Origin of the sequence: Exiguobacterium qingdaonense (genome assembly GCF_018617855.1) — a bacterium.
Taxonomy (GTDB): domain Bacteria; phylum Bacillota; class Bacilli; order Exiguobacteriales; family Exiguobacteriaceae; genus Exiguobacterium; species Exiguobacterium qingdaonense.
Genome location: NZ_JACSKY010000007.1, coordinates 1 through 57,671 on the forward strand (window position 1 = coordinate 1; position 57,671 = coordinate 57,671).

General features: G+C 46.9%; 53 protein-coding genes and 1 CRISPR repeat array (1 of these 54 running past the window's edge). Of the genes, 15 read left to right on the top strand and 38 right to left on the bottom strand.

Features of this window, described 5'->3' with window-relative positions:
* Positions 1–260: 260 nt before the first annotated feature.
* On the top strand, positions 261–2,609 hold the full coding sequence (locus KNP00_RS09065; protein ID WP_215144383.1) for a bifunctional diguanylate cyclase/phosphodiesterase: 2,349 nt from the start codon (positions 261–263) through the stop codon (positions 2,607–2,609).
* A gap of 39 nt (positions 2,610–2,648) precedes the next feature.
* On the opposite strand, the gene KNP00_RS09070 is transcribed toward KNP00_RS09065, so the two are convergent.
* From KNP00_RS09070 to glmS, 8 genes are all read right to left on the bottom strand, one after another.
* Positions 2,649–3,797, bottom strand: a complete 1,149-nt coding sequence (locus tag KNP00_RS09070) for a mannitol-1-phosphate 5-dehydrogenase (protein WP_215144385.1) — start codon at positions 3,795–3,797, stop codon at positions 2,649–2,651.
* On the bottom strand, positions 3,798–4,229 hold the full coding sequence (locus KNP00_RS09075; RefSeq protein WP_215144392.1) for a PTS mannitol transporter subunit IIA: 432 nt from the start codon (positions 4,227–4,229) through the stop codon (positions 3,798–3,800). It lies immediately after the preceding gene.
* A gap of 44 nt (positions 4,230–4,273) precedes the next feature.
* A complete protein-coding gene (locus tag KNP00_RS09080; protein ID WP_215144394.1) occupies positions 4,274–5,695 on the bottom strand; it encodes a PTS mannitol transporter subunit IIBC in 1,422 nt (473 codons plus the stop codon).
* 167 nt (positions 5,696–5,862) lie between these two features.
* Entirely contained in the window at positions 5,863–7,893 is a 2,031-nt protein-coding gene (locus KNP00_RS09085; RefSeq protein ID WP_215144396.1) for a BglG family transcription antiterminator, read from the bottom strand.
* Positions 7,883–8,152 (bottom strand): PTS sugar transporter subunit IIB, encoded by a 270-nt coding sequence (locus KNP00_RS09090; RefSeq protein WP_215144398.1) that lies wholly within the window; start codon positions 8,150–8,152, stop codon positions 7,883–7,885. Before KNP00_RS09090 ends, KNP00_RS09085 begins: the two co-directional genes overlap by 11 nt.
* A 434-nt stretch (positions 8,153–8,586) precedes the next feature.
* Positions 8,587–9,957 (bottom strand): nucleotide-binding domain-containing protein, encoded by a 1,371-nt coding sequence (locus KNP00_RS09095; protein ID WP_215144400.1) that lies wholly within the window; start codon positions 9,955–9,957, stop codon positions 8,587–8,589.
* A 14-nt stretch (positions 9,958–9,971) separates the two neighbouring features.
* Positions 9,972–11,075 (bottom strand): SAVED domain-containing protein, encoded by a 1,104-nt coding sequence (locus KNP00_RS09100; protein WP_215144402.1) that lies wholly within the window; start codon positions 11,073–11,075, stop codon positions 9,972–9,974.
* 762 nt (positions 11,076–11,837) lie between these two features.
* A complete protein-coding gene (gene glmS / locus KNP00_RS09105; RefSeq protein WP_215144404.1) occupies positions 11,838–13,634 on the bottom strand; it encodes a glutamine--fructose-6-phosphate transaminase (isomerizing) in 1,797 nt (598 codons plus the stop codon).
* 412 nt (positions 13,635–14,046) lie between these two features.
* On the opposite strand from glmS, the gene KNP00_RS09110 reads away from it, so the two are divergent.
* Positions 14,047–14,382, top strand: coding sequence for a hypothetical protein (locus KNP00_RS09110; RefSeq protein ID WP_215144405.1), 336 nt, complete (start codon positions 14,047–14,049; stop codon positions 14,380–14,382).
* A 12-nt stretch (positions 14,383–14,394) separates the two neighbouring features.
* On the opposite strand, the gene KNP00_RS09115 is transcribed toward KNP00_RS09110, so the two are convergent.
* The 6 genes from KNP00_RS09115 to KNP00_RS09140 are packed head-to-tail and all read right to left on the bottom strand — an operon-like array spanning position 14,395 to position 17,102.
* The gene (locus KNP00_RS09115; RefSeq protein WP_215144407.1) at positions 14,395–14,865 is read right to left on the bottom strand and encodes a hypothetical protein; all 471 of its coding nucleotides are present in this window, start codon (positions 14,863–14,865) and stop codon (positions 14,395–14,397) included.
* Positions 14,852–15,370: a hypothetical protein gene (locus KNP00_RS09120; protein ID WP_215144409.1), complete on the bottom strand. Its 519-nt coding sequence runs from the start codon at positions 15,368–15,370 to the stop codon at positions 14,852–14,854. Before KNP00_RS09120 ends, KNP00_RS09115 begins: the two co-directional genes overlap by 14 nt.
* Positions 15,349–15,819, bottom strand: coding sequence for a hypothetical protein (locus KNP00_RS09125; protein ID WP_215144411.1), 471 nt, complete (start codon positions 15,817–15,819; stop codon positions 15,349–15,351). The genes KNP00_RS09120 and KNP00_RS09125 overlap by 22 nt, the downstream gene beginning before the upstream one ends.
* Positions 15,803–16,252 carry a hypothetical protein gene (locus KNP00_RS09130; protein WP_215144413.1) on the bottom strand — a complete coding sequence of 150 codons (450 nt, stop codon included), beginning with the start codon at positions 16,250–16,252 and terminating at the stop codon, positions 15,803–15,805. Before KNP00_RS09130 ends, KNP00_RS09125 begins: the two co-directional genes overlap by 17 nt.
* Entirely contained in the window at positions 16,237–16,671 is a 435-nt protein-coding gene (locus tag KNP00_RS09135; protein WP_215144415.1) for a hypothetical protein, read from the bottom strand. The genes KNP00_RS09130 and KNP00_RS09135 overlap by 16 nt, the downstream gene beginning before the upstream one ends.
* Positions 16,668–17,102 (bottom strand): hypothetical protein, encoded by a 435-nt coding sequence (locus KNP00_RS09140; protein WP_215144417.1) that lies wholly within the window; start codon positions 17,100–17,102, stop codon positions 16,668–16,670. The genes KNP00_RS09135 and KNP00_RS09140 overlap by 4 nt, the downstream gene beginning before the upstream one ends.
* Before the next feature lie 204 nt (positions 17,103–17,306).
* Here KNP00_RS09140 and KNP00_RS09145 point away from each other — a divergent pair, with 204 nt between their 5' ends.
* The 8 genes from KNP00_RS09145 (at position 17,307) to KNP00_RS09180 (ending at position 23,602) form a co-directional block, all read left to right on the top strand.
* On the top strand, positions 17,307–18,017 hold the full coding sequence (locus KNP00_RS09145) for a GntR family transcriptional regulator (RefSeq protein WP_215144419.1): 711 nt from the start codon (positions 17,307–17,309) through the stop codon (positions 18,015–18,017).
* Positions 18,018–18,170: 153 nt separating this feature from the next.
* A complete protein-coding gene (locus tag KNP00_RS09150; protein ID WP_015880672.1) occupies positions 18,171–18,518 on the top strand; it encodes a PTS lactose/cellobiose transporter subunit IIA in 348 nt (115 codons plus the stop codon).
* Complete coding sequence (locus KNP00_RS09155) at positions 18,515–18,823, top strand: PTS sugar transporter subunit IIB (protein ID WP_015880671.1); 309 nt, start codon at positions 18,515–18,517, stop codon at positions 18,821–18,823. The genes KNP00_RS09150 and KNP00_RS09155 overlap by 4 nt, the downstream gene beginning before the upstream one ends.
* 15 nt (positions 18,824–18,838) lie before the next feature.
* Positions 18,839–20,245, top strand: a complete 1,407-nt coding sequence (locus KNP00_RS09160; protein WP_215144421.1) for a GH1 family beta-glucosidase — start codon at positions 18,839–18,841, stop codon at positions 20,243–20,245.
* Between the two features lie 13 nt (positions 20,246–20,258).
* Complete coding sequence (locus tag KNP00_RS09165; RefSeq protein ID WP_215144423.1) at positions 20,259–21,587, top strand: PTS sugar transporter subunit IIC; 1,329 nt, start codon at positions 20,259–20,261, stop codon at positions 21,585–21,587.
* 74 nt (positions 21,588–21,661) lie between these two features.
* Entirely contained in the window at positions 21,662–21,988 is a 327-nt protein-coding gene (locus tag KNP00_RS09170; RefSeq protein ID WP_215144425.1) for a hypothetical protein, read from the top strand.
* Positions 21,985–22,563: a hypothetical protein gene (locus KNP00_RS09175; protein WP_215144427.1), complete on the top strand. Its 579-nt coding sequence runs from the start codon at positions 21,985–21,987 to the stop codon at positions 22,561–22,563. The genes KNP00_RS09170 and KNP00_RS09175 overlap by 4 nt, the downstream gene beginning before the upstream one ends.
* Before the next feature lie 76 nt (positions 22,564–22,639).
* Positions 22,640–23,602 carry a quinone oxidoreductase family protein gene (locus KNP00_RS09180; protein ID WP_215144429.1) on the top strand — a complete coding sequence of 321 codons (963 nt, stop codon included), beginning with the start codon at positions 22,640–22,642 and terminating at the stop codon, positions 23,600–23,602.
* Positions 23,603–23,634: 32 nt separating this feature from the next.
* On the opposite strand, the gene KNP00_RS09185 is transcribed toward KNP00_RS09180, so the two are convergent.
* From KNP00_RS09185 to cas3, 14 genes are all read right to left on the bottom strand, one after another.
* Positions 23,635–23,880: a hypothetical protein gene (locus KNP00_RS09185; protein WP_215144431.1), complete on the bottom strand. Its 246-nt coding sequence runs from the start codon at positions 23,878–23,880 to the stop codon at positions 23,635–23,637.
* 348 nt (positions 23,881–24,228) lie between these two features.
* Positions 24,229–25,581 (bottom strand): GH1 family beta-glucosidase, encoded by a 1,353-nt coding sequence (locus tag KNP00_RS09190; protein ID WP_215144432.1) that lies wholly within the window; start codon positions 25,579–25,581, stop codon positions 24,229–24,231.
* A gap of 24 nt (positions 25,582–25,605) precedes the next feature.
* On the bottom strand, positions 25,606–26,535 hold the full coding sequence (locus tag KNP00_RS09195; RefSeq protein ID WP_215144435.1) for a carbohydrate ABC transporter permease: 930 nt from the start codon (positions 26,533–26,535) through the stop codon (positions 25,606–25,608).
* A 3-nt stretch (positions 26,536–26,538) separates the two neighbouring features.
* Entirely contained in the window at positions 26,539–27,441 is a 903-nt protein-coding gene (locus tag KNP00_RS09200) for a carbohydrate ABC transporter permease (RefSeq protein WP_026824384.1), read from the bottom strand.
* 57 nt (positions 27,442–27,498) lie between these two features.
* Entirely contained in the window at positions 27,499–28,800 is a 1,302-nt protein-coding gene (locus KNP00_RS09205; RefSeq protein WP_215144437.1) for an ABC transporter substrate-binding protein, read from the bottom strand.
* A 200-nt stretch (positions 28,801–29,000) separates the two neighbouring features.
* Complete coding sequence (locus KNP00_RS09210; protein WP_215144445.1) at positions 29,001–30,014, bottom strand: LacI family DNA-binding transcriptional regulator; 1,014 nt, start codon at positions 30,012–30,014, stop codon at positions 29,001–29,003.
* A 193-nt stretch (positions 30,015–30,207) separates the two neighbouring features.
* Positions 30,208–31,296 (bottom strand): hypothetical protein, encoded by a 1,089-nt coding sequence (locus tag KNP00_RS09215; RefSeq protein ID WP_215144447.1) that lies wholly within the window; start codon positions 31,294–31,296, stop codon positions 30,208–30,210.
* Positions 31,297–31,678: 382 nt separating this feature from the next.
* A CRISPR array of direct repeats spans positions 31,679–36,920; the repeat unit is 32 nt; unit sequence ATTTCAATCCACGCACCTGCACGAGGTGCGAT.
* A gap of 179 nt (positions 36,921–37,099) precedes the next feature.
* Positions 37,100–37,390: a CRISPR-associated endonuclease Cas2 gene (cas2, locus tag KNP00_RS09220; RefSeq protein ID WP_084156050.1), complete on the bottom strand. Its 291-nt coding sequence runs from the start codon at positions 37,388–37,390 to the stop codon at positions 37,100–37,102.
* Positions 37,391–37,400: 10 nt separating this feature from the next.
* The gene (gene cas1c / locus KNP00_RS09225) at positions 37,401–38,432 is read right to left on the bottom strand and encodes a type I-C CRISPR-associated endonuclease Cas1c (RefSeq protein WP_215144449.1); all 1,032 of its coding nucleotides are present in this window, start codon (positions 38,430–38,432) and stop codon (positions 37,401–37,403) included.
* Positions 38,429–39,088, bottom strand: a complete 660-nt coding sequence (gene cas4 / locus KNP00_RS09230) for a CRISPR-associated protein Cas4 (RefSeq protein ID WP_215144451.1) — start codon at positions 39,086–39,088, stop codon at positions 38,429–38,431. The genes cas1c and cas4 overlap by 4 nt, the downstream gene beginning before the upstream one ends.
* Positions 39,078–39,932 (bottom strand): type I-C CRISPR-associated protein Cas7/Csd2, encoded by an 855-nt coding sequence (gene cas7c / locus KNP00_RS09235; RefSeq protein WP_215144453.1) that lies wholly within the window; start codon positions 39,930–39,932, stop codon positions 39,078–39,080. The genes cas4 and cas7c overlap by 11 nt, the downstream gene beginning before the upstream one ends.
* Entirely contained in the window at positions 39,929–41,806 is a 1,878-nt protein-coding gene (gene cas8c, locus KNP00_RS09240; protein WP_215144455.1) for a type I-C CRISPR-associated protein Cas8c/Csd1, read from the bottom strand. Before cas8c ends, cas7c begins: the two co-directional genes overlap by 4 nt.
* A gap of 11 nt (positions 41,807–41,817) precedes the next feature.
* Complete coding sequence (cas5c, locus tag KNP00_RS09245) at positions 41,818–42,516, bottom strand: type I-C CRISPR-associated protein Cas5c (RefSeq protein WP_215144457.1); 699 nt, start codon at positions 42,514–42,516, stop codon at positions 41,818–41,820.
* 16 nt (positions 42,517–42,532) lie between these two features.
* Positions 42,533–44,866, bottom strand: a complete 2,334-nt coding sequence (cas3, locus tag KNP00_RS09250; RefSeq protein ID WP_215144459.1) for a CRISPR-associated helicase Cas3' — start codon at positions 44,864–44,866, stop codon at positions 42,533–42,535.
* Between the two features lie 241 nt (positions 44,867–45,107).
* On the opposite strand from cas3, the gene KNP00_RS09255 reads away from it, so the two are divergent.
* Complete coding sequence (locus KNP00_RS09255) at positions 45,108–45,734, top strand: glucosaminidase domain-containing protein (protein ID WP_215144468.1); 627 nt, start codon at positions 45,108–45,110, stop codon at positions 45,732–45,734.
* Between the two features lie 201 nt (positions 45,735–45,935).
* On the opposite strand, the gene KNP00_RS09260 is transcribed toward KNP00_RS09255, so the two are convergent.
* A complete protein-coding gene (locus KNP00_RS09260; RefSeq protein WP_215144470.1) occupies positions 45,936–46,949 on the bottom strand; it encodes an ABC transporter permease in 1,014 nt (337 codons plus the stop codon).
* Positions 46,942–47,670: an ABC transporter ATP-binding protein gene (locus KNP00_RS09265; protein WP_215144473.1), complete on the bottom strand. Its 729-nt coding sequence runs from the start codon at positions 47,668–47,670 to the stop codon at positions 46,942–46,944. Before KNP00_RS09265 ends, KNP00_RS09260 begins: the two co-directional genes overlap by 8 nt.
* Before the next feature lie 172 nt (positions 47,671–47,842).
* Between KNP00_RS09265 and KNP00_RS09270 the strand changes: the two genes are divergently transcribed.
* Positions 47,843–48,460 carry a TetR/AcrR family transcriptional regulator gene (locus KNP00_RS09270; RefSeq protein ID WP_215144475.1) on the top strand — a complete coding sequence of 206 codons (618 nt, stop codon included), beginning with the start codon at positions 47,843–47,845 and terminating at the stop codon, positions 48,458–48,460.
* 1 nt (position 48,461) lies between these two features.
* Here the strand turns inward: KNP00_RS09270 and KNP00_RS09275 are convergent, their stop codons facing one another.
* The 6 genes from KNP00_RS09275 to KNP00_RS09300 form a co-directional block, all read right to left on the bottom strand.
* On the bottom strand, positions 48,462–49,760 hold the full coding sequence (locus KNP00_RS09275) for a HAMP domain-containing sensor histidine kinase (protein ID WP_215144477.1): 1,299 nt from the start codon (positions 49,758–49,760) through the stop codon (positions 48,462–48,464).
* Entirely contained in the window at positions 49,757–50,431 is a 675-nt protein-coding gene (locus KNP00_RS09280; protein WP_215144479.1) for a response regulator transcription factor, read from the bottom strand. Before KNP00_RS09280 ends, KNP00_RS09275 begins: the two co-directional genes overlap by 4 nt.
* A gap of 24 nt (positions 50,432–50,455) precedes the next feature.
* The gene (locus KNP00_RS09285; RefSeq protein ID WP_215144481.1) at positions 50,456–51,610 is read right to left on the bottom strand and encodes an ABC transporter permease; all 1,155 of its coding nucleotides are present in this window, start codon (positions 51,608–51,610) and stop codon (positions 50,456–50,458) included.
* Complete coding sequence (locus tag KNP00_RS09290; protein WP_240542808.1) at positions 51,607–52,293, bottom strand: ABC transporter ATP-binding protein; 687 nt, start codon at positions 52,291–52,293, stop codon at positions 51,607–51,609. Before KNP00_RS09290 ends, KNP00_RS09285 begins: the two co-directional genes overlap by 4 nt.
* Complete coding sequence (locus KNP00_RS09295) at positions 52,293–52,934, bottom strand: efflux RND transporter periplasmic adaptor subunit (RefSeq protein WP_215144483.1); 642 nt, start codon at positions 52,932–52,934, stop codon at positions 52,293–52,295. The genes KNP00_RS09290 and KNP00_RS09295 overlap by 1 nt, the downstream gene beginning before the upstream one ends.
* A 91-nt stretch (positions 52,935–53,025) precedes the next feature.
* A complete protein-coding gene (locus KNP00_RS09300; protein ID WP_215144485.1) occupies positions 53,026–53,409 on the bottom strand; it encodes a hypothetical protein in 384 nt (127 codons plus the stop codon).
* Positions 53,410–53,595: 186 nt separating this feature from the next.
* On the opposite strand from KNP00_RS09300, the gene KNP00_RS09305 reads away from it, so the two are divergent.
* The 3 genes from KNP00_RS09305 (at position 53,596) to KNP00_RS09315 (ending at position 56,669) form a co-directional block, all read left to right on the top strand.
* The gene (locus KNP00_RS09305) at positions 53,596–55,092 is read left to right on the top strand and encodes a phytoene desaturase family protein (protein ID WP_215144487.1); all 1,497 of its coding nucleotides are present in this window, start codon (positions 53,596–53,598) and stop codon (positions 55,090–55,092) included.
* Between the two features lie 113 nt (positions 55,093–55,205).
* Positions 55,206–55,931, top strand: coding sequence for a hypothetical protein (locus KNP00_RS09310; RefSeq protein WP_215144489.1), 726 nt, complete (start codon positions 55,206–55,208; stop codon positions 55,929–55,931).
* A 9-nt stretch (positions 55,932–55,940) separates the two neighbouring features.
* Entirely contained in the window at positions 55,941–56,669 is a 729-nt protein-coding gene (locus tag KNP00_RS09315; protein ID WP_215144491.1) for an ATP-binding cassette domain-containing protein, read from the top strand.
* A 91-nt stretch (positions 56,670–56,760) separates the two neighbouring features.
* On the opposite strand, the gene KNP00_RS09320 is transcribed toward KNP00_RS09315, so the two are convergent.
* Positions 56,761–57,237: an APC family permease gene (locus tag KNP00_RS09320; protein WP_215144493.1), complete on the bottom strand. Its 477-nt coding sequence runs from the start codon at positions 57,235–57,237 to the stop codon at positions 56,761–56,763.
* On the bottom strand, positions 57,230–57,671 hold the 3' portion of the coding sequence (locus tag KNP00_RS09325) for a hypothetical protein (protein ID WP_215144494.1). It continues 50 nt past the right edge of the window; the window shows 442 of its 492 coding nt (coding positions 51–492); its start codon lies off the right edge, out of view; its stop codon occupies positions 57,230–57,232. Before KNP00_RS09325 ends, KNP00_RS09320 begins: the two co-directional genes overlap by 8 nt.

Here is a 57,671-nt window from a genome sequence, read left to right on the forward strand (position 1 = left end):
CGAACTTTTGTTCGTCCTATCTGTCACAGGGGGAAAAGACGTTTGGACCGGGCGATTCATCTCCCACCTACGCCGAGCTTCGCCCCGAGTCGCTTAGAGGAGGGAGAATTCTCGCCTGATTTAGTTAAACAATCGTCATTTTTTCCCCACGTGTCGTGTAAGATCTAGTCCGTTTGAACATTTCTGTATGTAATCGGAAAATCTTCAGCATATAATGAAAGAGATATACAAAATCATGAATCAATCGAGGAATTATAACTATGGACCAACTAAGCAGTCACACGATGAGCCATAACGGGTTTTTAATGACACTCGCATTCATCATCGCCAGCGTATCTGCCTTCATGGCGCTAGAACTGGCGAAGCGCGTCACAGGAGAAACAACCTCGTCCCATCGCGTTTGGATTTTATTTGGGGGCACGACGCTCGGACTCGGGATTTGGTCGATGCATTTCGTGGCCATGCTTGCTCACACTTCACTTCATCACAGTACGTATTCCATCTGGCTCATCATCGGCTCGGTGATTCCTGCGATTGCCGGATGTGTTTTATCTTTTGGAATCATCTCTCGACACCCAACATGGCTAACACTCTTTCAGTCTTCTGGACTGATGGGACTCGGGATTGTCAGTATGCACTATATTGGCATGTTCGCTATTCAAGGTGTTGATTTGGCATTCGATGCCTCTCTCGTCCTCTTATCCATTGTCATTGCGTGCGGGGCTTCATTCCTCGCCTTACGGGTCGGCTTCTTCTCGTCTTACTCCGCAAGCCGCTTCACCCTACCAGTGAAGTTGACCTTCTCGCTCTTGATGGGGATGGCCATTTTTAGTATGCATCTTGTCGGTATGGAAGCCACGACGATTATACCGGATGCCTCTCAAGTGAGTCGCATCCCGATTGACCCAACTTTACTCGCATGGCTGATTACAGGAATCATGTTACTGCTGTTCGCGATGTACTTTATTGTCTATGCGTTAGACCGACAAATTCAAAAACGTGATTTCTTTCAAGCGACCATTTTAGAGTCGACACTTGAAGCCGTCGTGACGACAACGATTGATGGGGAAATCCAATATCGAAATCAAGCGTTCTCCGACCTATTCGAAGGATGCACGACAGAGACTTTTTTTCAGGATTATCACCCTTTACTGTCTATCCGACAGCCGTTCTATCACCCGACACAAATTGAAACAGATCATCGTATACTAGAAGTGATGTCTTATCCACTTCAGGATGATTCAAAAAGCCAAATCCTTTGGTTCATACGAGATGTGACGAAAACAATCACATCGCAACGGATGATTGAGCACATGGCATTCCATGATCCGCTCACCGATTTGCCGAACCGCTATAAACTCGATGCGTTACTTCAAGAAAGTGTACGACAGGAGCGTCCTGTCGCTTGTTTATACATCGATGTGAACCGTTGGCGTTTCTTGAGCGACCTGCTCGGTCACCATGGTGCTGACGAGTTAGTCGTTCAAGTCGCCAAACGTCTGCAGCATACGATTCATTTAGATGATGTGCTGACGAAGATCGGACCGTCCGAATTCATTATTTTGTTGTTCGCCCAGCGTAGCTCGATGGCCCAACAAAAAGCGGAAAAGTGTATGAAAGCCATCTCTTCTACATTCGATGTGGACGGAACGACACTCGAATTGACGATGAGCGCGGGAATCAGTCACTATCCAAAAGACACGCATTGCCCGAATGAGTTGATTCAGTTCGCTCGTCTGGCCGCGCACGAATCCGAACGTAATGGTAAAAATCAAATCAAAACGTTTGAAGAGGCGTCACGCTCTCACATCATACGCACGATTGAAATCGAAAAATCTCTTGTCACGGCCTTGAGCAAAAATGAGCTCTCTCTCGTATACCAACCGAAAATCGACTTGAAGCAAAATCGATTGGAAGGCGTCGAGGCTTTAATCCGATGGCATCATCCACAACTCGGGAAGATTGCCCCGTCTGATTTTATCCCGATTGCGGAAAATACCGGATTGATTCACACAATCGGTACGTGGGTGATTCGGGAAGGCTGTCGCACTTGGGTGCGTTGGCAGCAAACCGGCATTCGTCCATTCACGTTATCGCTCAACGTCTCCCCGCTCCAATTTGTACGTGAAGACTTTGTCGATACGTTGCAATCCATTCTATTAGAAACGGGGATGGACCCCATGTTTTTGGAGCTAGAAGTGACGGAGTCCTCGATGTTATCTTATGAGGCTTCGACCCGGGAGAAATTGACGCAGTTACATCAACTCGGGATATTGATCTCCCTTGACGATTTTGGTACCGGCTATTCTTCGTTCAGTCAGCTGCGTGAACTACCGGTGCAAGTGCTAAAAGTCGATCGGTCGTTCATCGTGAATCTGTTCACTGACCGCAATCAAGAGGCTATCGTTCGCTCGATGATTCAACTCGGTCATAATCTTGGGATGAAGGTCCTCATGGAGGGTGTAGAAACGTCCGCCCAACTCGAATGGCTACTGAAGGAGTCGTGCGATTATGTACAAGGTTACTATTTCAGTCATCCTTTATCCGAGACAGACCTTCCACTCCACGTGAAGGAGACGACCACATATCTCGAATTCGGGAAACACTAAAACAATCGCCACTGTCTTTGCGACAATGGCGATTGTTTATTATGATACGCGTTCTTTTTCCTCTTCCCGAATCAAATGGTATTGATCGAGAATCAATTTCGTCAACGTGTCTCCTTCATGCAGATGAAGGTATTTTTCAATCGTCAACGAAATGCCGTTCTCCTCAATCGACGAATGGAGCTCCGATGATTCCGAGTCATTCGGATTGTCATAATGGAGAGCCGCTGCAATTCCATAAGCGAGTTCGTTCGGCTCGATCCCGTTATCCATCAATTCGCGCGCCGGTTTGACGAGACGGTCGCTCGGTCCGAGTTTACGAATCGGAGAACGGGCTACGCGTGACACTTCATCTTTCAATTTCGGGTTCTCAAAACGCTTGATGATCTTTTGGATATATTGGCTATGTTCTTTCGCCTCGAACCCGTATTTCTCGAGCAACAACCATCCTGTCTCATACAATGCGCCTTGGACGACTTGACGAACGCGACGATCTTGTAACGCCTCATCAATCGTCGCCTTCCCAAACAATGAACCGATATATGACGCAATGGCATGTCCTGTATTGACCGTGAAGAGTTTTCGCTCGATATACGGCCCAATCTCCTCGACCCATGTCACGCCCTGAATCGGTGGTTGTTCGTTGAGCCCTTTTGTTTCGATGACCCATTCATGGAACGTTTCCACTTCCACGTATAATGGGTCTTCATGTTGTTGTTGCGGGACGATGCGATCGACCGCGGCGTTCGGGAAGAAGGCGTTCGCCTCCCCGACACCACCACACGTCTCGACTTCCTGACGAAGAATCGCGCTACCATCGATCATATTCTCACATGCGATGACGTAGACCGGCGCATCCTCGACCTCACGTGCACGAAGCCCTTCACTGATCAACGGTGCCACTTTTGAAAGAAGTGACGGTCCGACAGCCGTCGTCACGAGATCCGCTTCTGCAATCAAGTCCACGACACGAGCTGGTTCTTTCAAACTGTTGACACCGCGAACCCGGTCGACGACGATGCGGTCAACACCATCCTCTGCGAACCCGACTTCATAATGACGTTTTGACTCAAGCGCTTCGATGACCGTGTCATTCACATCGACAAACGTCACGTCATAACCACTCTGGTTGAGCAACAACCCGATGAATCCTCGTCCGATGTTCCCCGCTCCAAAATGAATAGCTTTCATTTACGCCACCTCTTCCATAAAGAGCGTCAAGATTTCTTCTTCCGTCTGCGCCTGAACGAGGCGCTCCACGTTTCTTTCATCTGAGCAGAGGATCGCGATTTGCGACAGGAGTTCCAAATGCTCATCATTCACTCCAGCAATCCCGATGACGAGTTTGGCCGTTTGGCCCCCGAAGTCGACACCGTCCGGTACTTGCAGAAACGAGATTCCCGTCTTCTGAACCGCTGATTTCGCTGCTTCTGTACCGTGTGGAATGGCGACGTGATTTCCGATATAGACGCTCGCCATCGCTTGACGTTCATGCATCGCTTCTACATATTCTGGCGTCACGCAACCGGCCTCCTGTAGGACGGCTCCGGCTGCTGTGATCGCTTCCTCTGTCGTTGCGAATGTTTGGTTGAGTCGAATCATCTCTGTTTGAATGAATGGCATTTTAATTTCCTCCTAATGGCTAAACCGTGTCTCTATTTCTGAATTCAAGAAATTTTGCTACGTTCCGCTTTAATTTCTTCGATCAATTGGTCATAGTAATCCGCGTTCAAGAAGTTCGTGACCGAACGATGAATCGCATTCGGTGCTTGTGCTTCCGCGCGCTCTGTCAAGTCTTCATGCGTGATGACGAATTGGGCATCTTTCGGCAAGTTGCTGATGGACGTGTTCGTCACTTTGATTGGCAAGTTCGCTTTGTTCACCTTGTTCCGGAGAACCGAGGCACCCATCGCACTTGACCCCATTCCAGCGTCACATGCGAAGATGATGTGGTCGACTTTATCAAGACGATCTGTCACGAGAGCTGATGCGTAAGACTGTTTGCCTTTCATCGCACTCACGTTCTCTGTTGCTTCTTCGAGTGATACTTCTTCTGCTGCGCTCGATTTCAAGATGACGCTCGCCACGGCGAATGTGACCGCTGCCGATAAGAAGATCCCTGCCAAAAGTCCGATATATGAACCGCGTGACGCCATCGCGAGAATCGCGAAAATACTACCTGGTGAAGCCGGTGCGACGAGACCGACATCAAAGAGTACGAATGTGAAAATCCCTGTTGCGCCCCCTGCGATCATCGCAAGGATCAAGACTGGCTTCATCAATACGTATGGGAAGTAAATCTCATGAATCCCACCGAGGAAGTGGATGATGGCCGCACCTGGTGCCGTACGCTTCGCTGCACCTTTAGCGAAGAACATATAAGCGAGAAGTAATCCAAGACCTGGTCCTGGGTTGGCTTCAAGTAAGAAGAGAACTGACTTTCCTGCCTCTGCCACTTGATCGACACCGAGCGGGCTCAAGATTCCGTGGTTGATGGCATTGTTCAAGAAGAGAACTTTCGCTGGTTCGATGAACAAACTTGCAACCGGAAGTAGTTTCGCACCGACGATCCAGTCAACACCTGCCGCCATCACTTTATCGAGGGCGCTCATGATCGGTCCGAAGATTTCGAATCCTCCAAGCATGAGAAGCCCACCGATGATTCCGACAGAGAAGTTGTTGACGAGCATTTCAAATCCTGCTTTAACTTTGCCTTCAAGGGCACGGTCGACTTGGCGGATGATATAACCACCGAGTGGACCTACAATCATCGCACCGAGGAACATCGGAATGTCTGTCCCGACGATGACCCCCATCGTGGCGAGCGCCCCGACGACACCACCTCGAACGTCGTGAATTAATTTACCACCTGTGAAACCGATGAGTAATGGTAAGAGATATGTGATTGTTGGACCAACGAGTTCTGCTAAGTTTTCGTTTGGCCACCATCCTGTCGGAATGAAGAGTGCCGTGATTATCCCCCAGGCAATGAAGGCACCGATGTTCGGCATGACCATTCCACTAAGGAAACTACCAAATCGTTGAACTTTGACTCGGATCCCGCCCGAGCTCGCTTGCGTATTCGCCATGTATAAAACCTCCAGTCGTTTAAATGTGAAAGGTTGAATGTGTAGTGTAGCTAACCGGTTTGTGCTCTACACCCATATTGTATGCCTGGAGTAAGCGCTTTCTCAATTCAATCCAGTTCACACTTTGGCAACATTTTGTGCCAAACAAAAAAATGACCATGGTTCGGTCATTTTTCGTACAATGTCTCATGAATCATTTTCTTCATGCATTCGTGCAGGAGCAAGCGAACGTCTTCTTTCGTCCCCGTGCTATAGAGGCGCATATGTTCCTCACTCTCAATGAGTGATCCACTGATCGCACTTAAGAACTGAAGTTCGACGTCTCGCGCTTCTTCTGGCGCAAGCAATACAAGGAGACGTGTTACGGGTTCGGTCGATTGATCCATCATGAGGAGCGGGATCGATGTCGTTAAATCAAACGCAAACACACTCGCCTTCTCAATCGAGGCATGTCGCCCGTGGAATAACGCCAGTTTCGTACCCGGTACCCCGAGACCCGCCACCTCATGCCGACGTAGCAGTTGCGCGGATAACTGAATCCCGCTTTGGACAAGGTCCCGCTCTTCGAGATGTGTCCCGATGTCGACTAAAATATCCTCCAAACGATCCGTATTGTTAAGTGTGACCAAGTCAAACTGGTCATCCATCCGCTCGAACGTCTCGACCAATTCCCCGAGCTCGGCAAAATCAAGCATCGTCGATCTCGGCTTTGAAGTCAGCGTTTGAAATGATTGCGGTAACGACAACAAGAGATGACGGACGCGTTGCACTTCTTCACTCGTCAGGAGCGGGTTGACGATTAACGTCGGCACCGACAGTGGTGGCAACGGCACGGTCGACAAGATGACATCATATTCTTCCAATCGATGCTGTTCGAGTCCAAAAAGTGACGAGTTGACGACGTCCTGCATCTCCGGGAACTCTTGACGCACGCGGTTGACGAGCATCTTCGACGAACCGAGTCCGGCCGAACAGATGACGAGCGCCCGATACTCGCGACGACGCACCGGTTTAACGAGCGCTGCCGCGAAGTGCATCGCCCAAAAGACCGTCTCTTCTTCCGAGAACGTGTTCGTGCCAAAGACGATGTCGGCAGCCTGTTGAATGGCCGAACGAAGTCCCGGATAGTCGCGGTCGATATGAGGCTTGACCGTACCCGTCTCCGGTAGCGCCTGTGTATTCATGCTCGACAAGATGTGTGCGAGCAGTCCTCGTTCGAGAGCCGCGTCATCCGTAAATGTGAATCCATAGATGAGTGAGACGTGATGTATCAATTTATGCACCCGAATCTGCATGATCCATCGTTCTTCTTCATCTTCTTTCATTTGATCTTTGATCGAGCGTAGACGGTTTGCTTCCTCTGCGAACCAGACACGTTCCGCCATCGAGTAAGTGATTCCGAGCGCTTCTTCCATATCGGTGGCGACTTTCAAGTAGTCCTCGGACCGTCCTTTCGTGTACATCTCTAAAAAGAAACCGGAATCTAACCGTGCCTGCTGTACCCCATAAGCGAACGTGACCCGCATGATGGTGCGGTCATCCATCCGTTCAAACGAGCGGGACTTCAAATAATCATAGCCGTCCCGAAGTCCTTCAAGCATCGCCTCACATGGCACCGTCTTCAAAAAGGCTGGAATATAGTCGTCTTCCCCGCGGACGAAACGATAAAAGGCGAGCGTGTCCCAGTGGGCGAGCAGGGCGTTAATGAGTAGCTTACGCTTCTCGGACTCGTAGCCGAGCACTCTAGCCCCGACACCTTTTTTCCGTTCGACTTCTAAATGATATTCTTCGAACCATCTGTCCAATTTCTCCAAGTCTTGCGTCAACGTGCTCGGCGAGACGTGCATCTGTTTGGCGACCGCCTGCAATTTGAGTGTGTCATTTTCAAACAAGAGGCGCCACGCCAGCTCGAATAAGCGGTCTTCGCTCGTCGGGATCGCTTCTGCAGATAGGATGAGATCTTCTCGTAACTGTTGCTTCGCAGATGGCTTGCCGACAAGGCTCAGTCCATGCCCACGTTGCCAAGCGAGTTCGAGTTCGAACTCTTTTAAGATACCTTCAAGTAATTGTCGTTCCCGTTGAATCGTGCGCTCAGACAAATTCACCGCCTGCGCGATTTCGGCGAGCGGTGTCGATGTTTCCGTTGCCAACAAGTGTAACAAGATCGAGCGCTCTCGTGCGCTCCACTCATGTTTCATGCTCATCCATCCATTCTTCGACAAGTAGTCGGTATTCCTCGAGCGACAGGAGTTGTCGGACTGACCGGACACGTGCGGTTGGATGGGTGACCGGGGTCGCCCCTTCCTGATAGAGAATCAAATCCACCTCATTCGGGATGTTTTGAATCGTTCCGTGCGTAATCGTACAAGACAAATATCCTTCGCTCGCTTGTGCGAATAACTTCGCCGCCATCGCACTCGTCACAAACCCGCTATGGCAAGCAATGTATACGTTCATGTCAGCCCTTCTTTCGTCGCTTATCTTTATCTAATCATAAGTTGGAACCGCTTACTTATCCTACTATTTTGCTTGTTGGCAAAGATATCGGCAAGTAGTAAAAAGCACCATTACTGAAGAGAAGTGCACCTGTAAAATTAAGTCGTTACATAACCACCCTTTAAAACTGTTGGTATGACTGACTTTCAATATTTTATAGGCAAATTAGTTGTTCCCTGAAATCCAAGATCCGCTTTTATTTTTCACTCTTTTTCATGCTTTTCTCAGCATGCTTTTCCCTCGCTCTTTCCCTCAATAAAAAAGCACGAGCGAAAATCGATAGTGATTCCGATGTTCGCTCGTGTAAAGGAATATTTAATTTTTTTGATGCATATAAAGCAGTGTTAAAAAATAAGGCAGTTCAAGGTTTACTAGACATTTACTAATGCTGCAAACTACGATTGGTATGAAATAGGCACATCAATTTTTGCTTTTGCCACGCAAACACCATTTTGTACTATATAACATTCTACGAAGTGCTCTCCTTTAAATTGAGTAGCCTCAGTATGAGTTTCGGAGTTAGTCTTTATTATCTGACCTCTTACAAGGTTTCTTCTTTTTGCTTCCTCACCTCTGTTCTTAACTTTCCAATAGATATCATATGGTTTAGGTACAGTATTTGAACTTATGAAAAATTTTAAAGTTTTTTGTGGGGATAGCCACTTATCTTGTCTCAATATATTCATTAAAGTGTCTATTCTAAAACCATTTTGCTCCACATGACACTCTAATGTTAATTGATATCTATTTTCTATCGGAAAATAATATTGGATAAATTCTTCACTTTCGTTATAGATAAGCTCTTCATTCGATTTTGAAAAAGCTGATTTTTCTAACGTTCTTGTTTCCTGAGCATTTTCATACTGTTCCTGCCAATAACTATGATTGAAAAAATCATTCCAGGCTCTTACTGCTTGCTTATCAGTACAGTCCTCTTCAAATAGTACATCCAGTTTATTAATATAAGTAGTAAGTCGTTCTTGAAGTCTTTGAAGTCTATCATCATCTTTTTTTATCAGCTTTAGACTTTGACTACCATCAGCAGGGTTATAGACTTCCTTGTTATAGACCAATCTGTCACGAATCGACTTAGCTGTTTTATAAAACATCTCATCAATTCTATCATCTTTTTCAAACCGTTCTTCCACTAATACTGACTGAACTAAACCTCCTGGCATAATCCAATCCCTGGATTTACAAAACATCTTTAACAATCTAACAACAATTCTCAATTTGTACTCTTTCTCTCTATTTGACTCAATAAACCATTTGGTAATTGCTATAGGGTCTCTTTTTCTCCACTCACTTCCGCAGTGCTCGTACTCATACTCTCCAAGATAATTTTTGGCTCTACGGTAAACTGCGAAATCGACATGATAACCTTCTTTGTAAGAAATTCTTACACAGTTAGTTTTGGCTTCTGGTTCAACATTAAATTGCTTGCATTTTTTCTTCAAAGCATTTGCTACCATATTTTTTGTTGCTGTTGTACCCTCTGGAAGATTATCCTTATCAAACACAATTGCTACGTCAATATCATAGTCACTACTTTCATTTTGAACTACTGTTGACATGGCTACACTACCCTGTGTAATTGTTTCAACCACCTGATAATTTGTACCTTTCTCAGAGTTGTACTCTTTGATTCCTTCCTCCAATCTATTTACATTAATATTTTTAAGTTTAAACAACTGTGTTTTTTGTCTCTTTGGAAGCACTACATGTTTGTTATAGAATGTTTTTAACCGACTCTCAACGTTATACAAATTTCTCACTCCCTTTATCGCTCTATAAATTCACCTTTATTTTCTCCGTTCATGATAATCCCCCATGGATAATTAGAATCCTGTTTTATATCAAAGAAGTAGCAAGTAATTTCAGCCATTCTTTGATTATCAATCCTTTTTCCAATCTCTAATGCCAAACTACTCTGAGATGAAATGAGGAGATGTACTTTTTTACAAGAAGTAGAAGCTGATATTTCCTCTATGATCTCTCCGATCTTTTGAGCGTATTCAAACAATTGAGTCTTATGTCTTATTGCATTATCTTTTGGATTTTTTAAATATAACTCAACCTTCTCTGCATTTTTAAATTGCTTCATTTGTTCTTGGGTAATTCTTTTAGTAAGTGAGACTGCTATTACAAATTCTTCAGCATTTGCATTTATTTCGTTCAGAGACTTATCTATTTGTAATGCAGGATATTTCTTTCTGTTTTTTAATTTATAAAATTCTTCGGTTTGAATTCTATCGAATTCAAAATACTCATTGATTTTTTCACGTTGTAAATACGTTCCTGTCAACATTACGAAAGGTATAGGTGCAATTCCTGTGTATCCTCTCTTGAAATCTTTACTTTCTAATCTAAATGACCTCGTTTTTTCTTCGATAATTTCCACAACTTCTTTAATAGTGTTTGCTGTTATACCATTTTTATAATTTCTAACTAAGTCTATTTCTCTTTCTTTAAATTCGAATGTGGATAGACCTATATCTTTGTTATTTGATTCTATTCTCTTATCATAGTATGCATTGATATTTAAAATGAAAAGTTTGTTCTTTGCAAAATACAATAAATACCCCCCAGCTACCATCAATACTATCCCTACAATCAGTTGAACCCATTGGGTCTGTGAGAAAGCGGAATTAATTTCGATTGCATCATTTGGAGATCCACTTAGAATAATAGTTGCAAAAAGTCTATTAATATTGGTCCAAGTGTTACCAAAAGAACTAACAGTAAGTGAGAGACCAGAAGTGATGAGAACAGTTGATATTGATTGTTCTTTCTTATTTGCAAAGAAAAACTTGATAGTAAACACCATTCCTACAATAAACACAATTACTATAATAGAATTGACTATGAAACTCCCAAAACCCATACATGCTACCCCCAATTATCAACCGATTATAAAATCACCTTATTTATTACAAGGTGGTTTTATAATCAATATCTTAACCAAATACCAATATTTCCATTATTATACATCTAAAAGTGCGCCTAAACCACGGAACAATCAAAAGTATATGACAAATAAGTAAAGTCATTAAAAACATTTTTCTCTTTTAAGTCGTTCATACTATTCTTTCCGATACTTTTTCATTATGCGATTTTCCATCAGGAAAAGTCTGATCCAACACTCGTTTTAATTACCCACTTTATCCTTCTTCTCTAAAATCTTGTACCGTTTCAACTTTGAAACCAGATATGTATTTGTCAAAGATGGTTTGGTCAAATACTTTTTGAGTAAAAATAATTTAATTTGGCCGAGAATACAATTTATTTTGCTAAGAAAGAACTTAATTTTGAGTCTACAAAAAGTTGCACCCGTAGATTTAAGTCGTTCCCTGGCCATCTTTTTAAATCCTTCCTCTGACTGACTTCTAATGTTTTCATAGGCAAATTAGTTGTTCCCTAAAATCCAAGATTTCTTTTTCACGCTTTTTTTCTCAATTCCCCCCACGTTCTTTCTTTCCAGGCTTCCACTCGCTCTTTTATCTAACAAAAAAGCACGAGGTCAATCGGTTGGTGATTCCGATTGACCTCGCGCTAAAGAACGTATTATTTGACCAAGAATACAGTTTGCTTTGCTAAGAAAAAACTTTCTTCTCCAGATACAGAAGTGCCTTATACAACGTCAAGTTTATTCCACCGTCACCGATTTCGCCAAGTTTCGTGGCTTGTCCACGTCACATCCACGAGCGAGCGCTGCGTAATATGCCATGAGTTGAACCGGCAAGACATTGATGAGCGGTGCTAAGAGTGGCTCGACGTGCGGCAAGATAAAGTCATCATTCTCATGTTCCACGCCTTGCATGGAGATGATACAGGCGTTCGCGCCACGGGCGACGACTTCTTTGACGTTCCCACGAATGTTCAAGTTCGTCTTCGGTTGCGAGATGAGCGCGATGACCGGCGTCCCGTCTTCAATCAAGGCGATCGACCCGTGCTTCAGTTCCCCACCCGGGTACCCTTCCGCTTGAATATATGAGATTTCTTTCACTTTGAGCGCTCCTTCGAGACAAACGGACGCGTCGAGCCCACGACCGATGAAAAACGTGTTCGGTGTCGTCTTCAAGTAACGCTCCGCAAGATCCTCGAACAACTCTTTTTGCGCCATGATCGAGTCCATAATCGTAGCGACACGTGCGAGTTCCGGCATGAGGTCAAACGGTAACTCTTTCCCTGTCGCACGGGCAATGTCATACGCGAGAATCGCGAGGACGGCAATCTGTGCCGTGTACGCCTTCGTCGACGCGACCGCGATCTCCGGTCCGGCGTGCAGAAGCATCGTCTCGTTCGCTTCGCGTGAGAGCGTTGAACCCGGTACATTCGTCATGGTGAGCGCTTTGTATCCGCGTTTCTTCACTTCGACGAGGACGGCACGGCTGTCCGCCGTCTCACCGGATTGTGATAAGAAGACGAACAACGGACGTTCACTTAAGATGGGCATATTGTAGCCGAATTCAGAAGAAACGTGCACTTCTGTCGGAATGCCGGCGATGCGTTCTAAAATGTCTTTTCCAACGAGTCCGGCGTTATAGCTCGTCCCACATGCGACGATATAGACGCGGTCCGCTTCCGAGACGAGCTCGCGTACGCCGTCCGTGAGTTCGATGTCGCCGTTCTCGTTCTGGTAGTGCTGGATGATGTTGCGGATGACGGCCGGTTGCTCGTCCATCTCCTTCAACATGTAGTGCGCGTACGTGCCCTTCTCGATGTCTGACGCATCGATCTCGGCCGTGTACGGTGCACGCTCGAGCACGTCGCCGTCGAGCGTCTTGATCGTCGCCGACTCGCGTGTGAGGATGACGATCTCACCGTCATGGAGCTCGAGGTACTGGTCCGTCACCTGGAGCATCGCCATCGCGTCCGATGCGACGACGTTGAACGTGCCGTCACCGAGTCCGACGAGAAGCGGGGACTTGTTCTTGCCGATATAGAGGCGCTCTTTGTCCTCTGAGTCGATCATCGCGATCGCGTACGAACCGTGGAGGTCCGAAAGCGTCTTGCGGAACGCCGCCTCGACGTCACCGAGCTCGACGAAGTGCTTCTCCATGAGCAAGACGATGACTTCCGTGTCCGTCTCCGAAAGGAATGGGACGTCGAGTGTGGCTTTCAATTGTTCGTCGTTCTCGATCACGCCGTTATGCACGAGCGTGAAGCGTCCTGTCGTGCTCTGATGCGGGTGGGCGTTCGGTACGCTCGGTACCCCGTGTGTGGCCCAACGCGTGTGACCGATTCCGATCGTCCCTTCGGCGTCAGCCGGGACGATGTCACGGAGTGCTTGAATCCGTCCTACTTCTTTGAATGTACGAACGTCCTCGCCGACTAAGGCAATCCCTGCCGAGTCATAGCCGCGATACTCGAGCTTCTCGAGCCCCTTCAACAAAATCTCTTTCGTTCCAACTTGTCCGATCATCCCTACGATTCCACACATACAAAAATCTCCTCTTTGCTTCGATTTCTCGAAAAAGGAAACGGGCTTTTTTGAGTGATGTCATCAAGTCTCGCTTTGTCCGTCCGGTCACCCGAACGTTTTATCAAGACTCTCTCAGTCGTGACACGCGACTGGAAGGCATCCGCCGAAATCTCGATCACCTTCGTCCTCGTCAACTCCGTAGAGTTCTGGCGCTTCTGTTTCATATCCAGCCGTTTCTCCAGATACGCTTTCATGCTATCGAGTACAGGACGTGTTGGATAGAGATATCTTAAAAATTGTCATAAAATACTTTTTTACTGTTCATGTAAAAGTCACCACTTTCACGAAAAAGCCATCAATCTATCGAGTTTTCAAGTAAGGAGAGAACGGGCATGATACAAGTAACGAGTAAAGAAATGAGGGGAAACACATGGGTGGAATCTTCCTATTGATCGGCATACTGTTATCCGTCTTATCCAGATGGCTCGAGTTTGAAGGGAATAGCACGTTAGCAGACGTCATGTTGTTTCCTGCGATTTTTTTCATGGCTATGGCGTTTCTCTGCAATTTTCCATATTTCAAAGAATGGTGGGATGATCGCACCACCCGCAAGAAAGCCCTCTTATTCGTGATGTTTGCTGCAGTCGGTATTCTCTGTCTGCAAGCCGCCTTCTGGTTCGTCGTGTGGCGAGATCAATGGCTCGGACTTCTTCTCCTTCTTCCCTTTGCGGCATGTGTGGGGTTCATCGCTCGTCTGTTCAAATAAATAGGGGGACGCTCACGCGCTCCCCCATTTTTGTTCTTCTTTTAACTCTCGTTCCGTGACATAGTTTTCGTCGAGACGAACCATATGATGCTCATACAACCGATGCATCATCATAGAACTTGGGATGAGCACCGCAATCGTTACAAAGAAAGCAAGCGTCGAGATCTGCTCGGTAACTGTGAAATATAGAAATACAATCACGAACGGATACCCAATCAGTCCAGTAATCGAGTTCCAATGCGCAAGTCGTTTCGCCTCTCTCGACTTCAAATAGCGCTTCTTAATCGTTTCTCGATCCCATGTCTTCTTCCATGCAGGTAAAGCTGCGATCTCTGAAATCAACAATACACCTACCAACGAAATCCAGCCTTTCTCCACTGCAAAGAAAAGCATGAGTGCGAGTACTCCGCTCATCATATTTACAGTCCATTTCCCCGATTCATCAAATGTCGTCAACTCTCTCATCTGATCACGCTTGTTCACGACGTTGCTCCTTTTCGTATTCGCGCACCTCACGAATTTCTTTTATGTCCTTATCCGTCAAATAATTCTCATCGTAAGACTGAATGACACGGTCGAACCGCTTCGCTAAATATTCAATCCCGAAAAACGTCAGCTGGGAAAGGAGAAACATGCGGAACGATTGAGGTTCTGTCGGTCCGCTATTGAAATAGAATATTCCGTAAACCCCGATTCCACTAAACGCCAACGTATGTGCGATCATTTTGAACGATAAGAGTTTTCGTGCCGTTTGATTTTTCACGAAACGCAACCACATTCGGTACCGAATCAATACAGCACTAAGCAATAAGGCGAGCATGAAGTAAAGCATTCCGACGATGACGCCTTCAGCGATTGTCCAATACGAGGCGTAAATCAAAAAACCGGCGACGAGTCCGACCCCGATTATCCCGACACCCCAGCTGGTCAAACGGTCTACTTTTAAAATCGTGTCGACTTGCGATTTTACTTTTGGTGATGACTCCATCCGTTCTCCTCCTCTTCTAGCACTTTTTCATACGTCGGTAGTCCTGACTGATGCACATGGATTCGCTCTTCCCACTTCTTCTCTCGATATGATTTCGTCAATCCCCAAAGGGCGACTACACCACCGGTCAGGATGAAGGCATCTTCGTTCACATACATCGGGATGAAGAGCACAAATAAAGAGACAGCACTAATCCAACAGTCAACGAGTCGATAACGTAACACGCGAGTGACCGCTTCATGTTCGGCAAAAAAGCGGATGACCCGATATTCCATGTATCCTTTATAAGCCATGCCCATGGATACGACCAACATGACCGGGATGACCCACGTCGCCTGCGCCCATAACATGGCGATGAACGAAATGAGGAATATGACGAGTATCGGCCAGCCAAAGAACCGCTCGAATTGTTTGGCATGCGTTATCGTAAGTTCAAATTGACGGTCCATTTAGTACACTCCCTCCAATCACTTCCACATACGTCGGTAATTCCGGATCGATTTGTTTAAGTTGCTTTGTGAACCACTTCTGTCGGAACGGACTCAACACTCCCCATATCCCAAAAAAGAGACCGATGATGAGACCAACATCTTCTGCTGTCAGCAGCGTTGCCATGAGTGTCGCCAACAAAATCGCATCCATCCATTCGAATATAAACTGGAAAACAAGGATTCGATGAGCCTTCGGATGCGCGGTCATTCGCCACATGATTCGCATTTCTTTATAGCCCATTATGATGATCAGTATAGAGAGTGACCCCATGATGGGAATAAGCCACATTTTCTCTAATAAGAGCGCGACAATGACGGCTGTGACATATAGAATCAGTATCGGTACAGCATAACGTCGCATCCGTTGAATCCACTTTATGTCTTGGTCCATTGGCCATGACCTCCATCCAGATTCATATCTTGTCGCTTCGTCCGTGCCTCCACGTCCCATGTCCATAATATTGCGCCACCGATGAACACCGTGACACATACATAGGCCACGTTTGATGTGAACAATAGTTGATGATTCAACGCGAGAAAAAAGGCAATACTGTTCATTCCGTCCCGAACGAGTTGACGACGATACAACCCTTTCAGTTCTGGTTGAAATCCTAGGCGCATCCGATAACGCTTCACATATAAGATGTTGAGTGGAATGAGTGTACAGGCGATATACAGCACGCCCCACGTAAGGGCACCAGAAAATAAACCGACGAAGACCATCAGTACGACGAATGTTCCAAACAGGCCGAAAATCCATTGGTCGAATGAATGTTTCCATGCTTTTTCTTGCGTCAATCGTTCATTCATCTCTTCAATCGTTGTTTCTCGAACGGTTCCACCGAAGACATGCGTTCACCGAACTGTTTTTGTAACGTTTGACCGAACACGACCCATAAGGTGAGGGCAACGAACATCGTCAACGTGTCAATTTTCATAAAAAGGAGAACTCCCGTGATTAAAATAAGAATCGCTGAATCGACCAAATCGTATACGAAGTCCCATCTAAGCGATCTCACCTCATGTCGTTCGTTCACATGCGTACGGTGTGTCTGATACTTTCTCACGTCTAGCCCAATCATCGTGATTCCAAGCCCAATCAACGGGACGACCAGCCATATATTATTTTCGAGATAAGACACGGCAAGCGCCGTCAAGATGAACAGAAGCGAGGTGTAACGGATTCGCAGTCGCGTCTTCCACCATGTATCCTCTTGTACAAATCGATTTGTGTTGTTCATTTTATAACCCCCCTTCCTTTACAAGATCTATCTCTCTTCTACGTATGATTTCTTATATTGTTTCATATTTTCCAAATATTCTCTCAATGAATCGTTCGACTTTTTTCAACAATTGACGAACGAAACGTATCCGCTTCCAAAAAATATCTGTTATACTGTTAGCAAATTCATTCCCACAAATTTTTTTGAAAGGTGTAGAACTGTATGTCTCCGAAGTACAAGCAAGTTGCGAGCCAAATCGAAGCAGACATCGTCAATCATGTCTATCAACATACGAATAAATTATTGACCGAGGATGAATATGCGACCAAATATGGCGTCAGCCGCAACACGGTCCGTAAAGCAATCGAAATCCTCGTCAATAAAGGATACGTCTATCAAGTCCAAGGGAGCGGTGTCTTCGTCCGTGACCATTACAATAGCGATTACATTAATCTAGAAAAACTCCAAGGTCTCACAAGTGACTTCAGTGGCCGGAAAGTCGAGACGCGCGTCTTACATTTCGAACAGACGGTCGCAAACGACGAAGTCGCCGAACGGATGAAATGCCCGATTGGGACACCCGTCTATTTTGTGAAACGACTTCGCCTCGTCGATGACCATCCGTTCTCGGTAGAGGATTCATACTTCCGAAAAGAGCTCGTCATCTACTTGGATGAGAACATCGTTCAAAAGTCGATTTATACGTATTTACGAAGCAACCAAAAGCTCGCCATCGGATTCGCCGACCGTGTCATTTACGCAGATTTTCTAGATGCAGATTCCGCTCACCTACTCGACCTAAACGAGAACGATCCAGCCTTGATCGTCGATAACACCGTCTATTTGACGAACGGACAAATCTTCGACGTCTCTCGTTCCATTCACCATTTTAAACATGTCAAAATGCTTAAAGTCTCGAACATCAAGTCCTAAACGCGCCCGAGAGATGCTTTTCTCGTGCGTGTTTTTTTGTTCACATTTTTCTAAAAGTAAGGGTTTACACGAAAACGCTTTCGTGCTACTATCGACATGTAGAAAATATTTGTACCTATGAATTTAAGTTATCCATACAAAAGGAGAGATACTATGGTTTCGGAAACAATTGAAATCTCACCGGAAGACATTTTCGGTCTCATCGCCCTCTCGGGTGACGCCAAAGCGAGCTATCATCAAGCGATGCTCCTCATGCAAGAAGGAAAGAAAGAAGAAGCCGAGGCAGCGGTCGTCGCTGGTGACGCGACATTAAAAGAAGCGCATGCGATTCAAACGAAGTTCGTCACGCTTGAAGCACAAGGTAAATCGGCAACGGTCGGTGTCCTCATGGTGCACGCGCAAGATCACTTGATGAACACGATTCTCGTCAAAGAAATGCTTGGATACATGATGAATATGCAAAACGAAATCAACGAATTGAAAGGAATGGATCAACAATGATTAAAATCGGACTCTTCTGTGCGGCAGGTATGTCAACAAGTATGTTAGTAGAAAAAATGAAAGCGGTTGCCTCTGAACGTGGCATCGAAGCTGAAATTGCAGCTTACCCTGAGTCAGAGATGGAGACGTACGTCGACAACATCGACGTCGCGCTTCTCGGACCACAAGTGAAATACCTTCTCTCTAAAGGAAAGCAAATCTGCGAACCAAAAGGTGTGCCGATCGATGTCATCAACACAGTCGATTATGGCATGATGAACGGCGCGAAAGTATTGGACCACTCATTGAAACTTGTAAATAAATAAACCGAGGTGACTATTTTGAAAATGCCTAAAGATTTCTTGTTCGGCGCCGCTTCGGCCTCTTATCAGGTCGAAGGTGCATGGAACGAGGACGGGAAAGGCCTCTCGAACTGGGACGTCTTCTCGAAAATTCCTGGTAAGACATTTGAAAACACAAACGGCGACGTCGCAGTCGACCATTACCATCGTTATAAGGAAGACATCGCGCTCATGGCGGAGATGGGGCTCGAATCGTATCGCTTCTCGATTTCATGGCCACGCATCTTCCCGAACGGTACGGGTGAAGTGAACGAAAAAGGACTCGAGTTCTACAACAACTTGATTGACGAGTGTTTAAAACACGATATCGTCCCGTTCGTCACGCTCTACCATTGGGACCTCCCCCAAGCACTTGAGGAAAAGGGCGGCTGGAAGAACAAAGAGACGGTTGACGCCTTCGTCCGTTTCGCCGATACGTGCTTCCAATCGTTCGGTGACCGTGTCGACCACTGGATTACATTCAACGAAGCGGTCATCTTCTGCTCACTTGGATACTTAACAGGCGCACACCCACCAGGTATCGAAGGCGACGTCAAAGGCTATTTCCAAACGACGCATAACGTTTTCGTCGCTCACGCCCGTGCCGTCGAATTGTTCAAACAAAACGGTCACACTGGCGAAATCGGGATCACACACGTGTTCAACCCGGCGTTCAGCATCGATGACGCAGAAGAGAACAAGTTCGCCGAGATGCACGCGAACGCCTATGCGACACATTGGTTCTACGACCCAATCTTAAAAGGTGAATACCCGGAGTACGTCGTGAACGGCTTAAACGAACAGGGTCTTCTCCCTGAAATGACGGAAGAAGAACTCGACGTCTTGAAACGTACGGCTTCGATGAACGACTTTATCGGCCTCAACTACTACAGCCCGCAGCGCGTCATGAAGAATGACTCGGCGCTCGTCATGGCCGGTGGACGTGAGAACTCGACAGGTCGCCCGGGTAACCCATCGTTCGATGGCGTCTACAAGACGGTCAAGATGGACGACAAAGTGTATACAAAGTGGGATTGGGAAATCTCACCGGAGGCGTTCCTCGCTGGGATGCACATGTTGAAAGATTGTTACGGCGACGTCAAAATCTATATCACAGAGAACGGTCTCGGTGATGTCGACCCGATCGTCGACGGTGAAATCATGGACACGCCACGGATTGAATACATCGAAGGTCACCTTCGTGCAGTCAAACACGCTGTTCAGCAAGGCATCAACGTTGCCGGCTACTATGCTTGGTCTGCAATCGACCTACTCAGCTGGCTGAACGGTTATAAAAAGCAATACGGCTTCATCTACGTCGACCACAACAATGGGCTCGCGCGGAAGAAGAAACAGTCGTTCCACTGGTATAAAGAGATCATCGCCACGCGCGCTGAAGACCTATAAGGAGGTTCCCCCTATGAGCCGCTTAGAAAGAGTATTTGAAAAGTTCACCCCTGCATTTGTTCGCTTTGCGAACGCCAAGCCCGTCCTTGCGATTAAGGACGGGTTCATCCTCACGATGCCGATGACGATCATCGGGTCGCTGTTCCTTCTCATCCTGGCGTTACCGATTCCAGGTTGGGCTGACTTCATGTCAGGTCTATTCGGGGCAGACTGGTCACTCCCGCTCACGCAAGTCGTCGGCGCGACGTTTGACATCCTTGCTTTAATCGGTGTTTTTGGAATCGCTTACTCATACGTCAAGAACGAAAAGATCGAAGGCGTGCCGGCCGGTATCCTCGGAATCATCTCGTTCCTCATCATTACACAAGCTTCTGTCCTGTCTGAGTCTGGGGAATTCGTCGGTGGCGTCATTCCAAAAGTATGGACAGGTGGACAAGGTGTCCTCGCTGCCATCATCGTCGGACTAGCAGTCGGATTCATCTACTCGCAGTTCATCAAGCGCGGGATCAGCATTAAGATGCCAGACGGTGTCCCACCAGGCGTATCGAACTCATTCTCTGCACTTGTTCCTGGTTTGGCGATCATCTCACTCGCCGTTGCGACGTTTGCGATTTTCCAAGCGGTGGCAGAGCGTACGTTTACAGAAGTCATCTATGATGTGCTTCAAGCACCGCTTCAAAACTTGACAGATACACTCGCTGGAGCCGTCATCATCATGGTGCTCATGTCCGTCATGTGGTGGTGTGGGATTCACGGTGCCGCGATCCTCATGGGAATCATGGGACCCCTTCTCACAGCGAACGCGCTTCAAAATCAAGCGATCCTCGATGCAGGTGGTACGCTTGTCGCTGGCGAGAACGCAAAAATCGTTACAATTCAGTTCCTCGATGTGTTCACGAAACTCGGTGGATCAGGGATCACAATCGGCTTTATCATCGCGACACTCATTGTCGCTCGTTCGGCACACTTGAAGCAGCTCGGGAAGTTGTCACTTGCCCCAAGTATCTTCAACATCAATGAGCCGGTCATCTTCGGGATGCCAATCGTCTTCAACCCGATCATGTTCGTCCCATTCGTTGTCGTGCCAGCCATCGCTTCATTCATGGTGTACTTCGCTATCCTTTGGGGTTGGGTCGAGCCGTTTAATGCCCTTCAAGTACCATGGACGACACCTCCAGTCATCTCTGGATTCTTGATTGGCGGATGGCGCGCCGCTCTCTTACAGATTGCGACAATCGCCATGGCCGTAGCCATCTACCTCCCGTTCGTTCGCATTCAAGACCGCGTTTCGTACGGTGAAGAGTTGAAAGCACAAGAAGGCTCTGATCAAGCATCAGCCTGAAACAAAAACGACAGCCCTTCTCAGTAATGAGGAGGGCTGTTATATTTAGGAAAAAGAGTTAAGGAGTTGGAAATTTGAAAGCTTACTACCCTTCTATATTTGCCGTTATCGCTGGCCTATCCGGATTACTCGGACTATTGCTTCAATCGGTCTACCCAATCATGCTGTTTCCTGTCTTTTTACTGATTGCAGGATACTTTGTGATACATGAGAAGAAGCAGAAAACAACCGTCCGAAATTATACGCCGAGTTTTCTGGTCCTATCAAGTGCCGCCCTCGCATTCGGTCTTGGTTTCCAATCCATCATCCCATACGCCATGCTCATCGGGGTCGTCATCCATACGGTCTGTCTCTTCTGTGCAATCATCGCAATCGGACGATATCGTGCACATATCACATGAAAGTTGTGAACGGACTTGGTTGGGGCGCGTTGATTCTATTGCTCACCCTCACACCGCTATTCGCCGTCGATTTGATTCTCATCTATCTACTTGAAGACACATCTCTCCCGGTCTTCCCGACTCTCGCGATGCTCGGTTGTTTCTATCTCCTGTCGACGATGCTAAGTTTGTTTGTTGATGGGTTAACGGGAACGTTACGCTCGTTTGGTCATGTGAACGTGCCGCGTCTACTCGACACCATCCTTCACGGAATCGTGAGTTGGTTTAGTTTATACGTCGTACTTTCGTTCTTCCCGTCCATCGATTTATCAACGATCACCGGCATGGCGATTGTACTCGTGCACTTATTCGGCGCATTGTTGTGGCTAAATCGCGAGGATTCAAAAGAAGACATGCCTCTTGAGCTCGATTCCATCGATCAACAGATCATTCATCTGTTACGCACAGAGACCATCGTGTCCTGTATCGAACGCATCGAGCATGATTACCCGGATTTACCGAAACGGGACGTATTGAAGCGAGTCAAGAAAATCAGTCAATCCAGCGAAGTCACCGAACCGTTTCATGTTCGGTGACTTTTGTGCGTCATCGCGAGTGAATCGCGAGCCGTATGCTATAGTTTGAATGAATCTAACGAAGGAAGTGATCAGCATGAAAGCACTCGTCTTCCATCAATTCGGTGGTCCTGATGTCTTGACGTATGAAGAAGTCCCGACACCGATGCCACAAGTTGATGAAGTATTGGTCCGCACAAAAGCCATCGGATTGAACTATGCCGATGTGTATCGTCGGAAAGGCAACTATCATCTCGTCGGAGAACCGCCTTACATTCTCGGATATGAAGGAGCCGGTGTCATCGAAGCGGTCGGAGCGAACGTCACGTCACTCCAACCAGGAGACCGAATCGCCTTTGCGGACGTCCCGCACGCCAACGCGGAGTTCGTTGCCGTCCCGCTCGAGAAGGCGATTCCCCTACCAGATGCCATTACATTTGAAACGGCTGCATCCGTCATGCTTCAAGGATTGACGGCCCATTACCTCGTCCACGACAGCTATCGGATTCAACCTGATGATGTCGCAGTCGTACACGCAGCCGCCGGTGGGGTCGGTCAATTGTTGACGCAAATGATTCAACGTCTCGGTGGACAAGTCATCGGTCTCACGTCGACAGCCGAAAAAGTGGCGACGGTCCAAGCACATGGTGCCCGTGCTTATCGCTATGACGAAGCATGGGTCGAAGCGATTCGCGACGTCACGAGTGGTCGCGGTGCTGATGTCGCCTATGACTCGGTCGGTGCGACATTAGAGGACAGTTTCGAAGCGACTCGGATTGGTGGAACGGTCGTCTTTTACGGCATGGCCGGAGGCGACCCAAAACCCGTCGACCCGCGCATGCTCATGGACACCTCAAAGACATTGACGGGTGGCGACCTATGGAACGTTCTCACTTCAAAAGAGGAACGAATTCGTCGGTCACACGAACTGTTCTCCTGGATCGAGGACGGTTCACTCGTCATTCCACAACCGACGACGTTCGCCTTGTCAGACGGGTCATCGGCCCACGCCTTTTTAGAAAGTCGAAAGAGCCAAGGGAAAATTTTGTTACTTCCATAAATGAACGCCAGCCCGTTATAGGTGCTGGCGTTTTATATATCTTCTTTCCGGAGTGAATATCCGTCCACCTCAAGTAGTCGCATTCGTTTCTGATCGACCGCCGCATGGATAATCACGGTCACCCCGGGATTGAGTTCCATCATCTTCTTAATTTTTAGTAAGTCGTCTCCCTTGATTTCAACCGGCAAGACGAAATCCCCTTCTCTCAAGTGAATGAACTTGATTTTCCCTTGGTCGTCATAGCCCGTCACTTCGTATGTCGAATAATCTCGTGCCATTAACATTCTCCCTTCTATTGAATCAATTTCAACTCCAAGATGACGAATTTCTCGCTCGCGCGTGATTCTTCGATTTCGGGCAATTAAGTCTTTCATCCATAATACCGAAGTAAAGATGATTACCAAAAAAATGAACAGATTTAATGTGAGAATACTATAGGCACTTCCGTAGAGTAGCCAACATATCCATAACATGAAAAACAAATAAGTAGATTTATCCTCTTCTCGCTCTTGGTCCGTCCGATTACTATAGCTCACTCACTAACTCACCTCCCTCATGTTCTATTCCCTCCTTTATTTCACTCCACACAAAAAATCCATCCCCGTAGCGGCAGGGATGGATGCATGTTACGCCTCGACGCTATCTGCGTGTTTGGCTTTATGGTCGGCGATGACACCGGCATACCACTTCGCGCTGTCTTTCCAGATGCGCTCCTGTGTCTCGAAGTCGATATAGAGGATGCCGAAGCGCTTCTCGTATCCGAAGCTCCATTCGAAGTTATCCATGAGCGACCAGAGATAGTAGCCTTGAATGTTCATGCCTTCATCGTTCAAGTCAGAGACAGCTTCGAGGTGCTGGCGGACGTAGTCGATCCGGTTATCGTCATGGACTTCGCCATTCTCTAGCACGTCGTCAAATGCGGCGCCGTTCTCTGTGATGTAGATGGGAAGGTCGGTATACTCGGCGCGTAAACGACGGATCAGGTCTTTGAATTCGTTCGGGGCGATATCCCAGCCCATGCCCGTCTTCTCGTAGTCCGAGTAAGCGTCTGCCTTCAAGAAATCATTCGCTGCGTTGAACTCGACAATGCCACGGCTGTAGAAGTTGATGCCGAAGAAATCGCAAGACGTCGAGATTGTATCCATGTCTCCTGCTTGGATGAAATCGAAGTTATGCACGTATTTAGAGAACAAGTTCATCATGTCGACCGGATACGTACCCTTGAATACCGGGTCGAGGAACCAGCGATTTGAATACCCGTCGGCGTTGTTCATCGCAAGACGGTCATTCGCCGAATCCGTCTTCGCATACATCGGCGCCAAGTTGAGCGTGATGCCGATCGGGGTCTTAGACGTCATCTCCTGCTTCAACAACTCGACCGCTTTCCCGTGCGACAACAACATGTGATGCACGGCGCGTACCGCTTCGTTCATGTCACGATGGCCCGGTGCGTGAACCCCGACGTGATAACCGAGGAATCCGGCACACCAAGGCTCGTTGTGAGTGATCCAAGAATCGACGATGTCATCGAGCTCTTCAAAACAGACTTTCGCATAATCGAGGAACCAGTCGACCGATTCGCGGTTCACCCAGCCCCCTTCTTCGTGAGCCCACATCGGAAGGTCCCAGTGATAAATCGTGACGGCCGGTTTAATTCCTTCTTCACGAAGACGTAGCGCCAACGTTTTGTAGAACGCCATCCCTTCTGGGTTGTACTCTCCCTTGGCAGGAAAGATTCTCGGCCACGCGATGGAGAAGCGATACGTGTCGACACCTAGCTTTTTGATGTGCTGGATGTCTTCCTCGTAACGATGATAGTGATCACATGCGACATCGCCGTTATGCTTCTCGAACACGCGTCCGTCGATGTCACAAAACATGTCCCAAATGGAAGGAGTGCGCCCGCCTTCGTTATGTGCCCCTTCAATTTGATACGAGGACGTGGCTGTACCGAATACGAAATCTTGATTAAAACGCATAGTGTTTTCCTCTTTTCTCTATATTTATTCTTTGACAGCACCTGCCGAAATACTGCTGACGATGTACTTCGAAAGGAACAAGAAGGCAATCATGATCGGGACGACCGAAATCGCGATGCCTAGGTAAAGCGAGCCAAGGTTCTCCGCAACTTGTGATCCCTTTAAGAAGCCCATCAAGACAGGCAATGTATATTTCTCAGGCGAGAACAGGAGGACAAGTGGCATCAAGTAGTTGTTCCACGAGCCGATGAACGTAAAGATCGACATCGTCGCAATCGCTGGCATCATCATCGGAAGCGCGATTGTATGGAAAATACGCAATTCGCTCGCACCGTCAATCCGTGCCGCTTCAATCAAACTGATGTGAAGTGTCGCTTGCGTGTACTGACGGATGAAGAAGACCGTGAACGGCGTCGCGATCGCCGGGACGATCAATGGGATGAACGTATCCAAAATGCCGAGCGTCTTCGAGATCTCATAGAAGCCGATAAGTCCGAGTTGTGCCGGCACCATCATCATGACGAGCATGAAGATGAACATCGCATTTTTCCCTTTGAAGTTGTAGAACGTGAAGCCGTACGCCGTGAGGGCTGAGAAGTAACCAGACAGCACCGTCACCGATACCGAGATGATCAAGCTGTTCTTGAAGCCGTTCCAGATGTTGATATACTCACTGAGCGTCGCATAGTTTTCCGCGAGTGCCGTACCCGGAAGCAGTGAGAAGCCAGCCATGATTTCTCCGTTCGTCCGTGTCGCGTTGACGATCATCATGAGGAACGGGATGAAGCAGACGATGGCCAGGAGAGTCAGTGCTGTATAGATCAATCCTCGCGCAAAGCGTTTGTTTGTTTTTTTCTTCGAAGGCGGTGCCACTTTGAGTGGACGGTCCTCTTTACGTTTCGGCTGCGCTTCGCTATCAGGAAGCATACGCCGCGTTTCTGCATTTTGTTCCATCGCTTACGCCCCCTTCTTCTGTGCTGTGCGTTCATTGCGGAACATACCTTTGAAGACGATCGCCGAGAAGATGAGCGTGATCAAGAATAATCCGTAAGCGACCGCAGATGCGTAGCCGTAGTTGTTGTACTTGAAGGCTTGGTTGTACAAGTAAAGTACCATCGTGTTCAATGAACCGTCCGGTGAACCGATGCCATCGGTGATCAACATCGGAAGGTCGAACAGTTGGAGTCCACCGATGAGTGACGTGATCATGATGTAGAGAAGGATTGGTTTCAGGAGCGGTAACGTCACTTTCGTGAACATCTGCCAGCGGTTCGCACCGTCGATGTGAGCGGCTTCAAAGTAATCTGTCGAAATACCGGACACCCCTGCCATGACGATGATGAAGGAGTGACCGAACCACATCCATGTCAAGATGAGTGAAACGGATAACTGTGCCGTCACCGGTTCTGCCAACCAGTTGATCGGATCTGAAATCAAGCCGATTTTCATCAACACCATGTTGAGTGAACCGTGCTGCCAGTCGAGCAAAATACCGAACAAGAGCGCGACCGAGCTGATCGTGATCAAGTTAGGAAGATAGAAGAACGAGCGGAAGAACGAGAGCCCTTTTAACTTCAAACGGAGATCTGAGAAGATGAGTGCTAATAGAAGTGCTACCCCGATCTGCAAGACGAAGTTGATTCCCCAAATCTTGATGGTGTTGAAAAACGCCTCGATAAAGTACGTATCCGTCAACAACCGAGCGTAGTTCGCAAACCCGACGACCTCTTCACCCGGGCTTCCCGTATAGTTCGTGAAGCTATAGTAAAGCGTTAAGAGGACCGGATAGATGCTGAACGTCAAGAAAACGACCCAGAACGGGGCGATGAACAGATAGCCGTAACGATCTAGTTTTTTCACGTGTATTTCTCCTTCCATAAGAACCGAGGGGGGAGTCCCCCCTCGCGTTGGTCATCGTCAGTCTACAACGATGTCTGGGTATGCGTTTTTCGCTTGTTTCTTGAACTCTTCAAGTGCTTCTTCTTTCGACTTTTTGCCTTCTACATATTGAAGGACCGATGCGCCATAAAGCGTGTCGAGCTGTTGATCGTATTTCGTGACGATTCCTGGAGTAATCTCATCTGCTTCGTCGAGGAAGAACTCATAGTTGTTTTGTCCGCCGAGGAACTCTTCACTGAAATCATCTTTGATTTTGTCTGTAACTGGGTTGAAGGCAAGTACGTCGCCTGTTTCTTGTGCCCAATCTGTCAAGAACTCTTCATCTTGCGTCATGAGTTTGACGAAGTCGTAAGCTGCTTCCTTGTTTTTAGAATCTTTGTAAACGCCAAGCCACGTGCCGCCCCAGAAGTATGGGCTTGGTCCGCTCGTGACAGCCCAGTCACCTGCAGTATCCTTCGCGTTCTCTTTTAATACAGAGTGGAGACCCCAAGTTGGAAGGACGTACGAGAAGACTTGTGTTTCTGTCTCTTTTCCGTTCTCTTTCACTTTGATCGGCTTATCCATTCCTTCGAACCAAGATGGTGACCATTCCGGTGCGAGAGCCGTGTATTGCTTCTCACGAAGTTCTTTCGCATAGTCCATATAGTTGATCTTATCTTCCGTCAAGACGAGTTCGTTCTTATCGTTAACCCACGCTTCTGGGTTTGCCCCTTGCGAGAACCAACGAATTGAACCTTCATCCGGGAACATCTTGTATCCCTTTTGTTTCATTTTCTCAGCAACTTCGAAGACGCCGTCCATCGAGCTCATCATGTCACCGATTTCAGTCGGGTCATCTGTACCGAGCACTTCTTTTGCTAGGCTACGCTTGTAGTAAACGCCACCTGGTGTCGTTTGCCACGAGAGGGCGCGAACGTTTCCGTCTTTGTCTTTCCCGAGGTCAAAGACGTAAGGGACATAGTTGTCTGCGATCTCATCGACACTGTACGGCTCGTCTGAAAGGTTTTCCCAATATCCAGCGTCGACCCATTGCTTGAGGAATGCAATTTCTCCTGTGAAGACATCCGGTGCGCCGACGCCACTTTCAAGGGCTGGCTTCAACTTCGTCGGATAGTCTGCGATTGGAACGATTGTCAATTCAACTTTGACACCGTTTTTTTCTTCATATGTTTTAATTGGTTCTTTTAACTCGTCCGTAAATGACCAAACTTTTAATACGTCATCTTTTGATTCTGAAGCTCCGCCTTCGCTGTCTGAGCAACCGCTCAAGACACCGACTGAAAGTGCCCCAACTGTAAGTAAGCTGACTAATTTACGCATGTGTTGTTCCCATCCTTTTATAGGTGATTTTAGAAAGCGCTTGCAAGAAGAGGGTTAAAATTATCGAAAGCGCTTTCGAGAAACTCGAAATAAAATATCGAAAGCGGTTTCGATTTTCGTCAAAATGACTTTCGAAATCGCGCTCTCCTCTCCATCCACTGAAGAAAAGAGAGCGACTTCGAAATATCATTTATTGCTATTCACTGTTCGAGCGGGGCGCATGATGCCCGTTCGACTAAGCGTACCGGAATGACGCGACGTTCGGTGAGTCGCTCTTTCGCGGTCATTTGTTCAAGTAAGAGTTCTGCTGCCGCTTCCCCGATTTCATCCGTGTCTTGACGGATCGTGGTCAGTTTCGGCGTAATATACTGAATCATGTCAATATCGTCGTATCCGATGACAGAGATGTCATTCGGGACGTGAAGTCCGTGTTCGTGAATCGCTTCGATGACACCGATCGCCATCTGATCCCCGGCCACAAAGACAGCGGTCGGTCGATCGTCAAGTTCAAGCAATCGTTCCATCGCTTGCTTTCCTTCCTCGACGGAGAAGAAACCGGCGTTGACGAGGTAGCCTGGTTGAATCGAAAGGTTCAGCTCTTGCATCGCAAGTTCGTATCCTTTGATTCGCGCCGCTCCGGCGTCAATCGTCTCATCTCCAGCGATGTGGGCGATTTTTTGGTGACCGAGTTCATAGAGGTAGTTCACGGCGAGACGGGCCCCTTCGACGTTATCCGAATAGACGACGCTACAATTGGCGCTGTCCATATCGACGACGACGATCGGGATGTCGCTTCGCATGAGCTCCTGAACTTGCTCATCCATTCGATCCGAGCAGATGACGACGATGCCGTCGACCGCACGGTGTTTAAAGTGTTCGAGGTAACTCATGTCACGATTGCGCAGATTCCGCGAGGCAAAGATCAAATCGTAGCCTTGCTCCTCTGTCGCGTGACGAAAGCTTTCGATGATTCCGTTGAAGAACGGGTGTTTCATCCCGACTTCATTTGCCTCTGAGAACATGACCCCGATCGCCCATGATTTTTTCGTCGATAACGACTGGGCATGTGCGTTCGGCAAGTAGTCCATCTCAGCAGCGGCTTGAAGAATCTTCGCCCTCGTCTTGTCACTCACGTCTTTGTAATTGTTCAACGCTTTGGACACTGTCGTGATTGAGAATCCTGTTTTTTTGGCTAAATCATAAATCGTACCCATGTCATTCCCCTCTTCCCGAAAGCGCTTTCGGTAATTTGATTGTAGCGCATGAATTTGTAGGAATCAATTCTTTTTCGAGGAAACTTTTTGATTCTTTTTCCCATTCCTTGTTTCTTCTATATTACTGTATCGAGAAGAATTTTGTCATACCTGTGTCCAAGTTAAACTATTGCGTAATCATCCTGTACTTCCCTTAATCTTTAACGTTTATGCTCCAGTCCCCATCGGCTTTTACAACAAATACGTAGATATCTGTGTCAGCAAATGTATGACGTTGAGAACCTTCGTAATTTCCCACTTCATTTGCCAACAAATCTTGTTGATTAATAAAAATTGAGAAATAACCTTCCCCATTATGGCTCATCTCGACCTGATATGACCCTTTTTCTACCTCAAAGAAAATCACGTCATCTCCAGATCCTGAAATTTTACCAGGCAGTGTTTTAAAATCTGAAGGGTAATATTGCATTACTTTAATGTTCCAGTTACCGTTGCTCCCTTTTATGTTCATGAAATAATCTTCAGTATTCTGAATCCAAACAAATGATTTTCCTTTGTAATTACCAACGTCATTCGCTAATAAATCTACCATGTTGCCATCAATATCTTCTAAAGTGACTGAAAAATAGTCTGTACCGTCATACTGCATCTCAAATACTGCAAACCCTTCTACCAATTCTATGTTATCTGTGCCTGTATCTCCTGATCCACTTATTGTCGTCGTCAAGTCTTCTTGAACCCTTTTGACATAATCATTTTTTACTTGATCTAAATCTTTATTCACACCTACCTCGATAATTGCGTCTGCGTCATATACCACGATTATGTTTCGATTCTCGATTATGACTTCATCAAACTCCATACCGTAAACAGTGTATCCTCGGTTAATTTGTAATTCATAAAATTCCATGTAATCTTCATAGTTCGATAGCGGGTCCTCCGGCTGAACATCCTGTAAAAACTCTTCAACAGAAGGTTCTTGAACTTCTTCAACCTCTTCAGGTTCCTCCGCTTCAATTACCGGCTCAGGTTCACTTTCGTCCTTTGTAATTGCTACCGTGCTTTCTTCTTCAAAATTAGTAACAGCTTCTTGATTATTTGTTTCAAGAATTCCGAGTATGAAAATTAACCAAATACCCGCGAGAAAAATCGAACCTCCTAATATAATCGGGAATGGCGTGATATCTTTTTTGATAAAATAACGAAATACAGAATAGAGACCATATGCCGCTCCACCTATTAATAGAGCGATCGCAGTAAATGCAATCACATTTTCTAGCATATCCAGCTCCTCCTATCTTCAATCACTTTCAGCTCAACATTACCCATCATTAATTATTACCCATATTTCCCACTCAAGCCCCACTTGTTCTATCTTTTCTGACCAAAAATAAAAATCATCCAAAATGTTGGATGATTTTTATTGTGTCCGCGTATACAACCAGACGAGATTCGTGGACTTTTGGACTTCTTTCATCTCGATAGGTTCGATTCGAGCAACACGTTTCAAGTAGCCGTTTTTCCGTTCAGCTTTTTCAATCTAAACACTTATTAAAAGTTCGATGTGCCTCCAACTTATATGCATACGAATCCAAGTTCATTTCAATTTCACACCTACGTATGGTGCGATGATCTCCATGATGATCATGAGTATCTTATGAAGGATTTCAATCCACAAACCTACGTAAGGTGCGATAAGTCATCTAGTCAACTAGATAGGAGGCTCGTATATTTCAATCCACGCACCTACGTGAGGTGCGATCGCTCATGGCGAGCAGACGATCCTTTACGCCCATATATTTCAATCCACGCACCTACACGAGGTGCGATCGGAGAGCCGTACCGATCGGTGGTGACGAGATGATTTCAATCCACGCACCTACACGAGGTGCGATGATGAGAAAGACGGATTCATCGTCGATCTGGTGGAATTTCAATCCACGCACCTACGTGAGGTGCGATGAGCGTCTTCGAAAAATCGTGTTAGAGCAATTGTTATTTCAATCCACGCACCTGCACGAGGTGCGATTCGCCCCGAACGAGCGCGTAATGCTCGCTGAGGAATTTCAATCCACGCACCTGCACGAGGTGCGATTTCACCCGTCCGGGCGTTCAGCGTCTCTTGCATATTTCAATCCACGCACCTGCACGAGGTGCGATTGGATGGACTCAACCCACACTGTTCTGTCATCGATATTTCAATCCACGCACCTGCACGAGGTGCGATCAAGAAGCGGCCATCGACAAGTTTGCCAAGATATTTCAATCCACGCACCTGCACGAGGTGCGATAGAGTTCAACACATTGCTCGCCCAATTGCGACAAATTTCAATCCACGCACCTGCACGAGGTGCGATTGGTTTGCGGGCACAACAAGCGTTCGGCGGCGTAATTTCAATCCACGCACCTGCACGAGGTGCGATCCATGCGGTTGTCGGTGCTCGGTGTCCACTCTCATTTCAATCCACGCACCTGCACGAGGTGCGATCGATTGGTTGAGTGTCGTCAGAGAGGAGCTAGGTATTTCAATCCACGCACCTGCACGAGGTGCGATAACGGGCGAAGTTTCCTCTTTGTCAGAGGTCGCGAATTTCAATCCACGCACCTGCACGAGGTGCGATTCCAATTGCTTATAACCCTATCGTCGAGTATTGATTTCAATCCACGCACCTGCACGAGGTGCGATAATACTTCCGTTCATTGATTTCTATCGCCCAAGAAATTTCAATCCACGCACCTGCACGAGGTGCGATCAGTCCCCTCAATCACCGTACCCCTTCCAGTTGCGATTTCAATCCACGCACCTGCACGAGGTGCGATTGATACCTGCAAAAACAGTCAAAAATCTAGGCATATTTCAATCCACGCACCTGCACGAGGTGCGATATCAACTAATAGGACTGGTTATATTCGTATCCCTTTATTTCAATCCACGCACCTGCACGAGGTGCGATAGAAGCAAGAGTGCCGTCTTGGCCCGTTGCGGATTTCAATCCACGCACCTGCACGAGGTGCGATCACATCATCCGGCATATGAATACCTTGATCTAAATTTCAATCCACGCACCTGCACGAGGTGCGATGTACACCAAAAACGGGACAGTCGGCTCGCTGTTATTTCAATCCACGCACCTGCACGAGGTGCGATTCCGTTCTCTGTTTTAAAGCAATGTGGTCGTTAATTTCAATCCACGCACCTGCACGAGGTGCGATAAGAGCCGTATTTATGATGGATATGCTTTTGATCTATTTCAATCCACGCACCTGCACGAGGTGCGATCTCTATGACCCTGCAGATGTTTTCCCTTTCAAATTATTTCAATCCACGCACCTGCACGAGGTGCGATAGCACCTAAGCCAGAGATTGACCCTGATAATCCAATTTCAATCCACGCACCTGCACGAGGTGCGATTGACATGGTGTGTCGCAAGTTACTTTGTATTCGTATTTCAATCCACGCACCTGCACGAGGTGCGATCGCGCGCATGTACTCGAGCTCGCGCGCATGTAATGATTTCAATCCACGCACCTGCACGAGGTGCGATTCAACAAACGATTATCAATGGGGCGTTACTTCGAATTTCAATCCACGCACCTGCACGAGGTGCGATTAAAGGGATATGAAGTGTCAACAGGTATTTGGAATTTCAATCCACGCACCTGCACGAGGTGCGATATCCCCCTACCCTGCCTGTGCATGAGAGTAAGCAATTTCAATCCACGCACCTGCACGAGGTGCGATAAGGCGTCATCCGGTGGGCATATGATGGAATCTCATTTCAATCCACGCACCTGCACGAGGTGCGATACCTTTCATGGGTCTACGCCTTGGCCGAGATCAAATTTCAATCCACGCACCTGCACGAGGTGCGATTTGGAACAGAGTGTGACCAACGGGGTCCGCAACTGATTTCAATCCACGCACCTGCACGAGGTGCGATACAGACCCGAAAGTGGTCGAGGAGTTCACACCGATTTCAATCCACGCACCTGCACGAGGTGCGATAATCGACTTGTCAGATGACACTTTGCCTTTCTAATTTCAATCCACGCACCTGCACGAGGTGCGATTCGTCTCGGTTCATCGGTGTCGGTGCCGGTCATATTTCAATCCACGCACCTGCACGAGGTGCGATACTGGACCACATCGACGACGTTTTCGGTAAGGAGATTTCAATCCACGCACCTGCACGAGGTGCGATACGGGGTGGGCGTTCGGCGACCATCGAGAACATGATTTCAATCCACGCACCTGCACGAGGTGCGATAGAGGGGGTCATCATTTGCCGCACGAAGGAGAGGTATTTCAATCCACGCACCTGCACGAGGTGCGATGCGTCAAGCACGTCTGCTACGAAACGATGCTCAAGATTTCAATCCACGCACCTGCACGAGGTGCGATCCAACTGAGGGAGCCGTACCCCGTGTCGAAGTCATTTCAATCCACGCACCTGCACGAGGTGCGATCCGTCTCGTTTGCAGGTAACTGCCTCGATTCGTATTTCAATCCACGCACCTGCACGAGGTGCGATGAGTATTCGATAAGGAGGAACGGACATGAGTCAATTTCAATCCACGCACCTGCACGAGGTGCGATACAAGTGGGGCACGCAGACGGGTCAGGTCGTCAAATTTCAATCCACGCACCTGCACGAGGTGCGATGAGATCGGTATCAAATTTACAGCTCCACTTACATATTTCAATCCACGCACCTGCACGAGGTGCGATTTTCTTCTCATCCATCCGTTTGTCTATATAAGAGCATTTCAATCCACGCACCTGCACGAGGTGCGATTACAGCCAACGCATCCAAGACACGACAGCCGTCTTATTTCAATCCACGCACCTGCACGAGGTGCGATGCGATTCATAATTGTCGATTTCCGCGACCAGTTATTTCAATCCACGCACCTGCACGAGGTGCGATAAATATTTTTTCTCCAATCCCCCCCATTCCAACGATTTCAATCCACGCACCTGCACGAGGTGCGATTCCGCTTTCTCTTCCACCATCTCTTTCGATGCTTGATTTCAATCCACGCACCTGCACGAGGTGCGATATGCCCGAGTGTCGAGCCATGCTTTCGAATGATAATTTCAATCCACGCACCTGCACGAGGTGCGATAGTTGATGATAGTGAATACTCTCGTGACAATCGTATTTCAATCCACGCACCTGCACGAGGTGCGATCGTAGACTGGGTTTCAGTGACGTTCAAAGACGAATTTCAATCCACGCACCTGCACGAGGTGCGATGGTTCAGACTTCTCATGAAATGGGATGGTATGGATTTCAATCCACGCACCTGCACGAGGTGCGATTCGGACAACACGTTCGATTCAAAGTAATAATTTATTTCAATCCACGCACCTGCACGAGGTGCGATCTATCAAGACCGCATCCGCTTGCAAGGCATCGTATTTCAATCCACGCACCTGCACGAGGTGCGATCTTGATGCGTGGATTGACGAGCGATTGTTCATTATTTCAATCCACGCACCTGCACGAGGTGCGATCAGTTCTTCCGCTAATTCCTCGGCCGTACCGACGATTTCAATCCACGCACCTGCACGAGGTGCGATTACTTACTCGGACTAACTGACGAGGTGAGCCAAATTTCAATCCACGCACCTGCACGAGGTGCGATTAAAATATTGTTCGACAGTTTGTTTTATATCATCATTTCAATCCACGCACCTGCACGAGGTGCGATCACGATTTCCGACACATGCACGCGACCATACTCCTATTTCAATCCACGCACCTGCACGAGGTGCGATTCGCGGTCTGTCTCTGTGTCGACGCCTTCTTGGAGATTTCAATCCACGCACCTGCACGAGGTGCGATGTCCGTACCATTGCTTGTATGTCAAATCTCCAGGATTTCAATCCACGCACCTGCACGAGGTGCGATCGCCAAAATCGTGTCGATATATGTCGACCCATCTTATTTCAATCCACGCACCTGCACGAGGTGCGATACCGTCGTGCGGTCCCGTCCATCAATCCACATGTATTTCAATCCACGCACCTGCACGAGGTGCGATGTACAAGCCATCTGATTCCCTGTCGTCCCCTTATATTTCAATCCACGCACCTGCACGAGGTGCGATAAAAAGCGTCAGCAAAATATGATATCCCGGTTGTATTTCAATCCACGCACCTGCACGAGGTGCGATGGGTTCATCCACGGATGTAACAGAGGCAGGTGATATTTCAATCCACGCACCTGCACGAGGTGCGATCGTGCGGTTGTCGAGGGTTGCGAGCCACTTGGTCGTATTTCAATCCACGCACCTGCACGAGGTGCGATAGTTACGAAAGTGACATCGAAGTATATCAGAGCATTTCAATCCACGCACCTGCACGAGGTGCGATGAACAAACAGATCAATGCCATCGCCGCGAAAGAATTTCAATCCACGCACCTGCACGAGGTGCGATGCGTCGGAGTTGCGAGAGTTGTTGGTCAAAGCGCTATTTCAATCCACGCACCTGCACGAGGTGCGATAAAACTGCTGTATCTTCGCTAGCTGTTCTCCGACATTTCAATCCACGCACCTGCACGAGGTGCGATCGAAGCGCCGCTGTCGGGTCGGTGAGTTCCCCGATATTTCAATCCACGCACCTGCACGAGGTGCGATGACGTTGCCCTTGTCGTCACGGATGACTTCGAGATTTCAATCCACGCACCTGCACGAGGTGCGATCTTTATTTTCGACTTGATGTTGCCGCAGGACCGATTTCAATCCACGCACCTGCACGAGGTGCGATCGCTTTTGTGCCGCGAGGATGTTGATGGACTTATATTTCAATCCACGCACCTGCACGAGGTGCGATTGTCATGGCCGCACGTCCCGGTATGGAGATGTGATTTCAATCCACGCACCTGCACGAGGTGCGATAGCCGATTTAAGAAAAATCAATCGACTAAAGTAAACTTTCTAGGAAATATTATCCTTTAAAGTGCAATATCACCTGAAATATTATTGATTCAATTGAATCTACAGGATAAATTCGGTGCGAACCCCTCTAGAAAATCATGTTCACTTTAGCTTCGCACAAATCGAAATCATCCCGAATTTTAAAAAATGAGAGGACCTTCCAAATCTAAAGATTCTTTTACGCCCACATGCTCAACTTTAGAAGCATGATGATTTCCTAATCGATAAAACCGAAGACTATCCCGTTCAATGTCTACAATTTCTTTTAGTCGTAATTTCAGCGATGTAAATTCGGTTTGATCGACTATACATTCAAATACACTATTTTGCACGCGTTGCCCATACTGTTGGCATACCTTGGCCACTTGACGAAGGCGTCTCGTCCCGCCAGGTGAAGTTGTATTGACATCATAGGTTACTAAAACAAGCATTGTTCATCCCTCACTTATACAAGAATGATGGGTATTCCTCTAAATCACCACGCAAATACCTTGCCAATAATAAGGCTTGAGCATAGGGTACTAACCCCCACATCATCTTTTCTTTTAGATAAGGATGTTGAATCATTTCTTGTTTTTTCTTTTGCCAAGATGACAAAAATATTTTTCGCCCTTCTTCAGTCATTAGGATTGCACCATTCTCTTTTTGAACAAAATGTTTAGATTGTATCACTTTCAAGTTGATTAACGAGAGGACGAAACGATCTGCATAAATCCCTCGTAACTCTTCCATCAAATCGAGCGCAAGAGAAATTCTCCCCGGCCGTTCGCGATGTAAAAAACCAACGTACGCATCTAACCCTACCGATTCGAGTGCAGCGCTACAATCTCGCGCTAATAAACTGTAAGCAAAGGAAAGCATCGCATTGACGCGATCGAGTGGTGGTCGCTTAGAACGTCCCTTGAAGATAAACGCTTCTTTTTGTTGAAGGATCATGTCATCAAACAATTGATTATAGTGAACAGCAACTTTTCCCTCAAGACCTCGTAACCTCTCTAAATCATCACACTGACGAATTTCAATCAACTTATTCGATAAGTATCTTGACGTTTCTTTAAATCGCTCAACATCAACACGCATCGGGTAATCTCGTGTAACGCGCTCCAACATCCATTTTTGATTGTATACTTTTCCAAGAATAAAATTCCTAGCTAGAGCGGCGGACTGTCTCTCACAATCCGAGAGTCGATATTGCGTTTTACGCAACACTACGTTTCCTTTACTTTCTCCAATGACACGAGCTAAAAACCGTCCGTTCTTGGTCATAAATGTAATCGGAACGTTGTGCTCCGCACAATATCCCATAAGCGCTGGACTCGCCCCGGTATATCCGAAGGTGACGATTCCTTCAAGGTTGTGAAGAGGTACTCTGCCTAGAACTTCCTCTTCTTTCCTTACTAGTACATTACCGCCATCAAGTGCAAGATATGCATCTGACTGATTCACAAATAACGTATTCAATAATTTTTTCAATCTTTTAGCCTCCTCTCCAAATATGCTGTTACACTTTCTCGAACCATCAATTCAGGTAGACATATATTTTGGAGGGAGCAACTTTTGCAATGTGGCCCTGTTTTTACACGAGGTGTATGGCGCGTTCGATAGTAATCATTCATCTTACTTACAATTTTCTTCACTTCATCTTTTAACGCATCTGATAGCATGACCAAATGTCGATGCTTTGTTTCATGATAATAAAGATAACCTTCATCAATCGGGCATAAAAACATCTCTTCTAGACAAATGGCTTGAGCAGCTAACTGCAATTCGTCTTCTTTCCCCACCTTCGGCTTCCCTCTTTTATACTCCACAGGGATGGGGCGATACAGACCAGGGGTTCCATGCAACGAAACCCCTGTCGGATGTTCAACAAATTCAACCACATCACATTGACCGCTAATGTTTAGCGATTCCGATTTGACGGCCATTCCTCTAACAGTCAACTTATCTTTTCGCTTCTCTCGAACATAAGGGTCATCGGCTTTTTGATGTAAATGCTGACCTTCCACTGTACGAACGTTTTCTTCCCACTGTTGTTCAATATGAATCAGTGCCCATTGTCTAGGACAAAATTGAAAGTGCTGAATTCCTGACAACAATAAATAAGAATCATCTTGTTTATAGTCCATCTATCACTTCAGGTTCTAATCCATCGAGTGGAGTGACTTGAATGTCGTAATCCGAAAAATCTTTCGGTTCGTCAGTTGTCGGCCGCACCGTAACCGAACGATGAACTTTAGCGGAAGAGTACTGACCTAATTTCGAGTTATGTTCCCACCAATACACTTTATGCACTTCCATGCTTCCTTCAGGGCGAGCCGAAGAAGCATCGTTTTCAAATAGTGTCACTAATACTTGCTTTAATTTTTCGGCGTCTTCTTTCGTGAAATTCGTTTTTTCAGCAAGTTGCGTATTAATACTCCCGTTCAATACGTATAATCCGTGATCTACACGATGTTTCATCCCCATCGTATCTGAGCCACGGTCTTTCCCACTTTCAGAGTTCACACTTTTTGTAATCTGCATACTTGTCACATCAATCGGAGTAACACTCGTGGCTGTATGGATCGAAACCGGACCTCTAACACCAATTGACACCCCTGATTTATCTCCCTTAAATGCGAAAACTTGTCCGAATGAACGTACATCCATCCAAGTGGCACAAGCTTCTTGGGCAAACAATTCACCCATTCCTTTTCCTTTCATTAATTTCTTCAAATCCTCATTAGCTTCTGCACGCGCACGCAAACTATCATACTGATCGACACGACGATCGTTTGATTGCACGAAAATGGATTCGCCCATGTCTTGTAATCGGTTACGAATTTTCCGTTTGATGGCCACATCAGAGATTTCGCCATAACCATCGTAGTTTTGACGTGGGCGATTACCGTTCAACGGATCTCCGTTCGGGTTTGCTTTTGATACAGATAAAATGACGGTAAAATCGATTTTGTGATCTAACGTGTTCATACTTCAACACTCTCCTCTTCTGATGGGTTCAATACTTCTTTCTTTTGATAAAGGTCATGACGTTGGCTATAAAAACCTAACAAATACCGTTCTGACAACGGCTTATTCGTGAAGTCTTTTGGATCAATTTGTGAACCTACCTCATCGATTTGACTATTGATGTAGGTGATTTTCCCACCTAATTTCGCCTGATAAGGCTGAAGTGCACTTTGAATCGTTAACCATGTCCGAGCTGGCTTTTGAGAAAATGCATTCATGTATCGAATGGCATTGGTGGCACGATTTTCACGTTGTTCTTTTAGCGCCTTCCTTTCTAAGTAGTCAGCAAGTGCCAATAAGCGTCCAAACAAATAGTCACGATCTGTTGATTCACGGTCTAAAGCCACATTCATCCCTTCTTTCTTATTAGTTACTCCACAAGCAATCTGTAGCGTTTTTTCCCACTCCCATTTTTCCATCCCGACTGGATTAGACGCTCGTTGCATCAAACATCGTCGAATATCATCCGGAATTCGTCTCTCATCCACGACCGACGGTAGAAGACGCTCAACAGTCGCTTTGATCAATTGGTCATTCGCATGTGTTCCATATGCCATCGTCGCAATATCTTTTAAAGCTGGTGCACCAGTAAAAGTACGAATGTTCCCTTCCTGATCCTTATAGGTATACTCCCATGGATTGTGCGTATGCCATCTCTCTAGTCGTTCAAAATAGTGTTCTTGATCAAAGGAACGATAATACAGAATAGCAAGTCGGCCTGTTGTGGCAGCATCCATCATCAAAATGTTCACCTTTTGGCGTGGTAACGTTCTTTTGTACCCGAGTAACGATTCAGAAAAAGCTCTAGCGCCTTCTGAGTTCGTATCTGTTTTGCTAGTTACTTCATCTTGAAAAAATGATGATAAAGAAAACGTTGATTCAATCGCGTTAGGTAAACGAGTCTCTTGAACTCCCCAAATCAAAAAGATACGTTGATCAATTTTTATTCCTTGCTTTAAAATCAACCATTTTAGAGCATTATGAGCCTTTTGCGATACTTCATAGCTAATCGTCGCTGCCTCTGTCGCTTTATCAAACCGACCTCGAAATGTAAATCCGCTGCTGTCATTTGATGAAATCAACTTCGCTTTATCACCTGCATTTCGTATCTTATTCGCATGTTTTGTCGTTCCGATTGAACGGTTTCCCGTAACAAAACATAAGCTCGACTCTCGTTCTTTACTTTCATAATAGGAGATAAATGATTGATAGAATTGAGCATCATTCCACGTTTCTTTGTTTAACTCATTTACTGAATGCACATTAAAACGAATGAAAGCTCCTTCCACACCACTCGAAACAACAGAATAAATGTCTGGTTTGTCGTCTTTTCCATCCCACGTCCATTTCAGCGTCCCGTCATCATTTAAAAATAGTTTTTCCGCCATTACTAAATCTTCAATCAAACAACCTTTTACCAAATAGTTATAGATACTCTTCAAGCGATCGAAACCAAATGGAGATTCAGACCACTCTTTTAAGTTCCGAATGTACGCGTCATATGCATTATCCTTTTTGTAACTACCACCATACTTCTCGTAGTCTCCAGCAACGTAAGGTAACTTATCATGCAACGGATAAGGAGCAACCACACTTCCAGCTCGACCAGAAGAATCTTCAGTACACGGAATCAATGTGTTCCCTTGTCCTTTAGGAATCACTTCCGCAGAATGAAACTCACCTTCGGGCGTAATATGGACCGTGATATGTGCAGTTTGAGTAGTATGAGACACTGGTAGTAATGTAAATGTCTGTCCTTCCCAACGAGTACTGAGTTCCCCGACCTCGTCAAGATGCTCATTATATGTTTCGTATAACTGTTGCCACACGCTCATAAAATCACCCCCTATAGACTTTCATACGTTAATTCCACATCTTCAATGTTCATTTCCGAAAATTCTTTCAGCTTCATTTTTTTAATCGATTGAATCTGAGAGCACTCTTCTGGTCTTAAAAAAGTAATCACCCCATTTTTCATTTCCGGTTGCCACAAACGTACAGCTAATTCGTCAACTCCCGTTTCGTCAGGGTAATTGAACCCGTGCACCATCGTTCCGAAATGAAGATCCACCCCATCGTAAAAGCTATCTCCTTCGTCAAAGTGAATCGGCTCGACGTATGCCTGACACTCTCTTGCCCCGAGGAAAATATCACGGCGCCCGCCTGCTTCAAGCGAACGTTTTAAAATGGCGTAATGTTTTCCTTCGTTTCTGTCAAAAGCTAAATCAGGGCGATGTTCATTAAACTCAAAGTGTGCTTTGACGTGATAACATACGTCTTTCAAATAGGTGTAATGTGCTAATGAATTGCCTCCTCCATATTCAATCGGCCGCATTCCCTTTGACTCCATTTTGATTGGATTCATAATCCGAATCGCGTCGACTACCATGACAATCGTCGGTTTCCAATAAATCGACTCAACGATTCCTTTGATTGCTTGATAAGTAGGTATTTGATACGACATTTTTTCGCCACCTAACTTCGTCAAAGGGTCGGTGAACAGTGCATAGTTTCCATACACTTTAAATTCAATCGAGTTTCGCATGATACTCTCCTTCCGTTCAAAACATTAAATTTTGCATCTCTGAATCTTGTGATTGATTCAAGCCGAACTGTTTATCATAAGCACTATCATGTAAAGCAAGCACTTGACCATCGAGTAATGTCATGAGACTGTCTGTTCTTTCAAGGTTTTTTATCTCATGAGCATACAAACTGATTGAGTATTGTTGGGATTCTTTTAGCCATTGCTTTGCTTGTTCCCAACTAATATCTCCATTCAAATGAGCAATGAGTTCTGCCCCTTTTTTCGTATACGGAACGAGTACATCTGTTGTTGATTGATCAATGACTTGAAAATGATCAGCTACTGTACGATGTCGGGCAGTCAACAATGGCTTGTTCGTATCCTTTCTTTCGTTCATTTCAAATAGCATAGGAGCCAAACATTCACTAGTTTTTATCGGGTAATCCAAATCATACTCACGGACCTGATAAAACTCTGTAAAATATCTCCTCATCGCAGCCGGTGAGAGCAGATCACCACCGTAAGCACCCGAATCTCTTTTCAAGTCCACTACCATCCGCTTTACAATGCGTTGTCCTTTTTCAATGTCAGTTAATTTCGATACATCCTCCTCGATATGATTGATTACATAAACTGTACTGATTTCCGATTCACCATGACGATTACAACGTCCAGCGGCTTGTGCAATCGAATCGAGTCCCGCGAAAGAACGAATGACGCATGGAAAACTGACATCCACCCCAGCCTCAATCAATTGGGTACTGACACAAATTACACGTTTATTCGCCTTCAATCGTTCAGTGATCTTTTTTAAAAGATCTTTACGGTGAGCCGCACACATCGAAGTACTCAAATGAAACAGTTCTTCATCGGGAAACGCTTCTTTTAACGACTCATATAACTTCCGCACAACCGGTTTAGTATTCAAAATGACGAGAACACTTTTGTTTTCAGTTGCTTTTTCTTGAACGAACGTACTCAACCTTTGCGTGTCGTATTCCCCTGACAGCACTTCGAGTTCTGTTCGTTTAAATGCTTCGGTGACCGTAGGAAGGTCTTTAATAATCTCACCATCATTGATTAATCTCCGTTTCACGAAATCGAGAGCCGGCTGTGTTGCGGTACATAAAAGAACACTCGAGTTCATCCCATTTTTTAAAAAGTTCAATGACTCGTTGAATAATGACACGCACTTCGTCGGAACTTTTTGTACTTCATCAAAAATGACAACTGCGTCACTTAGATGATGCATACGCCGCGTGTTTCTATTTCCTTTTGCATAAAACGTATTCAAATATTGGACCATTGTCGTGAAAATAATCGGAGCATCCCAATTGTCTTTTGCTAAGTTTAGTTTTGTTTGGAGATTCATCTCGTCATCAGAAAGGTCTTCTGACTGGATAACATTAGAGTGATGTTCAACAACTTCTTGTGTGTTTAATACATCTCGAGTCACTTGAGCATTTTGCTCAATAATTGTAGTGAAGGGAACAACATAAATGATTCGTTGTTTGTTATATAGAATTGAATGATGAAGTGCATATCTGAGACTGGCCAATGTTTTACCGCCACCTGTCGGAATGGACAAGGTATAAATACCACTTGGTTGCTTGGCATGGTTCTTACACTGATCGGACATTTGTCGTCTTAATAGATTAATTGGTGTAATCGGTGCATCCTCATTTAAGTGTAGAATGTGATTTTCCAAACGTTGACGATAATTCGGTAGCTTACAGACGAGGTCGACATCTGATTTCTCAGTTTCAAACTGTCGCGTGTTGGTTCGGTCGGCATCTAGTAACACACTAAATATAAACTTGGTCAAGAAAGTGGACACCGATGTGTTCTGCCCTACTTTTTTAAAGTATTCCAACATTTCTAGATGAGCCGCTTCAACGTATTGATTGAAATCAGACTCAGATATCACTTCATCAAAGAAGCGATATTTACAGATTTCATACTCTTTAAGCTCTTTCGTTTCGACGCGTTTTAAAAACGATGACTCTTCCCCTGACACATAATCATGGAGATTCCCATGATGTGAGATAACTGCATTGCTAATCATCTCTGCCAGTAATTGCTTCGTGACACTCGTACCTTTCAGCATGTCAAAAAGCAAGCGGCCTCCGGCGGTCGCGTGATCCACTTCCCCACGAGTCGCTTTTTCTCCAGATGTAGCACGACGTATATAGTCTTGGAAAGCATCGCTATACTTTCCTAAGTCATGCAATAAAGCGGCCAAACCACAAATTTTAGAGATGTTTAAAGCAATCCCCCAATTTTCGGCAAGTGCTCGGGCATCTAACAAGTGTTCTTTGACAGTTTGAATCGCATGATCAGATGATCGAACGTGTGCAATGTAATCCACTCTCTCACCCTTTCTTTAGACCTATTATTTTTTCAACATGCTAGTGCTCAATTCCTCTTCATTTTATTACATTATTTTACTTTAGGTGGGTACTTTTTCTTGTATGGTTAAATCTATTTTTTCGAATAAATCAACTTTTTGTTAGACTTAAAGAAATTCTATTCAATAAATCAATCTATTCATTCTTTGTATTTATATGGTATTATTTCTCAATAGATACATCTCGTTTAGGAGGGCACATATGTTGAAAAAAGTGTTTGGCTTCATCGTCGCTTTTCTTCTTATCACATCAACCTTCGTCTCAACTGGATCACTCGTTGAGGCGGCCCCGAAGAAGCAGAATCGTGCTATTATGGGGGTATCCGCTTTGACTCCGCAACAGATGGCGGATTACGTAAAAATGAAGAATCCTCGTGATGTCCGCCTCGTGAAAACGTCCGTCGAAGACTTGGCAAAACTTTTCGTCATCATCGGCGCAAAAGAAGGCGTTCGTGGGGATGTCGCCTTCGCACAAGCATTGAAAGAGACCGGCTATTTCCGTTACGGTGGCGATGTCCTGCCGAAGCAGCACAACTACTCCGGGATCGGGACGACAGGGAATGGAGTAAGAGGTCACTTTTTCCGTTCTCCACACCAAGGCGTGACTGCTCAAATTCAACATCTGAAGGCATACGCCTCAACAGATGCGTTGAATACGAAACAAGTCGACCCACGCTTCCATCTCGTCAAGCGAGGCTCTGCGAAAACGTGGCCATCTCTTCACCAAAAGTGGGCCATGCAGCCGAAAGGAAATTACGGGACCGAGATTCTTTCGATTTATCAAGAAATGTCGAAAACACCAAAACGTGTCGCTAAAGCAAAACGATGAAGAAATGTAGGGGTGAAAGAACGTGACGTGTAAACAAGTTAGACTCGCGAGCGGAATCGCATTATTCGTGACCGGCGTGATGTTGTTACTCAAACGCTAATGGGCATTTCGGACATTCGTCCGAGTGCTTTTTTTTATGGACCAACAAAAAAGTCGTCATACTCTAAGAGCATCACGACTTTCGTTTGAAATTGATTTAACTCAATGCCCCCGATATTTCCCGAGTGCCCGCATATTTAAGAGATACAAAACACCTGCATAAAGAATCAAACCGAGCAGATATATCCAGATGCCTGAGAAGCCACTCCCGTACACCATCACTTCCTTGATCGCCGTCGCCCCGTAGAAGATCGGCATGATGTAGCTCAAGTTCCCGAGACCGTATGGAATCAAGTCGAGCGGGATGAGTCCTGAGAAGAACACTTGCGGGATGATCGTGAACGGGATCATTTGCACGACCTGAAGTTCCGATTGGGCAAACACCGAGATGGTCGCCCCGAAGAGTACCGCCGTACCTGCCATGAGCAGCATCGTCAACATGACCCACGCCATATTTCCGAGCGAAGAGAGACCGAGCACATATACCGAATAGAGCACGATGAAAATCGACTGGATCACCGCAAACACACCATATCCGAGTGCATACCCTAAGATGACCTGCCCCCGCTTGATCGGTGTCATCAAGAGACGCTCGAGCGTACCGGCACTCCGCTCTTTGACGAGTGCCATCGCGGACAAGATGAACACGAAGAAGAATGAGAAGATGGAAAGAAACACGAACCCAAACGAATCGAACGTCGACTGCTCTTCTTCCCCATAGACGAATGACGTATCCATTTCTGCTGCAGGATTGAGCGTCGTCAACGCATCTTGAATCTCGCGAACGGCTTTCGTTGACTTCGTCGACGGCTCACGTAACGTGATGGTCGTACCTTCCTGATTCATTTCAAATACGGCATCCACTTCTTCATTGTCTTCAATATACGCCTTCGGGTCCTCGAACGTCGCCAGTTCCACTTCGAGCACTTCATCCTCAAACGCATCGACGAGCTGTTCTGATGCATTTTCATCAAGGACGACGGTCGGTACGTAATCGGAGTCCCCAAGTAAGAGGTAAACGAGTGTCAAAATAAGGAGGGGTGCAATCAAAATCAAGGCAACACTTCGTTTATCGTTTAACGTTTGGAAGATGACACGCTTCGCTAAGTTACGCACGGTCGCCCACCTCCTCTTTCCCGGCAATCAAGAATAGCTCTTCGACGCGACCGTTCTCGGTCTGGTCGAGCAAATCTTGTACATGGTCATAGGCGATCAACCGTCCATTGTAGATGAGCGCGGCACGGTCACATTCAAGCACTTCATCCATGACGTGTGTCGAAACGATGATCGTCGTTCCCTCCGCTCGAATCGTTTGGAACTGACTCCAAATTTGACGACGTAAAATCGGATCGATGCCGACCGTCGGTTCATCCAAGAACAACACATCTGGCTTATGAAGGATGGCGATCGCGAGCGACAGACGCTTTTTCATCCCTCCTGAAAAATTGCGGACGAGCTTCTGTCGATCGTTCGACAGGTCGACGAGGTCGAGTACTGCCGTGATGCGTGTCTGAAGTTCTTTTTTCCCGAGTTTATAAATTGAACCGAAGAAAGCGAGGTTCGCCTCTGCCGACAAGTCTTCGTACAATCCGTCGTTCTGTGGCATGAAACCGATTTGTCGGAGCATGTCCATATTCGGCATTTGCGTCTCTCCGATATGAATGCTGCCTTTTTCCGGTGCGAGGGCGCCGATCATGAGGCGGATGAGTGTCGTCTTTCCCGACCCGGATGGTCCGAGCAAGCAACAAATCTCACCGGATGGGATCGTGAAGTCGATGTTGTCGATGGCGAGTTGGTCGCCAAACGATTTTTCGACGTGTTGCAGTTGAATGTTCATTTCTGTCACTCCTTTTCGGTGCCTCATCGTGTATACTCAAGATAATCGACACCGTGTTGGTTTATAAGTTCAGTATAGACCTCGTTTACGGAAGCAACAATCGTCAATATCGGTCATCGTGTCGGTTTTCCAACAGATGAACACGATATGTTGAAGAAAAGAGGGAAAATGTATGGAGCAGACTGATTTACGCGTTATCCGGACGAAGAAATTGATTAAAGATGCCTTCTTCAGTCTCATTGAAGAACAGGGTTTCGAAGCTGTCACCGTCAAACAATTGACCGAACGAGCCGGCATCAATCGAGGGACGTTTTATAGCCATTATGTGGACAAGTTCGAGTTGATGGAGAAGTGTGTCGGTGAAATCTTTGAAGTGGCAGAGCAAAAATTGATTCATCATCTTCCACACATTTTCAGTGATGAACGGAACGCCGGCTCTTATCATAGCCTCGTCCCATTCATTCGTTTCATCGAAGACAATCAAATCATCATGAAACCACTCCTTGGACCGAACGGCGACCCGACGTTTCAGGCAAAACTTCGTTCGTTCATGCAGACAGCTTTTTTTCAGCGTCCCTCCACTGTCTTGTTCGATCCTCAGCATATGATGGTACCTCCTCCATACCTCGTCGCCTACCTCTCGTCGGCTCATATGGGTGTCATTTCTGAATGGTTGAACGACCCTGCCGCAAACGAGACGGCCGAGGATATCGCTCGTATCATCTATACGATCACGCTCGAAGGCCCGCTCGTCGCCGGTGGGGTAAACCTAAAGAATAAGGACAGGTGATTCACCTGTCCCCTTTTGGAAAGACAACTTTCGCCGTCGTCCCGATCCCTCGCTCGCTCGCCAAGGTGACTTCTCCATGGTGCAACTGAACTATTTGATTGACGATAGCGAGTCCGAGCCCTGACCCACTCCGGTGACGAGAAGGGTCGGCCTGATAGAAACGCTCGAACGCCCGGTCAACTTGTTCTGACGTCATACCCTCCCCTTCGTCTCGTATCTCACACGTCACGCTCACATCATCTTCTTCGACTGAAATATGAAGCGTACTCTCCTCATCCGCATACTCGATCGCATTTTGAAGAAGGTTGGTCCACACTTGGCGGAGAAGCGAGGCGTCACCTTTGATCACGACCTCTTCTATGTCCAAATCAAGCTTCAATCGTTTGTCTGTCATTTTTCCATCTAAAGATAAGATGACTTCACGTATCTGTTCGCTAAGAGGAAACGCCCATGCATCCAACCCGACGATGGAATGATCTAATTTTGCCAGACGCAACACGTCTTGCGACAATCGGGAAAGACGCTTCCCTTCTCGCTCGATTTTTCTGACATATTCCATCTGTTTCTCAGGAGCACTTCCCCGTTTCAGTAAGGTCGCATATCCTAGAATCGAGGCAACGGGCGTCTTGAACTCATGCGCCATGACCGATGCCAGCTCTTCATTTTTCATCTCATTCGTTTCGAGTGTCTCGGTCATCTGGTTGAACTGTCTAGCGAGTTTGCCCACCTCATCTTCCGCCTCATCACGAATCCGTACGGATAAATCTCCCATGGTCACGCGATTGACCGCGTCCGTGACCCGGTTGATTCGGCGTGTCATCAGATGGACCGCGAATAACACGAGGCCACTTGAGACCAAGGCTGTCAGGAATAAGGTTTGAATCGATACGTCACGAAAAATCGAAATCGGGTTTTCTTCTGCATTCGGGGACAACGTGACGACCGTCTCATCGAGTAAAAAAGTGATTTCAGGCGGACGGTCTGCCTGTGAGATGACTTCGCCTCGCTCTAGCTTCACACGCTCCTCGACATCCCATTCCTCACGTTCGAATCGCATCGTCTGCGCATTCAACGTCGCATCATTAAAGAGGTCCAACACCGCTTCAGACGAGAGATTATATTCTTTTGATGCCATCTGCATACTGTCGGCCCGGTCCATCAACATCTCTTCGACTTGTGCGCTCAACGTATTGAACTGAAAGACCAAGAAGATTGTGAACGTCAAGAGAATCGGAATTAATAAGAGACCAAAGAAAATGATTAAAAAGCGCCCATAAATCGTACTGATGAATCGCCTCATTCGTTCATCTCCAATCGATATCCGAGCCCCCACACCGTACTGATTTGAAAAGCGTCAATCGATGCAAGGCGGGTACGCAGACGGTTGATGTGGACATCAATCGTCCGAATCTCGCTCTCGGTTTCATATCCCCAAACCCGGTCTAACAGCTGTTGCCGGGTGAACACTTGATTCAGATGCGTTGCTAGAAAATAGAGCAGTTCAAATTCTTTACGTGGCAGTTCAATCGTCTCAGACGTTGTCTGAAGCGTCAGCATCTTCTCATCGAGCATACAATCGTTCAACTGAATCTGGTGACTGTGATGAATGCGTGCCCGTCGCAAAAGCGCCTCGATTCGTAACTCCAGTTCTTCGAGATCGACAGGTTTCAAGACGTAGTCATCCGCTCCGGCATGAAATCCACGTTTTTTATCGTTCATCGCATCGAGAACGGTCAACATGAGCACAGGAAGTGTATATCCTGCGTCACGCAGCTGTGTCGTCAATTCACGACCATCCAGGCGCGGCATCATCACATCGGTAATGAGTAAATCGATTGGCTCACGTTCGAGCCAATCGAGTGCTTCTTCTCCATCCTTGGCGTGAAGGACATGGTAGCCACCCATTTTCAAAAAATCGACTAGTAAACTACCGAGCGCCTCATCATCTTCCGCGAGTAAAATGGTGACCATCTCGTTCCCTCTCCTTCTGAATGCTTATACGTTCCGTAACGCCTCAATCGGTTGCAAGTTCGATGCCTTACGCGCCGGAATATATCCAAATACGATCCCGATGACAACGGAGAATCCAAGTGCCAGTCCGACAGTCGATCCCGCTAGCGCAAAAGGGACCCCCATCACAAATGTAAATCCAAATGCGAGCAGCCCGCCGATGAGCACTCCAATCAATCCACCGAGCATCGAGAGTAAAACAGACTCAAACAAAAACTGCTGACGAATCTTACCCGGTGTCGCCCCAAGTGCTTTTCGTAGCCCAATCTCACTCGTCCGCTCAGTCACCGAAACGAGCATCATGTTCATGATTCCAATCCCACCGACGAATAAAGAAATCGAGGCGATTCCGACGAGAAGCATGCCGAGAAGCGCATTGATTTGATCAATCGAGGCGAGCGCGTCCTCGAAACTCGTCACTGTGAAGGCGTCACGGCCATTGAATGCGGTCGTCAGCTGCCGCGTCACGTCATCTTGTACCGCACCCGATGCGCCTGGGTCGGTATATAAATCAAACGTGGCAATCGAAGCCTGATGAAACTGAGTCATGGCTGTCGTCACCGGAATGACGACGGCCTCATCTGTCGACATGGAAAATTCCGATGACGGCGCGAGCGTTCCGACGACTTTATAACGAATCCCGCCGATGACAATCTCTTCTCCGAGAGGAGATGAGGTCGGAAACGCCTCTTTCGCAATCGTTTCTCCGAGCAAAGCGACATGCGTCTTTTGACCGACATCGAGCGGGGTCAATCCACGTCCGGTCGCGACGGTCGAATCGTCTTTGAAGAACGATTCACTCTTCCCGAGGACAGTTTGTTGGCCCGTTTGTCCCGTCACATATACATCGGCCGTTTGACTCAACGTCGGGGAAAGTGACGCGACCCCGTCAATCGCTTCAAGTCGTTCCATATCCGCTATACTGACACCCGACTCCCCATCCCCTCTAATCTGAACGGTCATCCGATCGGCTCCGAACGTCGCAACTTCATCGTTGATGGAATCGGTCACACCGGAAATGATCGTCATCAAGGCGATGATGGAGGCGGTCCCGATGACGATTCCTAAAATCGTCAAGAAAGAGCGCATCTTGTGACTGATGACCGTCAACCAAGCCATGCGTATATTTTCTCGAATCATCGTACCCGTTCCTCCTTTTCAATCTTCCCGTCACGCACATGTACGATACGGGTCGCCTCTTTAGCGATATCGATGTCATGGGTGATCATGATAATCGTCTTGCCTTCCGCGTGTAGCTCATGAAAGAGCGCCATAATCTGACGACCGTTCGTTTGATCCAATGCACCCGTCGGCTCATCTGCGAGAAGGAGCGACGGATTCGTCACGAGCGCCCGGGCGATGGCGACACGTTGCTGCTGACCACCTGACAATTGGTTCGGACGATGGTCCATCTTGTCACCTAATCCGACACGTACCAACATTTGTCGAGTTCTCTCCTGTCGTTCCGCTTTTGAGGAACGTTGATAAATGAGCGGTAGCTCCACGTTCTCTCGAGCACTTAGTCGCGGGAGCAAGTTGAATTGCTGAAAGATAAACCCGATGCGTTCGTTCCGAAACAAGGAAAGCTCTGTTTCGGACAACCCCGTCACATCTTTGTTCCCAAAGCGGTAACGACCGCTCGAGTAACCATCGAGACAACCGAGTATATTCATGAGAGTCGATTTCCCTGAACCCGACGGCCCTAAAATGGCGACGAACTCTCCTTCCTTCACTTCTAAATCGATTCCATTCAAGACAAGCTGACGATTGTCACCTGACCCATACGATTTGGTCAACTGTTCGACCTCGATGAGCGTCGTCATCATTGTCCACCTCCGATTCGCGGTGGCATCAATCCTCCACCCGTCGGTTCATCAATCAACAACACTTCTTTTTCTTCCAACCCATCTTTGATTTCGACACGGCTTCCATCGGTCAGTCCGAGCTCGACCTGTCGTTTCACTGGACCCTCTTCACCTTTGACGTATACATACGCGTCCTCGTCTTCGAACGTGATGCTGTCGAGCGAGAGCGTCTCTGCATCTTCCGCACGATCGACGACGAGACTTCCTTCTAACGTCATCCCGTTCCGCAAGTTGTCTGTCTCAGGGAGTGTCACAGTCATCGCATAGCGAGCCGATGCTCCAGGCGTCGTCATTGGCTCCGCCGCTTCAGCAATCGCATCAATCGTCCCTTCTACTTCTTGATCGAGTGCCGTCACATAAATCGCCATGGGCTCTCCTTCATTCACCTTTCCGATGTCTCGCTCATCGACCATCAATCGACCCGTCGGCTCATCCCCGACTGCCGTGACCTGTCCTGCAAACGTATAACGATTTTCAATCGTCTCGATCATGACCGCTTCTGTCTTATAGTCGGTCGCATTCGGCATGAAAAAAATACCCGCTCCTAATGTGACGGCTAGCACGCCAAGTCCTAATCCCCATTTCACTTTTTTATTCATCGTGCGTTCCTCCTCATGGTTGATATGTTCAGGATAAACGCAAGTTGTAAACAAATTATAAACGCCTCCCGTCATCGCGAGAGGCGTCTACTCATGGAGCCTGAACGTGTACGTACAAGTTCCCGTTTTCTTCAGTTGTCGTCTGATACGCGTTCTGTACTGCCTCCAGATCATGCCACGCGATGCGGTACGACTTGCCTCGCATCCCTTCAAACTCGAAGGCGAGATGCTGTAAATCCGACATACCTAGGATACGGTCAAACGGTCTATCTGGACCAGCCCATTCCAATTGATTCGCCGAATCCTTCAATACGAGGTCGAGTCCATGCATCACTTTTTCTTTGATCAACTGACCATCCGCCGCAACACGCATCCCGTCTTGAATATCATGCATCCGACACGATTCGATATCATCAAACGGGATGGTGATTTCGTCCCCGTTCGCAAAGTGAAGCGTGATTGTCTTTACGATCATCTTAGATTCCTACTTTCGTTCAGTCTCTGTTCCCTTACTATACAAAACTTTTGTCTGTTCAGGGATGACATCTTTGTGGATGTGGCAAAACCGTAAAAGCATGTTCGTTTCATTTAGAAACGGGAATAGAAGAGATAGCACTCATTCTGTTTTTTGAAAATAACACTTTGGAAAGGCGGCGAATATATGCCATCAGTGGACAAGTCGGTCATCGTGATCGGCGGAGGGCTCGGCGGATTGTCAGCGGCCATCTCACTTGCTCAAAAAGGATATGATGTTTCCCTTTATGAAAAGAACGACCACATCGGAGGAAAAGTGAATCGTCTCGAACAAGACGGGTTCGGTTTCGACCTCGGGCCCTCGATTTTAACGATGCCCCACATCTTCGACAAATTGTTCCGCGGAAGTGGGAAGCGTATGGAAGACTACGTCTCCATCAAACGACTAGAACTCGAATGGCGCTCGTTCTTCCCAGACGATACCGTCCTCGACCTGTATCATGACCTCGAACAGATGCAGCGGGCAAACCCTTCCCTTTCTCGAAAAGACATACAAGAATATCGTGAACTATTGAATTATGCAGCCCGCATCTACAAGACGACCGAGAAGGGTTACCTGGCCGAAGGGTTCGAATCACCTTTAGAAGCGGTACTGAAGACAGGCATCTTCCCGACCCTGTTCGGATTCGATTTGACGTCAACGATGTATAGCGCCATCAAGAAGCGCATCAGCAATCCACATCTCCGTGATATGCTGTCGTATTACGTCAAATATGTCGGGTCGTCTCCGTATAACGCACCAGCCGTCTTGAATATGATGATTTACATGCAGTACGCCCAAGGCTGTTGGTATGTCGAAGGCGGGACCCACAAGCTTGCGGAAGGCTTGACGAAGCTCGCCGAAGAGATCGGTGTGAAGCTACATACCGGTCAGGGCGTCGTCCGTGCCCATACGGTGAATCAGAAAATGACCGCCATCGAACTTGAAGACGGACGACTTCGCTCCGCTGATTATTTCGTCTCGAATATGGAAGTCATCCCGTTCTATCAGAAGATGGTCGACGCGGATGAACAGTACGTCGACAAACTCGTTTCTAAATACGAACCGGCGAGCTCCGGATTCGTCCTCCATCTCGGGGTGAAGAAAGCCTATCCCCAGCTGGCCCATCATAACTTCTTCTTCTCTGAAAACTTACGTGAACAGATGGATAAGGTGTTCGAGAAGCATGAATTGCCGGATGACCCAACGATTTACCTCGTCAACGTCAACAAGACTGACGCGACCCAAGCGCCGCCGGGACATGAGAACATCAAAATCTTGCCCCATATCCCGTATATCCAGGATGAGCCGTTCACCGAAGAAGAGTACACTGCCTTTGAGGAGAAAGTACTCGACAAGTTGGAACGGATGGGGCTCGACGGCTTGCGCGAACATACCGTGACACGTGACGTATGGACCCCTCACGATATCGAGCGGACGTATGGGTCGGACCGAGGTGCCATTTACGGGACGGTTGCCGACAAAAATCGAAACGGTGGCTTCAAGCACAAGAAGCAGAGCGAACTCTATCACAACCTCTATTTCGTCGGCGGGACCGTCAATCCGGGCGGTGGCATGCCGATGGTGACGCTCAGCGGTCAGCAAGTGAGCGACAAGATCGCGAAACGCGACAAAGTGAAATGATTTTATTCAATCCCTCATTCAATATGAGGGATTATTTTTTGAAACTTTTTCCAATAAACTTCCGTATATTGTGATACGATACAAACAATCAAACATACAAGTGGAGGAACAGGATGCATCAAATCACAAGTTATTTCTTTATGTATGCCAAAGTTGTCGTTACAGATAAAGTGCCATTCTTCTGGACACTCGGGATTCCACTCGTCATCGCTTTGACGACGCCATTGTCAGGTGTTCAACAGGCGACGCCAGCGGAATACTACGGGCAGCTCTCTTACTATTGGGTATATATCATTCTTGCTACATATGTGAACGGTGTCGGCATCGAACTCGCTCGCATGCGTGAATACGGGCTGATGAAAACGTACGTGATGATCTCAGGCAACAAACTGACGTATGTCATCGCTGTCATTTTGGCGCAACTGTTATTCGCCTCGATCAGCCTGCTGTTATTCACCACAGTCGTCACGCTCGTTCACGGGTTCTTCTCGTTCACGTTGCTCGTGTCAGCTCTACTCGTATTGATCGGGAGTATCCCATTCGCGGTCGCCAGTGTCGCCGTCACGGCACTTCCAGTGAAAGTATCGAGTCTCGGGACGTTCGCGAACATTTTGATGTTTCCACTCTTTTTATTGGCAATCAAGTCACCTGACCAATGGTTCAGCTTCCTCAACCCGTTTTACTCGCTTCATAAATTCGCGCTCGGGTTGCTGCACCTGACGACTCAAGTCGACCTTTCATTCGGAGTATGGGCGACATTCCTTTCCGTACTCGCTTACTTCATCATCGGTGCAATTGCTTTGAAACGCTTCAGTCTCGTCTCACTCATGACACGCTAGGAGGTTCTTATGCACGTACATCAGCTCACTTATCGATACCCGAAAGCGACGCGTCCTGTGCTCGATGACGTCTCGTTCACACTTCAACCGAATAAAATAAACGTCTTGATTGGACAAAACGGGGCCGGCAAGACGACACTGTTTGATTGTATGACCGGGGCACTTCCGATCGACAAGACATCACTCGAACTCGTCCCGACGACGGACATGCTCTATTTGACACAACTCATGTACAACCATCATGAATTGACGGGGAAAGACTTCGCCTACTTCATCGGACGTTTGTCGCAGCGCCCCGACTTCAAGAAACTCGAGTCTTATGTGAACAACCTTTCGACGTCCCGAGAACAAGAACTGTTCGAACATCTATGGACGATGAAGCTCGGAAAGATGTCGGTCGGAGAGAAAAAATGGCTCTTTGTGACACTCTTGTCTTCAATCAAACGTTCTCTTTACTTATTCGATGAACCGACGAGCGGGGTCGACCCGGCGTCACGCATTCAAATTATGCGCCGGCTGCAGCGCCTCGTCGATGAGGGAAAAACGTGTCTCATCTCGACACACCAGTTACATGACTTGGCCCAACTTGATGCCCATGTCATCTTCCTACACGATGGACGTGTTTTATATGAAGGGGACTTCCAGGATTGGCTCAAAGAATCCGGAACGACCGACCCCGACGAAGCGTTCGTCCGGATGGTCGACATGCCGCTTGACGATGTGGCGGTGACACGATGAATGACTCGTTTTGGGAACGACACCGGTTCGGATGGTCGTCTGCGGCTAACTCATCGCGATGAACTCAAAAAAACTCAGCCTCTGACACCTGTCAGGGGCTGAGTTTCTGTTCGCGACGTGCATGTCGTAACTCTCGATTCGTCACATGCTCTGGGTCCACTTCACGTAATTTACGGTCCATCATCATGTACCAGATGAGAAGCGGGATCACCCCAACCAATACGACACCGAGTAGTTCCTGCATCGAATCCAACACGAGCCACGTGAGGAAGGTGAATACACCGAGTGACCCAAACATGGCGACGATGATTCGAAATTCTCGACGAACGAGGCGCTGGTATTCCTCGTCTTTGTTGAATGTACGTAACAGCTTCATCCGTCGCCACGCTTGATAGAGCATCGGCAGTTGGGTCACGAGGAAAGAGAAGGCGACCGTCGTCACCGTGACACCTTTTATGACCGAGATGACCAAAAAGAGAGACAGACCCATGATGCCAAATATCGCGCTGACCCCTCGGGCGTCGAGATCATGTTCGACCATTTGCGGGAGACGTTCTTGTTTATCCATCCACCTTCCTCCTTTTTTGTTTCTTCCGCTCAAATTGAACATGACCGAGTTCGACACCCGTCACGTGTAGCGGATCGATTTCTTTTAGCTTGCGGTCGATTGGAAAACTGAGAATCAACAGAACCATGATTCCGATTAATGCAACGATAACGAACGTGAACAATGTAATCCACTCAAGCTCTACACTAGCGATCAGTATGAGAAGAAGGAGCGGCTGAGAGAGGCACAATAAAAATTCGGACCTCACGAGTTGTTGGTACCGTTTGTCATCGTTAAATGAAAGCAACAACTTTTTGCGGTGCCATGATTTATATAGGGTAGGAAATTGTCCGAAAAAAATCATGGTATATAACCAAAAGACGTTCGTCGTCCATATATAGAAAAAGAGCAAGGTGATAATCCCGATTAACGGGAGAATCAATTCCCTCTTTCGT

Excerpts from the sequence above, each read along its gene's own strand:
- KNP00_RS09285 (WP_215144481.1), bottom strand. The coding sequence starts at position 51,610 with ATGATTCGAGAAAATATACGCATGGCTTGGTTGACGGTCATCAGTCAC.
- KNP00_RS09110 (WP_215144405.1), top strand. The coding sequence starts at position 14,047 with ATGGGTGGAATCTTCCTATTGATCGGCATACTGTTATCCGTCTTATCC.
- KNP00_RS09175 (WP_215144427.1), top strand. The coding sequence starts at position 21,985 with ATGAAAGTTGTGAACGGACTTGGTTGGGGCGCGTTGATTCTATTGCTC.
- KNP00_RS09255 (WP_215144468.1), top strand. The coding sequence starts at position 45,108 with ATGTTGAAAAAAGTGTTTGGCTTCATCGTCGCTTTTCTTCTTATCACA.
- KNP00_RS09295 (WP_215144483.1), bottom strand. The coding sequence starts at position 52,934 with ATGAATAAAAAAGTGAAATGGGGATTAGGACTTGGCGTGCTAGCCGTC.
- KNP00_RS09310 (WP_215144489.1), top strand. The coding sequence starts at position 55,206 with ATGCATCAAATCACAAGTTATTTCTTTATGTATGCCAAAGTTGTCGTT.
- KNP00_RS09305 (WP_215144487.1), top strand. The coding sequence starts at position 53,596 with ATGCCATCAGTGGACAAGTCGGTCATCGTGATCGGCGGAGGGCTCGGC.
- KNP00_RS09270 (WP_215144475.1), top strand. The coding sequence starts at position 47,843 with ATGGAGCAGACTGATTTACGCGTTATCCGGACGAAGAAATTGATTAAA.
- KNP00_RS09280 (WP_215144479.1), bottom strand. The coding sequence starts at position 50,431 with ATGGTCACCATTTTACTCGCGGAAGATGATGAGGCGCTCGGTAGTTTA.
- KNP00_RS09275 (WP_215144477.1), bottom strand. The coding sequence starts at position 49,760 with ATGAGGCGATTCATCAGTACGATTTATGGGCGCTTTTTAATCATTTTC.
- KNP00_RS09185 (WP_215144431.1), bottom strand. The coding sequence starts at position 23,880 with ATGGCACGAGATTATTCGACATACGAAGTGACGGGCTATGACGACCAA.
- cas7c (WP_215144453.1), bottom strand. The coding sequence starts at position 39,932 with ATGAACACGTTAGATCACAAAATCGATTTTACCGTCATTTTATCTGTA.
- KNP00_RS09265 (WP_215144473.1), bottom strand. The coding sequence starts at position 47,670 with ATGAACATTCAACTGCAACACGTCGAAAAATCGTTTGGCGACCAACTC.
- KNP00_RS09290 (WP_240542808.1), bottom strand. The coding sequence starts at position 52,293 with ATGACGACGCTCATCGAGGTCGAACAGTTGACCAAATCGTATGGGTCA.
- KNP00_RS09070 (WP_215144385.1), bottom strand. The coding sequence starts at position 3,797 with ATGAAAGCTATTCATTTTGGAGCGGGGAACATCGGACGAGGATTCATC.
- KNP00_RS09155 (WP_015880671.1), top strand. The coding sequence starts at position 18,515 with ATGATTAAAATCGGACTCTTCTGTGCGGCAGGTATGTCAACAAGTATG.
- cas2 (WP_084156050.1), bottom strand. The coding sequence starts at position 37,390 with ATGCTTGTTTTAGTAACCTATGATGTCAATACAACTTCACCTGGCGGG.
- KNP00_RS09085 (WP_215144396.1), bottom strand. The coding sequence starts at position 7,893 with ATGAAACATGAGTGGAGCGCACGAGAGCGCTCGATCTTGTTACACTTG.
- KNP00_RS09210 (WP_215144445.1), bottom strand. The coding sequence starts at position 30,014 with ATGGGTACGATTTATGATTTAGCCAAAAAAACAGGATTCTCAATCACG.
- KNP00_RS09075 (WP_215144392.1), bottom strand. The coding sequence starts at position 4,229 with ATGCCATTCATTCAAACAGAGATGATTCGACTCAACCAAACATTCGCA.
- KNP00_RS09140 (WP_215144417.1), bottom strand. The coding sequence starts at position 17,102 with ATGAACAACACAAATCGATTTGTACAAGAGGATACATGGTGGAAGACG.
- cas8c (WP_215144455.1), bottom strand. The coding sequence starts at position 41,806 with ATGAGCGTGTGGCAACAGTTATACGAAACATATAATGAGCATCTTGAC.
- glmS (WP_215144404.1), bottom strand. The coding sequence starts at position 13,634 with ATGTGTGGAATCGTAGGGATGATCGGACAAGTTGGAACGAAAGAGATT.
- cas5c (WP_215144457.1), bottom strand. The coding sequence starts at position 42,516 with ATGCGAAACTCGATTGAATTTAAAGTGTATGGAAACTATGCACTGTTC.
- KNP00_RS09190 (WP_215144432.1), bottom strand. The coding sequence starts at position 25,581 with ATGCGTTTTAATCAAGATTTCGTATTCGGTACAGCCACGTCCTCGTAT.
- KNP00_RS09125 (WP_215144411.1), bottom strand. The coding sequence starts at position 15,819 with ATGGACCGTCAATTTGAACTTACGATAACGCATGCCAAACAATTCGAG.
- KNP00_RS09080 (WP_215144394.1), bottom strand. The coding sequence starts at position 5,695 with ATGGCGAATACGCAAGCGAGCTCGGGCGGGATCCGAGTCAAAGTTCAA.
- KNP00_RS09120 (WP_215144409.1), bottom strand. The coding sequence starts at position 15,370 with ATGGAGTCATCACCAAAAGTAAAATCGCAAGTCGACACGATTTTAAAA.
- cas4 (WP_215144451.1), bottom strand. The coding sequence starts at position 39,088 with ATGGACTATAAACAAGATGATTCTTATTTATTGTTGTCAGGAATTCAG.
- KNP00_RS09145 (WP_215144419.1), top strand. The coding sequence starts at position 17,307 with ATGTCTCCGAAGTACAAGCAAGTTGCGAGCCAAATCGAAGCAGACATC.
- KNP00_RS09165 (WP_215144423.1), top strand. The coding sequence starts at position 20,259 with ATGAGCCGCTTAGAAAGAGTATTTGAAAAGTTCACCCCTGCATTTGTT.
- KNP00_RS09180 (WP_215144429.1), top strand. The coding sequence starts at position 22,640 with ATGAAAGCACTCGTCTTCCATCAATTCGGTGGTCCTGATGTCTTGACG.
- KNP00_RS09315 (WP_215144491.1), top strand. The coding sequence starts at position 55,941 with ATGCACGTACATCAGCTCACTTATCGATACCCGAAAGCGACGCGTCCT.
- KNP00_RS09300 (WP_215144485.1), bottom strand. The coding sequence starts at position 53,409 with ATGATCGTAAAGACAATCACGCTTCACTTTGCGAACGGGGACGAAATC.
- KNP00_RS09130 (WP_215144413.1), bottom strand. The coding sequence starts at position 16,252 with ATGGACCAAGACATAAAGTGGATTCAACGGATGCGACGTTATGCTGTA.
- KNP00_RS09215 (WP_215144447.1), bottom strand. The coding sequence starts at position 31,296 with ATGCTAGAAAATGTGATTGCATTTACTGCGATCGCTCTATTAATAGGT.
- KNP00_RS09065 (WP_215144383.1), top strand. The coding sequence starts at position 261 with ATGGACCAACTAAGCAGTCACACGATGAGCCATAACGGGTTTTTAATG.
- KNP00_RS09135 (WP_215144415.1), bottom strand. The coding sequence starts at position 16,671 with ATGAATGAACGATTGACGCAAGAAAAAGCATGGAAACATTCATTCGAC.
- KNP00_RS09320 (WP_215144493.1), bottom strand. The coding sequence starts at position 57,237 with ATGGATAAACAAGAACGTCTCCCGCAAATGGTCGAACATGATCTCGAC.
- KNP00_RS09150 (WP_015880672.1), top strand. The coding sequence starts at position 18,171 with ATGGTTTCGGAAACAATTGAAATCTCACCGGAAGACATTTTCGGTCTC.
- KNP00_RS09195 (WP_215144435.1), bottom strand. The coding sequence starts at position 26,535 with ATGGAACAAAATGCAGAAACGCGGCGTATGCTTCCTGATAGCGAAGCG.
- KNP00_RS09100 (WP_215144402.1), bottom strand. The coding sequence starts at position 11,075 with ATGGGTTTTGGGAGTTTCATAGTCAATTCTATTATAGTAATTGTGTTT.
- KNP00_RS09205 (WP_215144437.1), bottom strand. The coding sequence starts at position 28,800 with ATGCGTAAATTAGTCAGCTTACTTACAGTTGGGGCACTTTCAGTCGGT.
- KNP00_RS09090 (WP_215144398.1), bottom strand. The coding sequence starts at position 8,152 with ATGAACGTATACATTGCTTGCCATAGCGGGTTTGTGACGAGTGCGATG.